Here is a 53,943-nt window from a genome sequence, read left to right as displayed (position 1 = left end):
GGTACTCAAGGCGCGGGCGGATGTGTCCAAGGCGCTGAAAGCCGTCTCCGATGAAAAGCTCGACCGCCAGACCGAGAACACCCGGCGCGCGCTTGCCGCGCTCGAGGACCTGCAACTCGTGCTCGCAATGCAGGCCGCCCATGCCAAAACTCAACAGGAAAACGTCAATGTCTATGAAAAGAAACTGGCCGCGCTCGATGGCCGCCGCCGTGTTGCTGCTGGCGATGCTGAGCGGATGCGCAAGCAATTCGCCGACTTCGCCGCCCGTGATCGGGACCAAGCCGCAAGCGACCCTGTTGCCTGCCAGCGTCTCGCAGATCGATCCGCGGTCCTCGGAGGTCTGGCTGCGCGAGGTGCAGAGCTACTTCGAAGCGGTCGACTCATTGTTGAGCAGCGAGACGCCGAAGTAGGGGTGTTGCTGGGGATCGTCGGAAATGATCGTGCACTGATGGGGCCGGCGCCGCGATAAACTTCGGGCTGATCGGGGCCTGAGAATCCCGACAGCGCCGACGCTACGTCGGCGCGTCGCCAGTCGGTCGAGCCGCTGGCGCCCGAGCTGCGCCAAGCGTCAACGGGGGATCACTTCAACGTGAAACCTAATGACGCGCAAAGCCAAACTCCGCGTGCTCCGTGAGAGCGCATTCTCGGCCCAAGGCCATCTTTGTTTCTACTGCCGGCACCCGATGTGGCGCGAAGGCGCGAAAGCGTTCGCGGCCGAGCATGGAATCTCGCGCGACCAGGCGCGAATGTTTCGACTGACTGCCGAGCACTTGACCGCGCAGATGGAAGGCGGGCGCACCATCGCTTCCAACATCGTGGCTGCTTGCCGCTACTGCAATCATGGCCGCCATGCGCTGTTCCCCAATAGGGCTCCCGACCCTGAGACCTATTCGGCTTTCGTGTTGCTCAGCGTCGCCGCTGGCCTTTGGCATGGGAAGGGAGCGGAGTCGGCTTTGCCGTGCGCAATGGTGGGGTGACGAGCGCCGGGAGACAATCCGGTTCTTTTCGAGGGAGTGCCGCTTGCCAACATCAGCCTACTCAAACAACTTTCGAGGGGAGTTCGACGTGTCGCAACTCCTGGGCCTCTTGGGTCACGCTGTTGACAGCGCTCAAAGTCTCGAGGTAATTCCTCAAGCGTTGCGTGATCAGGTGGCCGCCGATGTCGTCTGTCCCAGTTGCGGAGTAGGCGGGGCGAAGATGGTTCAGGCCGGGCGCAATCGCAAAACTGGCAGCCCCGTCAGCCAAGCGCATTTCCGCTTCCAATCCAATGCAGGAGGCAACGCGCACGACCCGCTTTGTGACTTCTACGATGACCGCGCTGGAAACAAGGGCGGCGACCACCTCATCGACTTTCGAAGCGCCCGATCCGAGCTCACCAGGCTGGTCGGAAGGCTTGTCTGCAGGGGCATCGCGCTCGAGTTGTTCTCGCAGCAGACGATGCGAGACATGCGGCAATGGTTCTTGAGTGTGAGGCGGGCAAATCAAGTGGTGATTCTGGACGTCGCGGAGAAAGTCGAGTGGTGCACCAGGGTGATCGCGCTGCGTGGAATCGGATCAGGTGATGTGGCTTTCCAGCCGGCGTTCGCAGAGATGCCAAACTTCAACTGGAAGGCCGAAGCGCGCCGAAGGGTTGAGGGTTGGCACCAGGCTTCTTTCAATCTCATCCATGGTCACTTTGGCGCTTTCTTCGCCGCGGGCAGCCTCAGTCGCATACGAGCGCTCGCACGCACCTATGAGGGAGTGCCGTTCTTCGACGTGAGGGTATTGGCCGATAAGTATCAATCCACCATTGCGCTCGCGCGGTTTATGTGCTCGCAATTGGACTTGGATAGGTCGCTTTGGGTCCATCTGCATCGCCACAAGGCGCCGGCGCCCTCGGTTGCCGCCATGGTGGCCTTCGCGGCTCTCTTGCTTTACATCTCGGAGTGGGACTCATCCAAGGCGGCCGAGCTCTTCGTGCGCATCGCTGTTTCGGATTTGCCGTTTGATCCGTTGGCCGGAAATCTCATCGGCCTGAACCCGTTCCATGACTTTCTCGCATGGGAGGCAATCATGATTGCTTCCGAAGTTCATATGCTGCGCGTCTCGGAAGAGTCGATGGACTCGCTGCTGCTGCGCGCGGAGGCCGAATTGCAGCAGGAGCATGAGACCTGGCGCCGGACCACCGGCGGATTTCGTTAGCAATGAAGCGTCTGGTCTGGGCGGTGCTTCATCAGCGGCCCTAGCACCCTCTTTGGAGGGGCGGAAAGTGACGAAGGCGCGCTTCAGAGGCGGATCTTCGATTCGTCAATGGGGGTTCTCTCGCTTCTCTCGGAGTTGAATTGCTACGGAAATAGAGATTGTCGTGAATGGATTTGCAAAAAATTAAGAAAGGATTTTGAAATGGAGGAAATTTGGGGCTTGCTGCGAGAGGATGCAATAATTCTTGAGGCGAAATTTAGAAAAGCATCGGCCGAGGGAAAGGGGACCTCTCAGGAGGTTGCAGATTTCCGCGAGCATGCGCTGCAGGATCTTGTGCAAAGATTTTTCCCATTTCCTTTTCGTGTTACGAAGGGGAAGGTTCGAGATTCTTTTGGTGCAATCGCGGATTCAGTTGATTGTGTTGTGTGTAATCCGACTCACCCGTTTACAGTGGATTCGCATGGAAAATTTTCGATTCTCTTGGCGGAGGGCGTGGAGTCGGCAATAGAAGTTAAACCTGATTTGAGTCAATTGGTTGAGCTAAATCGAGGGCTTGAGCAGGGGCTGTCGATCAAGAAATTGCGACGTTCGATAGTTCCCGTTCTTGAGCATTCGGGATGGGGCTACGAAAGAGCATCTCGTGTGCCTTTTGTGATCTTTGCCATGAAGTGCAAAGCAGATCCCTTGAATACTGGGCGAGAAATAATTGATTTCTATCGAGAGCGCGCCGTCGCGCCGTTAGATCAGGCGGACTTCATTGCGGTAAATGGAGTTGGAATCTTCATGAATAATTCGAATCCAGCGCAAAATGCTTGGAATGTACGCCAACCTCCCGATGCTCCGAAGGCTGGTTGGTATTTTGAAGAGTGGGCGGAAAATACCTTGGCAGGTCTAATTTGGCGGCTTCAGGATTTGGCGCCATCTGCAATTAGGATGCAACAGGGGTATTTTAAAAAATACCTGCACCCTATCGGTGGAAAACTGGGGGTCAGTTCTGTGCGCTACATCGGTCAGCCGGTTCCGATTCCTGGGTAAGGTCAGTCAGCAAAGTAGTTTTTCGTTCACGTTTGGACTTCGGCGCCGTACCGCGCAGCAACGATAGCTCGTCCGACAGCAATCCTGGGGTTCGAGCCCTCCTGCCAAGGCCCGCGGCCCTCCGGTAGCCGGCCACCGGGTCGGCCCACCACGATCGAGCACCATTGGTAGGCCTTGCCGGGCATGGGCGCGACGTGGATCGACTCGCGCTCGAGCAACTGGTCGAAGCCCGGCCAGGAGGTGGTGTACGCCGTGCCCGGCTCGTCGCCCAGGGCCTTCGCGATCCAGGCGTGCAGGGCGGCGCCGGCCAGCTCCGAGGTCTTCATTCCTCGGTTGAGACGAGCGACACCTCGGTGCCGTCGGCGGCGATCATGACGCCCGGCGTGCTGTCGGAAACTTCTATGCGCACGCCCATGTGCTCGAATCCATCGATGTTGGGGCCGCCGATGCCCTTCTTGCGCGTCTCCACGTAAACCGTGTGCTGCTCGGGCGTGAGGATGAATTTCTGGGGGTAGGCGTTGCCGTTCGCGCGCCAGTGCGCGATCAGCTTTTCGGTCATTGGGAGGTAGAGGCTTTGCATGGTGATCAGCCGCGCAGGATCTCGACAGGGCCGATGCCGCTGTAGACCGTCTCTCCGGTTTTCAGGTTGGTCACGACCCAGTGCTCGCCGGCCGCGCCGGGCGCGACCTTGTAGTCGCCGAGGGAGAGGGGAAGAGGGTGGTCGTCGCGCGCGGCGCCGCCGTACCAGACGGGCGTGCGCAGGATCGTGGTGGCTTCGGAGAAAAAGTCAGTCTGGCTCATGATCGAATTGTCGCTGTCGGCCCGCGGCGGCGCGGCGATACCACCCCTGGGTTGTATTCCGTGTTTACCGCCTGTGGGTGGTATTCCATCGATCATCGCGGCAGGGGGTAGGGCGGCAGCCCGTAGCCGACTCGGAATGCAGCGTCGTCCGCCGCGGCTTCGGGCTGCAGCTCGCACACCCATTCCTGGATCACCCAGCAGAACTCATCGCACTCGTAGCCGGAAAATTTCAATTCGATGCCGCCTGCGGAGATCAGGCGCGGCTCGAAGAGCAGGATCTCGCCGTCCTTGCCGCCGGACAGCGACAGGACCACCACCTTGCGCTCGTCGGGCGCCTCCCTGACCCTGGTGGTCATCGTTCCAGTGACTGGTGGCGCTTGTCGGTTCCAAGGCTGAATGCGCCCCTTGATGCGCCTTGTCCAAACTGTCGCTTTCACGGGGCCTCATCGCTCTTTGCTGTCTTCGGCAACAAGGCCGGGATTCCATACATCACGGCGCGGATGTGGTCGCCAGCGTTGCACTCGAGGTCGCCGTACCGGTCGCCAATGCGAGCACATCGCGCAACGACCTGTTCGGCGAAATCGAGCAGCGACGGGCGCATCGGTTCAGCCGGGCCCAGCTCGCCGGAAAACCGCGCGAAGGCTGTGAACTCGTCTTCAATTTCCATCGCCTTCGCGCACCCGCGCCTCGACAGTCTTCATTGCCGCCGCTCAGTCGATCCGAACAGTGCGCGGATGTAGTCGCCGGGCCTGACTTCGGCGTCCACGGGTCGATGGTCGATGGCCGCGGCGCACAGCTCTGCGATCTCGTGCCCGAAGGCCATCTGGTCCTGGTCGAGAGGGTCGCCCATCATGATGAGCCCGGAATCGACCGCCGCCTGGGTGAAGAAGGACTTGGGATCGCGCACAAGCTGTTCAGTCTCGGGCGAGTTCTTGAAGTGCAGCTGCGCCACTTCGGCGGGCGGCCTGTCGCCCACGACGGAGTGGAGCGTCTTGCCTTGGAAGATCAACTCCTCGTAGTCGGCGCGGCCATCTGCGAGAAGAACCCATTCGGCAGCAAAGGAGGAAATCCATTGCTCGCGCGGGAGGGGTACTGTGGTTTCGTCCATGTTGAACTCCTAAAAAATACTGGTTGGATATACAGTATCTTCCCGCCCATGGCGCGCCGTCAACAGGCATCCGAGAGCAGAATGAGACCATGTGTACTCGTTACATTTCCCCCGAAGATCGCGAGATGGAGGCTGCCTGGCACATCGGCGCCCGGAACGCCGATCGCTGGATGCGCAGCATGCGGCCGCTCAGCATGGGCCCGTTCATGCGGCGCGCCCGGGACGTGGCCGACTACGAGCGGGAACTTGTGGTCGGGCAGTGGGGCCTGATCCCAGCCTTCTCGACGAGCCATATCCCGCAGACCAAGCCGCGCAAAGGCGAGACGAAGGGCAAGCGACTGTCCACCTACAACGCCCGTTTCGCCGGCATCGAGAAGAAGCCCTCGTTCAAGGACGCCTGGACGCATGGGCGGCGCTGCATCATCCCGGCCACCAGCTTCGACGAGCCTTGTTGGGAGAGCGGAAAGAACGAGTGGTGGCGGTTCCATCGCGCGGACGGGCGCCCCTGGGGGCTGGCTGGCCTGTGGAGCAACTGGCTCGACTACGAGACAGAGGTGATGTGGGAGAGCTTCACCATGCTCACGCTCAATGCGAACCTGCATCCGATCATGGCGCGCATGCACAAGCCCGAGATCGACAGGGCGACGAAGAAGCCGCTCGAGATGCAAGACAAGCGCTCGGTGGTGGCCATCGAAGAGCACGATTTCGACCGGTGGCTGACTTGCACGACGGAGGAGGCTCGCGAAATGATGCAGCTGATCCCCGTCGACCTGATCGCTGCAGCGCCTGCGCCGGTCGGCGAGACCTCCGACGGCGACGCGGCACCAGATGACCTGACGGCGGCCGAAGAGCTTTTCTGACCGCGGCTAGCGCTGCCACCAGGGGCCCGGGCAGCGGGCACGCCAGGGCCCCGTCGCCTTCAGGTGCGGCGCTCGGCCGCGGGCCGCATGCTCGCGCTCTACGAACTCGGCGGGCTCGAACATCAGGACGATGTAGGCAATTTGTGCCATCTGCCGTGGGTCGACGTTGAGCGCGAGCGGAAAGATCGCATGGCAGATCTCGTTGAGCCAGTGGCCGTCGACCTCGCCCGAGCACTGGTCGTGCAGCTCTTCCTTGAACTCGTGCCACCAGGCCTCCCGGTCGGTCAGGGCGCGGCCGGCGATCACGATGGGGCTCGCGGGCTTCCACATGGGCGCATGCTACTGCCCTTGCCGTCGAAATGGGGTGTTCGGTGCGCGGCGATCCAGGGGGAAAACGCCTGACAAACGCGCAAGTCTCAGAGGGAGGCAGATGCTCATTTCCCCGATTTTTGGGCTGTGAGTTTGTCAGACGTTTGCCGGCAATCCTGTGCTGTGACAGTTGCTTGGCCGGTTTCCAACACCCTCATGGGGTGCAAGGGGTCGAAGGTTCGAATCCTTTCACACCGACCAAAATTGACAGGGGTTAGCAGCGTAGTAGTTGCTAACCCCTTCGTCATTTCTGCTGCCCATGCAGCTAGAGGTCCCCTCAATCGTGACGCTTCGACCTCGTCGAGATGTCAGCACGACCGCCAGAGCGCGAAGACATTTCCCAAGGAAATGGACCGGCCACTGGGGCTAGGCTAAGGGCCCGGCGCTCGCTCGGGGAATCGGAGTGGCGCCAACAGAAACACACATCAAGCCGCTGCTCAGTTGAGCGGCGGCTTTTTCTTTATGCGTCCAGTGGAGGCGCGTTTCCGGATGCGCAAATCCTTCCGCGAGTTGTGGGCGAAGTTCCAAGGGCATGTGCCGCGCGGCTTGCACCATCCGATTCATCAGGGCGTGCCTGTCCTTGCACGTGTCATTTGCGCCAGGGTCGCACTGGTCAAGGCTCTCACCCCGATGCGCATCGCGGATTCATCGACGGTGAACAACGGCGAATGATTGGTCGGGCCGGCCCGATCGGGGTACGGCGAGGCGTTCAGAATCCAGAACACCACCGGCACGCCCGTGCCGCCGAAGGCGCCAAAGTCTTCCGATCCCATTGACGGCAAGATCTCCGTGACCTTGTCTTTTCCTGCTGCAGCCTTCAATGCATCGACGAGCGCCATCGTGGTCGGGGCATCGTTGACAAGCACGCCGTAGCCCCCACCGGTATCGATGCGCACATCGGCCTTGACGCCGTAGCTGGCCGCGATGTGCTCGGCCTTCATGCGAATCTGCTCGTGGGCGACTTTCTGGTTTTGCGCCGACAGCGCGCGTACCGTGCCCGAGAGTTCTGCGGTCTCGGGCAGGATGTTGAAGCGGTTGCCACTTTGCAGCATGCCTACCGTCACCACGGTGGCACCTCCATCGATCGTCGGGTTGGTGCGGTGGCTGACGATGTTCTGCAAACCCAGGGCAATTTCCGCCGCCGCCAACATGGGAGAGTTGGCCGCCCATGGCGCGGCACCGTGCCCACCAGCCCCGTTGAGCTTGATGTTGAACACGTCGATGCTGGCCAGCATGGCACCAGGTCGATAGGAGATGGAGCCCTTGGGCGCTTGTGCGCCGATGTGCTGGCCCAACACGACATCGACCTTGGGATTGTCCAGAACGCCGGCCTTGACCATTGCCAGCGCGCCGCTGGGGTTTTCGGCGCCGGGGCCGATCTCTTCGGCTGGTTGGAACAGGAAGACCACCGTGCCGGGCAGATCCTCTCGCATGGCCGAAAGGGCTTGAGCCGCGCCCAGCAACATGGCTACGTGTGTGTCGTGGCCGCAGACATGCGACACCGAAACTTCCTGGCCACGCCACAGGGCCTTGGCCGTTGAACGGAACGGCAGGTCGTTGCGCTCCTCGACAGGCAGGGCGTCCATGTCGGCGCGCAACGCAACCACCGGGCCGGGCTTGCCGCCACGCAATACGGCCTTGATGCCGGTCTTGGCAATGCCGGTCTGGACTTCGACACCTGGGATCTTGCCCAATGCGGCAGCAATGTACTTGGCCGTCTCGACTTCTGCGTACGCAAGTTCTGGATGCTGATGGAGATGACGACGCCATGCGATGACGTCGGGCTCGGCCGCATCGGACAAGGCAAGCGCGCGCTCAAGCAAGGGCTGCGGCGTCGCCGCGCAAGCGGTGGCCATTTGCATGGCGATTGCCGCTGCACACAGGAGTGGTTTCAGGACGTTCACGATGTCGCTTTTCCTTCTGATGGATGTGAGGTTGTGAAATCTTGCGAAGATGAAGCTGCGTTTCCTCCCCGTGCAGCGCCGGTGGCTTCCTCCGAGGGCGGTTCACTGTAGGTGGACACCTCTCGGACGTTCCTCCCGAAACTACAAAGCACCTTTTCATCCCTTGATGCATGCCGCCGAGCCCGCGCTCCTAAACTGAGGAAAGCCATCTCGGCACCCCATTCAGGAGACATCGCCATGCAATCCCGGAAGCGCCTCGGCGGCTTTCTGCTCGGCCTCGTCCTCGCCGTCGGCACGGCGCAGGCCCAGCAACCCCTTCGCATCGTCGTGCCCTTTGCGGCCGGCGGCGGCACCGACCAGTACGCGCGGCTGCTGGCCGCTGAACTCACCAAGCGCGGCACCCAGACCATCGTCGACAACAAGCCCGGCGCCAGCGGCATCGTGGCCGCCGACAACGTCGCGCGTTCCAAGCCGGATGGCACCACCGTGCTCATGAGCTCGCTGAGCATCCTGGCCAGCAACACGGTGATGTACGACAAGCTGCCTTACGACCCGGTGAAGAGCTTCGCGCCCGTCACGCAGATCGCCTACCAGCCGACCATCATCGTGGGGCGTTCGGACCTGCCTTACAAGAACATCAAGGAAATGGTGGCCTATGCCAAGGCCCATCCGGACAAGATCAACCGCGGTTCGCCGGGCGCCTCCATCCTGACCAACCTGGCGCCGCTGGCCTTCGAGGGCATGGCCGGCATTCGCACGACGCACATTCCGTTCAATGGCGATTCGCCCGGCTTGCAGGCGCTGCTGGGCAGCCAGATCGACATCCAGGGGACCTCCATCACCGGGCCGCTGCAGCACGTCAAGGCGGGCAAGATGCGCGTGCTGGGCGTCATGGACGCCAAGCGCCTGCCCCAGGTGCCCGATGCGCCCACGTTCAAGGAGCAGGGCTACGACATCGAGGCACTGCTGTGGTACGCGCTGTCCGCGCCGGCCGCCACGCCCACGGACACCATCGACAAGCTCAATCGCGCCGTCAACCAGGTGCTGGTCGATCCGGATTTCATTGCACGTTCGCAGGCGATCGGCATGGAGCCGCGAGGCGGAACGCCGCAGGCGCTGGCCGCCTATGTGAAGGCTGAGACCGAGCGCTGGGTTCCATTGCTTCAGCGCCTGGATCTGCCCAAGCAGGGGCATTGAATGCGTCCGTTGTTCGATGACACGGTGGCCCTGGTCAGCGGGGCGAGCCAGGGCATCGGCTTCGCCATTGCGACCCGCCTGCTGGAGGCCGGCTGTCGCGTCGCGTTGACCGACATCGACGCCGACAAAACGCGTGAGGCCGCCGCGCGCACGGGCCATGCGGCGGACCGCGTGCGCCCGTACGCGCTGGACGTGCGCGACGCCGCGCAATGCGAGGCCGTGGTCGCCGACCTGCAGCAAGCCTGGGGCCCCGTGGGCGTGCTCGTGAACAACGCGGGTGTCGGTGGCCGCAGCGCGGCGTTCGAGGCGCAGTCGCTCTCGGATGACATCGACCACGTGATGGCGGTGAACGTCAAGGGCGTGCTCAACCTCACCGTGGCATGCACCGAAGGCCTGCGCAAGACGCGGGGCGCTGTCGTCAACGTGGCGTCCATCACCTCGCTGGTGGCGACCTCGGCGCACATGGCCTATGGTGCGTCGAAAGGGGCGGTCGGCCAGCTCACGAAATTCCTGGCGCGCGACTTCGGACCGCATGGCGTGCGCGTCAATGCCGTCGCCCCCGGACTGGTCATGACGCCGATGACCGCCCACATCGCCGATGACGCCGATGACGCCGAGCGTCACGAGCGGATGGTGCGCCGCACGTTCCTGCGTCGCGTGGGCGATCCGCAGGACATCGCGGGCCCGGTGGTGTTCCTGGCCTCGGAGCAGGCGCGCTACGTCACCGGAACCATCCTGCCGGTCGACGGCGGCTACACCGCCAACTGATGGAGACCGCGCGGCTGCGCCGTGCGCGGTCGTCCGGCGATCGCCTGGGCGAACAGGCGAACCGCATCGAAGACAAGACCCGAGAACCATCGAATGAACCCAACTTTCATGCAACCCCTTGCAGGCGTGCGCGTGCTGGACCTGTCACGCGTCATGGCCGGCCCTCTGTGCGGCATGGCGCTGGCCGACCTGGGCGCCGACGTGATCAAGGTCGAACATCCTGAGCGCGGCGACGACACGCGCGACTGGGGCGTGCGCATCGGAAGCCACAACACGTCCTACTTCAACAGCTGCAACCGCAACAAACGCTCCATCTGCGTGGACCTGCAGGACAAGGAGGGCCAGGACATCGTGCGCCAGCTCGCCGCGCAGAGCGACGTGGTCATCCAGAACTTCAAGTACGGCGGGGCGCAGAAGATGGGCCTGGGCTACGACGACCTGCGCAAGCTCAATCCGAAGCTCATCTACTGCTCGATCTCGGGCTACTCGGTGCTCAGTCAGGAAAAAGCGCGGCCGGGCTACGACCTCGTGATCCAGGGCGAGACGGGCCTGATGGCCATGAACGGCGAAGAAGGCCAGGGCCCGCTGAAGTTCGGCATTGCCGCGGTCGACATGTTCACCGGAATGTACTCGGCCCAGGCCATCCTGGCCGTGCTCTACGAACGCACGCGCACCGGTGAGGGCCGCCACATCCAGATGTCGCTGTACGACAGCGGGATGATGATCACCTCGTACTACGGGCTCACGGCGTGGCTCAACAAGGGCGACCCCGCCAAGTTCGGCAACTCGCACCCGTCGATCGTGCCCTACGGCGTGTTCGAGGCTGCTGATGGCCCGGTGGTGATCGCCGTCGGCAACAACGGCCAGTTCAGGAAGTTCTGCGACGAAGTGATTTTTTGCCCCGAGCTGCCGGTCGATCCGAAGTTCGCCACCAACACCGAACGCTCGAAGCACCGGCATGAGTTACTGCCGCTCCTGCTCGCGAAGATCGGGCAGTTCTCGCGCGCCGATCTCATCGCACGCATGAACACGGCGGGCATTCCCTGCGGGGAGGTGCTCGGTCTCTACGACGCGCTGCAGTCCGACCGAACGGCGCAGACACAGGTCTGGCACCGCTTCGAAGACACGCAGGCGGGGCCGCAGGCCGTGCACGCGCCGCCCTACATCATCGACGGCGCACGCGCGGGCGTGCGCCACCACCCGCCGCACCTGGGGGAGCACACGGCCGAAGTGCTGCGTGAGCTGCTCGACATGGGCGACGGCCAACTGGATTCCCTGAGCCAAAGAAGCGTCATCAAATGAACGAACACCGCATGCGCGAAACCGAACCCGCCGCCCCGCGCCGGCTCCTGCTGAAGTCGTGCCTCGCGGCCGGCGCAGCGCCCTGGCTGGCGTCGCTGTCCGCCGGCGCCAATGCGGCGAGCCGCTGGCCCGAAAAAACCGTTCGCATGGTCGTGGCCTTTCCGGCCGGCGGCCCGACCGATGCGACCGCGCGCCTGGTCGCGCAGAAGCTGACCGGCGCGCTCGGTCAGCCCGTCATCGTGGACAACCGTCCCGGCGCCTCGGGGTCCATCGGCACCACGTCGCTGATCAAGTCGGCGCCCGACGGCTACACGGTGTCGATGTTCGGCATGCCCGCGCTGGTCGCACCGATCGTCTACCGGAACAACCAGTACGACGTGCGCAAGGATTTCACCTGCGTGGCGTCGGTCTACGACCTGCCACTGGTCTTGATGATCAACCCGCTGGTGCTGCCGGGCGTGAACGATCTCAAGGGCTTCATCGCGGCCGCCAAGGCGCAGCCGGTCAACTACTCCACCGCGGGGTCGGGCAGCATCGGCCACCTGGCGATGGAGCAGCTCAAGGACATGGGCGGCTTTCCGATGCAGCACGTGGGCTACAAGGGCAGTGCGCCGGCCATCACCGACCTGCTGGGTGGGCAGATCGGCGCCATGTTCGTCGACCTGGTCGCGGCCATGCCGCACATCCGCAGCGGGCGCCTCAAGGCACTGGCGCTCGGCTCCGCCGATGCCCGGGCCTTCCTGCCCGAGGTGCCGTCCATCGCGCAGCAAGGCTTCGCTGGCTTCAATGTGAGCAGCTGGAGCGGCCTGATCGTGCCGAACGGCACGCCGGCCGCCGTGGTGACCCGGCTCGACTCGGAACTGCGCCGCATCCTGGCCGAAGCGGACACGAAGCGCGGGCTCGAAAACATCGGCGCGCTCAGCGCCTACCAGCCGCCGGAAGTCATGAAGCGGCGAATGGCCAGCGAGTTCGAGCGCTGGAACAAGGTGGCGTCGGAGAAGGACATCTCGATCTGATTTGGGGTTGGCACCCTCGGGTGCCGGCGCCCTCGCAACAACGCCCCAGAACCCGAAGCCCTTCGAGGCTTGGGTTCCGGGGCGTTGTGCATGGGGCTCCGAGGATCAGTGCGATTGCTTCGGCAGATTCAAACTGCGCAGGATCGGAAGCCAGCGGTCCGCCTCGACCTTGATGAACCGGGCCAGCTCTTCGGGCGTGCCGCCGCGGGGCTCCATGCCGATGGCGCGGGCGCGGGCCACGAAGTCGGGGTCGGCGATCACCTGGTTCACGGCCTTGTTCAGCCGGTCGATCACCGGCCTGGGCGTGCCGGTGGGAACCGAGAGGGAGTACCAGAGCGTGGCTTCCATGTCGAAGCCCTGTTCCTTGAATGTGGGGGCGTCGGGCACCTGCGGCAGGCGCTGTGAATCCATCACGCCGAGCACGCGCAACTTGCCCGATTTCACGTAGGGCAGCGATCCCGTGATCGACGTACCGTGGATGTCGATCTGGTTGCCCAGCAGGGCCTGCAACGCGGGGGCGTCGCCGTTGAACGGAATGTGCAAGGTGCTGATGCCTTGTTCCTTTTCGAAAGCGATGGGTGCCAGGTTGGTCAGGATGGCCGCGCCGGGCGAACCGCGGTTGATCTTGCCGGGGTTCTGCTTGGCGTAGGCCACCATTTCCTTGATGTTCTTGTAGGGCAGGTCGGTGCGGCCCACGACGATGGCGGGCTGGTAGGCGATCTGCGTGACCGGTGCGAAGTCCTTCACGGGGTCGTAGGGCAGCTTCTCGTAGAGCACGCTGTTGTTCGCGAGCGTGCCCAGCGACGACACGAGCACGGTCTGCCCATCCGGTTTGGCGCGGGCCACGTAGTCGGCGGCAAGGATGCCGCTGGCGCCGGGCTTGTTCTCGATGATGACGTTCAGCCCCTGCTTGCCGAGTTCCTGGGCCAGGATGCGGCAGTACTGGTCGGTGCCGCCGCCGGCCGCAAAGGGCACGACGAGGCGGGTCACCTGTTGCGCAAGGGCGAGGGCCGGGGCGAGCGCGCAGGCACCCAGCGCCAACCCCATGACGAGTTTTCGATAGCTCATTCTTGTCTCCTGTTCTGGTTCGAATCGAACGCTGGATTCAGTCTAGGGCGCAGCTCCCAGCGGTGATCTGCAAGGAATGAAAAGCAGCTTTGCGGGATGCGCCGACAGGGGCGCCAGCGCGCCCGCACACTTGCCCGATGACCGTGAAGATCACTCGGGTCGGGACGACCAAAGATCAACTGGGCGAGAGCCCCTGCTGGGATGCCGATGCACAGGCGCTGAGCTGGATCGACGCGCTGGCCAGCACGCTGTGGCGGTTGAACCCCGAGGCCGAGCTGCCCGAGCCGCACCCGTTGCCCGCGCCCGTGGGTTCGATCGCGCCATGCCGCAGTCAGGCTGTCGTGGTGGCGCTGCGCCACACCTTTGCGCGCTATGACTTCGCCACGCGGACGCTGGAGCACCTGGCCCGCATTCCCGTGGACGATCCGAAGGTCCGCTTCAACGATGGCAAGTGCGATCCGGCGGGCAACTTCCTGGCGGGCACCATGCACGTCGATCGCCAGGCCGGCGAGGCCGTGAAGGGCGGGCTCTACCGGCTGCGCCCCGACCTTGGCGTGGAGCACCTGGCCGACGACATCGGCTTTGCCAACGGGCCTTGCTTCAGCCCCGACGGCCGCGTGCTGTACCTGGCCGACAGCCTGGAGAGAACCCTCTGGGCCTATGACTACGATCCGAGCGGTCCCCTGCGCAACAAGCGCGAGTTCGCGAAGACGCACGCGTTCGACTCCGGGCCCGACGGGGCGACGGTGGATTCACAAGGGTTCCTCTGGACAGTGCTGACGCGCGCCGCCAAGCTGGCGCGCTATGCCCCGGACGGCACGCTGGAGCGCCTTGTCGAGTTGCCGGTGAGCTACCCCACGAGCATCTGCTTCGGCGGGCCCCGCCTGGAGCACATGTACCTGACCAGCATTTCACGCAGCGCGCGGCTGGAGGGCAACCAGGCGCAGGATGGCGGGCTGTTCGTGATCACCGGCCTGCCCGCCACGGGGCGTCTGCCCCATCACTTCGCCGACGTCTAGCGGGGCTCGCTTCGGAGCGCATCCGCCACGTAGTCCACGAAGGCCCGCACCTTCAGCGGCAGCACGCGGCTTTGCCGGAAGACGGCGAAGACGCCGTTGGAAAACGCCCGCACGGCAAAGCGGTACTCGGGCAGCAGCCGCACCAGGGTGCCGTCGCGCAGGTCGTCGCGCACGGTGGCCTCGGACAGCAGCGCCACGCCCATGCCGCCGATGGCGGCCAGCCGCAGCAGCTCGCCGTTGTTGGCGCTGAGCACGCCCTGGATGGCCAGCTCCTGCTGTTCGCCCGCCGGGTCGATGTACTTCCAGGTGATGACTTCGCGCTCGCGCCGGTAGGTGAGGCAGCGCACCTGCGGCAGGTCGCTGGGATGGCGGATGCGCGAGTAGGTCTTCACGAAGGCCGGGCTGGCGACCAGCACCTCGTCGCTGGACTGCAGGCGCTTGATGACAAAGCCCGAATCGTTGGACTCTCCGGTGCGAATGTCGACGTCGAAGTCGTGTTCCACCAGGTTGATCGGATGCTCGGAGAGTTCGAGCTCGACACGGATGTCGGGGTAGAGCTCCGCGAAGCGCGGCAGCAGCGGCGCGAGCACCCGCAGGCCGATGTGCGTGCGCGAATGCACGCGCAGGCGGCCTTCTGGTCGCTGGCGCGCGTTGTGCACGGCCTGCTCGGCCTCGCTCATGAGTTCCAGCATCGCCTCGGCCCGCTCCAGGAAGGCCTGGCCTGCTTCCGTCACCTTGAGGTTGCGGCTGGTGCGGTCCACCAGTTGCACGCCCAGTTCTTCTTCCAGTGCGCTGATGCGCCGCGAGATGGTCGCGGGCGAGAGGCTGAGGCTGCGGGCCGCGGCCGAGAGGCTGCCCTTTCTCTGGGTGGCCACAAAGATGCGCAGCGAGTCGAGGGCCTTCATTTCGAAAGACGCAAAGAAGCTGTGCGTTCGCTGGTGATCCACGCAGGCGTTGAGTTCCTACGATGGACCTCGATCAACACCAGCCAACCAGGAGCAACAGCGATGGATTTCGGAATCTTCATTTTGATGCAGCAGCGGAACAAGCATAAGACCTCCCACCAGATCCTGCGCGACGCCATCGAGCAGACGCGTCTGGCGGACGAACTGGGTTTCGGGGCCGCGTGGTACGCCGAGCACCACTTCAGCAACTACGGCATGTGCTCGTCGCCGTTGACCATGATCGCGCACTGCGCTGCGGTCACCCGCAACATCCGGCTGGGAACCGGCATTGTCGTCGCTCCGCTGTACACGCCGGCCCGCCTGATCGCCGATGTGGCGATGGTCGACCAGTTGTCGAACGGCCGCCTGAACCTGGGCATCGGCTCGGGCTACCAGCAGTTCGAGTTCGAGCGCTTCGGCGTGTCGCTCGAATCCGCCAAGGGCCGCACCTTCGAGATGCTCGACATGCTCGAGGCGGGCCTGAAGGAGCCGAAGTTCAGCTACGACGGCGCGTACTACCAGCAGCCGATGAGCGCCATCAGCCAGCGCGCGGTGCAGCGTCCCATGCCACCGATGTGGATCACCAGCGTCGACCCGGCCTTCCTGTCGCGCGCCGTGAAGTCCGACCACCACGTGTTCGTCTCCGGCGGCGACGGCGGCCTGGAGAAGCTGGCCAGCACTCGGGCCCTCATCGACAAGGTGGCTGTGGCAGAGGGCAAGGACCCGGCCGGCGTGCAGGTCGGCCTGCTGCGCGCGGCCTATGCGAGCAACAACAAGGACGAGGTCGAGAGCTACCTCGAATGCGCCCGCTACCAGCGCCGCATCGCCGTGAGCCTGAAGCGGCGCACCGCGCAGATCGCCGACGACTACCAGGTCGAGGAAGGCATCGTCGAGGGCGAGCCCACGCTGGACGAGATGCGCGCGCTGCTGCCCGTGGGCGACATCGACACCGTGATCGAGCGCGTGATCAACGAAATCCGCACGCTCAAGCCGGTGCACTACTGCTTCCAGACGCAGATGGGCGATTTCGATCACGCCACGATGCTGCGCCAGCTCGAGGTCTGGGGCAAGGTCATCATTCCGACGGTGCAGCAGGAGATCGCCAACGATCCGCCGCATCGGCCCGCGGTCCAGAGCGAACTCGCTGCGGCCTGAGGCCGAGCGCCAGGAGACGCCATGTCCGAAGTCGCTGAAGAAAGCACCCGCGGCGCCATCGAGCCTGCCCAGTTCCGTCAGCTGCTCGGGTGCTTTCCGACCGGCGTGGCGGTCATCACCACCTGCTCGCCGGACGGCCAGCCGGCCGGCCTGACCTGCAACTCCTTCAGTTCGGTCTCGCTGGACCCGCCGCTGGTGCTGTTCAGCCTGCGCAATGCGAGCCGCTTGCTGGGCACGTTCCAGGCGGCGGACGGCTTTGTCATCAACATCCTCTCCGAGCAGCAGGATGCGCTGTCGGGCCGGTTCGCATCGAGCAAGATCGAGGACAAGTTCGAGGGCGTGCCGTGGCGCGCCGGCGCGCTGGGCATGCCACTGATCGACGATTGCCTGGCGAGCTTCGAATGCCGCGTGCATGCGGCCCACGAAGCCGGCGACCACACCATCTTCATCGGCGAGGTCCAGCACCTGAGCGCCGGGGCAACCGACCAGGCGCTGGTGTTCTACAAGGGCGCCTACATGAAGCTGGCCGAGTCGCTGCGCAAGCTGGTCGTGGAAGGGCGGCTGGGAGACGCCGACATCGACGAGGCCTATCGCACGCTCTATGGCACGTTGTTGCGCCTGGCCAGCGAACGCGCCACCGAGGCCGAGCTGGACGCCGTGCATGAAGCCGCCGGTGCCATTGAGGCCCACCCCGACGACGCGCCGCTCAAGGAGCGCATCGCCTCCGCCAGTGCGTTCTTCTCCTCGATCGCCACGGCCGGCCACAACGAAGCGCTCACGCTGATGGCGCAGACCATGACCAGCGTGCTGCGCGAGCGCATGACGCATGTGCTCTCGGTGCGCCCGCGTCCCGACCTGTTTCCGTTGCGCCGCAAGGTGGCGCACACCCTGCGCCAGCGCGACGCCGCCGGTGCCGCCGCCGCCCTGGACGAGCTGATCACGCAGCTGCGCAAGGGTTGAGCCTTTCCGAAATTCCACAGGAGACAAGATGTCCATCGACTACGCCGGCTTCCGGCGCGAACTCGAATCGTTCGTGCGCAGTGCCTGCCCGCCAGAGATCCGAGCCGTCGTCGCGGCCGGCCAGAAGATCACCAAGCGCGAGTACCAGGCCTGGCAGCAGATCCTCAACGCCCAGGGCTGGGGTGCGCCGAGCTGGCCGCGCGAAGCGGGCGGCACGGGCTGGGACATCCGCCAGCGTCTCATCTTCGAGGAGGTGATGGCCGAGAACGACTGTCCGCCCCTGTACCACCACGGGCTGGGCCACATCGGTCCGGTGATCATCCGTTTCGGCACACCCGAGCAGAAGGCCCGGTTCCTGCCGCGCATCCTCGACGGTTCGGACTGGTGGTGCCAGGGCTATTCGGAGCCCGGCTCGGGCTCCGACCTGGCCTCGCTGTCCACCAGTGCACGGCGGGACGGCGACGAGTGGGTCGTCAACGGCCAGAAGATCTGGACCTCGCATGCCCACGAGGCCAGCATGATCTACATGCTGGTGCGCACGTCGAAGGAGGCGAAGAAGCAGGAAGGCATCTCGCTGCTGCTGGTGCCCATGGACACCCCGGGCATCACCGTGCGCCCGATCCAGACCATCGACGGCTGGCATCACCTGAACGAGGTGTTCTTCGACGAGGTGCGCGTGCGCGCCGACAACCTCGTCGGCGAAGTCGGCAAGGGCTGGACCTGCGCCAAATTCCTGCTCGAGCGTGAACGCCTTCCGCCGGCCAACGTGGCGCGGCTGGAGCTCATGCGCCGCCAGGTCACGCAACTGGTGGAAGAGGCGAGCCGTGCCACTGCGGGGCTGCGCGACTTCAGCGGCCTGCACCACAAGCTGCTGCTGTGCGAGGCCGACGTGAAGGGCGCGCGCGTGATGATGGCGCAGGCCACCGACGACCTGATCCACCAGCGCCCGCTGGGCGTGCAGCCCTCGGTCATCAAGATGACCTGCGCCGACGTCGCGCAGCGCCTGACGACCATCGCCCTCGATGCGGTCGGTCCCGATGCCGCGCATCGCTTTCTCGCCGAGGTGGGGGACGACGTGCCCGACGCCACCTGGATCCAGAACTACATGTTCACGCGCGCCCGCACCATCGCCGGCGGCACCTCCGAGGTGCAGCGCAACGTGGTCGCCAACGAACTTCTGGGAGCCTGAGCCATGTCCACATCTTTCCCGTCGCTCTTTCCCGGCATGCTGCTGGACGCGGCGAGCCGCTATGCCGAGGACCACATCGCCCTCGAGGTCCAGGGCGACCCCGTGCGCGAACTGGGCTGGACGGCCACCCTCGTGCCCGAGGAGGCCGGCGGTGTCGGCGGCAACCTGAGCGATCTGGCCTCCATCGTGGAGGGGCTCGCCACGCATGGCCTGCAGCTGCCGGTGGTCGAGACCTGCGCCGTGGTGCCGCTGTTGCTGCAGGCCGCGGGGGCCGAAACGGCCCGGCGCTGGCTGGAGGCCGTGGCTGAGGGCAGCGTGCAGATGGCGCCCCTTACTGCCTTGTCTGCCACGCCCGACGTCAATGCCGTGACGGCCAGGCACCTCGACATCGGCTACGAGTTGAGCGGCGCCGTGCAGGGCGTCGATGCAACGCTGCCTGCCACGCATTACCTCGTGCCGGCACAGGTCGATGGCGAGGACGCCATCTTCCTGGTCGATGCCGAACGCATCGGCGCACCGAAGGCCCGATACCGGACGATGGAGGGCCGCCTGGGCGCGGACTTCATCCTGACGCAGCTGCCCGTGCCCGAGAGCGCTTGCATCGCGCGTGGCGCTGCTGCACGCGATGCGCGCGCCAAGGCCACCGATGCCGCCTTGCTGCTCACGGCCGCCGACACGGTGGCCGCGCTGGCCACCCTCATCCGCCAGACGGTCACCCACCTGAAGGAGCGGCGCCAGTTCGGCGTGGCGCTCTCGAGCTTCCAGGTGCTGCGCCATCGCGTGGCCGACATGTACGTGAAGTACCTGGGCGCCAAGGGCCTGGTGATCCATTGCTTCAACGAATACGAGCAGGACGCGCCCGACCTGCGCCGCACCTTGCGCCTGGCCAAGGTGTCGCTGGCCGAGTCGGCGCGCGCCTGCGCGGAAGCGGCCATCCAGATGCACGGAGGCATGGGCGTGAGCGAAGAGGTGCTGGCCACACGCACCGCGCAGCGCCTCATCGCCTCCGAGTTCCGCTACGGCGACCGGCTCCTGCATGTCGCCCAACTGCTGGCGCCACAGGCGTGTGCACCGCAAGTTTCTTTTTCCAACCAAACCGGGAGTGTGCGATGAGCATCAATCTGGAAGTTTCCGACTACATCGCCGTCGTCCGGCTCGATAAACCGCCGGTCAACGCGCTGGACCGCGCCACGCGCCGCCGCCTGATCGAGATCTTTGATGAAGTCTCCGAGCGCCCTGACGTGCGCGTGGCGATCCTCACGGGCACCGGCAAGTTCTTCTGCTCCGGCGCGGACCTGAAGGACCGCCCCAATGCCGACAAGGCCGGCGACTTTCTCGACCACAACCGCTGGACGCGCGAGACGGGCAATGCCATCCGCGAATGCGCCAAGCCGGTGATCGCGGCCGTCAACGGCCCCGCGCTGGGTGCGGGCTTCGGCCTCATGGCCGCTTGCGACATTTTCCTGGCGAGCGAGGACGCCACCTTCGCCATGCCCGAGATCAACGTCGGGCTCGCAGGCGGTGTCTCGATGCTGCGCACCATGGTCGGGCGGTCGTTCACGCGCCGCATGTTCTTCACCGGCATGAAGGTGCCTGCCGCCGAACTGTACCGCCGCGGCGTGATCGACGAGGTGGTGCCCGCCGAACAGCTGATGCCGCTGGCGCTGGAGATCGCGCAGGAGATCGCCTCCAAGGCGCCGCTGGCCATCGCTTATGCCAAGCAGGCCGCCAACATGATGGACCTGATGCCGCAGCGCGACGGCTACCGCTTCGAGCAGAACTTCACCATGGCACTGGCCCGCACCGAAGACGCGCAGGAAGCCCGCAAGGCCTTCCTCGAGAAGCGCAAACCCGTCTACAAGGGGCGCTGAGATGCCGGTCGTGGAAGTGGGGCGCGGCATGGACGCGCTGTTCAAGCCGCGCTCGATCGCCATCTTCGGGGCGTCGGACGACGTCACCAAGATCGGCGGCCGGCCCTTGCAGTTTTTGCAGAAGTACGGCTACGCGGGTGGCATCTATCCGATCAACCGCAAGGCGGGCCTCGTGCAGTCGCTGCCGGCCTATGCCAGTCTGGACGACGTGCCCGCAGTGCCCGAGCTGGCCGTGATCGCCGTGCCGCCTGCGGGCGTGCTCGATGCGGTGAAGGATTGCGCCCGGCGCGGTGTGAAAGCCGCGGTCATCCTGTCGGCCGGGTTTTCCGAAATGGGCGAGGAGGGCAGCCGTCTGCAGGCGCAGATCGGCGACGTCGCCCGCGCCACTGGCCTGCGCGTGGTCGGCCCCAACTGCCTGGGCGCGATCGGTGTGCCCGACAAGAGCATCGCCACCTTTTCGGTGGCGCTGGAGTCGTCCTTTCCCGTCGCCGGTTCGGTGGGCATCGTCTCGCAGAGCGGCAACCTGGGCAGCTTCACCCTGCGCCTGGCCGGCGAGCGCGGTCTGGGCGTCAGCCGCATGCTGACCACGGGCAACGAATGCGACGTGGACATCGCCGATGCCATCGCTTCGCTGGCAACCGACCCTGGCACGCGCGTGATCCTTTGCTGCATGGAAACCTGCCGCGACGGCGCCAAGCTGACGCAGGCCATGGCCATGGCCCGCGAGGCGGGCAAGCCGCTGGTGGTGTTGAAGGTCGGCGTCTCGGAGGCCGGCAGCGAGGCTGCGGCCTCGCACACCGGCGCGCTGGCCTGTTCCGACGCCGTGTTCGACGCCGTGCTGCGCAACGGTGGCGCCATCCGCGTGCCCAGCATCGAGCAACTGCTCGAAGTCGGCCATGCGCTGTCCGTCGTCGGTCCGGCGCGCGTGCCCGGCGGCCACCGCGTGGCCGTGCTCACGGCTTCCGGCGGCTTCGGCGTGCTGCTGGCCGACGCGGCCAGCGCGCAAGGCCTGGCGCTGCCCAAGCTCGCGGCGCAGACGCAGGAGCGCATCTTGTCGGTCGTGCCCTTCGCCGCGCCCTCCAACCCGGTCGACATGACGGCGCAGGTGTCGAGCCGGCCCGAGGTGCTGGCGGCGATGCTCGATGCGGTGGCGCGCGATGCCAGCTGCGATGCGTTGATCCTGCAGTCGGCCAACGCCTTCCATGTGCCCCGGCTGCGCGATGTGTTTCTTGCCGCGCTGGAACAGGTGCGCCAGGACCATCCCTCGCGCCTGATCCTTCTGTGTGCCCGCGCGCCGCAAGAGGTGCGGGCCACGCTCAACGCCATGGGTTTTCCGGTGGTCGAAGGCATCGATGCGGCCTGCGCGACGCTGGCGGCGTTGTTGCGCTTCGGTGCGTGCGATGCCGCGCGGGCCGTGGCACCGGCCATCGAGTGCGTGCCGTTGGCCGCAGAGGCCTTCGCGACCGAGGCGAGCGCCAAGGCCGTGCTGGCCGAAGCCGGCCTGCCCGTGCCGCGGGAGGCGATTGCCGCCAACCGCGACGAGGCGCTCGCCGCGGCGCGCGCAATGGGCTTTCCGCTGGTGCTCAAGATCGTCTCGCCCGACATCGCCCACAAGACCGAGGTCGGCGGCGTGTTCGTCGGCGTGCGGTCCGAAGCGCAACTGCTCGAGGAGTACGACCAGCTGCTCGCGCGCGTGGCGCAGAAGGCGCCCGCGGCGCGCATCGCCGGCGTGCTCGTCGCGCAGATGGTGAAGGGCGGCGTCGAGCTGATCCTGGGGACCAAGAAGGACCCGATGTTCGGCCCGATGGTGATGGTCGGCCTGGGCGGCATCTTTGCCGAGATCTTCAAGGACGTGGCGCTGCAGCCGGCGCCCGTGGACGAGGCTCAGGCCACCGCCATGCTGCAGTCGCTCAAGGCCTTCCCGCTGCTCGACGGCGCGCGCGGCCGGCCCAAGGCCGATGTGCCGGCGGCGGCGAAGGCCATCGCGGCGCTGTCGCGATTCGCCGTGCGCCATGTCGACAGCGTGTCCGAGATCGACATCAACCCCTTGATGGTGCTGGACCAGGGGCGCGGCGCGCATGCGCTGGACGCCCTGCTGGTGCCCGAGCAACCCCTCACGAAAGCCCACCCATGACCCAGTCCCTTTCAGGCCGAGCGGCCTTCATCAGCGGCGCCGGCCACGGCATCGGTCGCGCCACCGCACGCGCCATGGCCCGCCTGGGCGCCACGGTCGGCATCAACGACCTGAAGCCCGAGTTCGTGGAAGAGGCCGTGGCCGAGATCCGCGCGCTGGGCGGCCAGGCCATCGGACTGCCTTGCGACGTGTCGACACGCGAAGGCATGCGCGAGGCCGTGGCGCAGTTCGTGCGCGACGCGGGACGGCTGGACATCATGGTCAACAACGCCGCCTGGGTGCGCTACCAGCCGCTCGCCGAGATCACGCCGGAGGTCATGGACCGCATGGTGGAGATCGGCTTCAAGTCGGTGATCTGGGGCATCCAGGCCGCGGCGGAAGTCATGGACGCGGAACGCGGTGGCTCGATCATCAACGTGGCGTCCATCGCGGCCTTCAAGTCGCCGATGCGCTCGGTGGTCTACAGCGGCATCAAGGCCGGCGTGCTGGGCATCACCCGGGCATCGGCGGCCGACCTGGGCGCGCGCAACATCCGCGTGAACGCGGTGGCGCCCGGCGCCGTGCCCACCGAGGGCACGGCCAAGCATCGCAACGCCGAACTCGACGCCCGGCGCATCGGGCGCACACCGCTGGGCCGCCTGGGCACGGTGGAGGACATCGCCGATGCCATCTGCTTCCTGGCCGGCGACGGCTCGCGTTTCTTCAATGCGGATGTGCTGCGCCTGGACGGCGGCGCTTCGGAGACCTCGCTGTGAGCGGCGCCGTTGCATCGCCCAAGCGCGTGCAGAACGTGTTCGTCGTGGCGAAGGAGCCCGCCAGCCTGAATGCCTTCTACGAAGGCGCGCTCGGCCTGCCGATGCAGTTCCGCGATGGCGACCGCTGGATCCAATACGGCCTGGGCAACACCAACGTGGCCCTGGCCTGTCTTGAAGAGGCCGCACCCGCGACCAGCGGGCTGGTGATGGTGCTGGAGGTGGACGACTTCGAGGGCGCGCAGGAACGCATCGTTGCCGCCGGCGGGCAGGTCCTGGGCCTGCGCGACATGGGCGATCACGGGGCCGTGCTGTCGCTGCGCGATCCCGAGGGCAACCTGGTGCAGCTCTTTCGGCGCGCCGCGCCCACTGCTGCATGAGTACACCCGAGCCGATGCCGGCGGCCTTGCAGTCGCTGCTGGACCGCGAGGCGATCCGCGACTGCCTGCTGCGCTATTGCCGCGGCATCGACCGCTGCGACGAGGCCGCCTTGCGTTCGGCTTACTGGGAGGACGCCACGGACTGCCACGGCGCGTGGAACGGCAGCGCCGCCGGCTTCATCGCGCAGGCGCTGCCCAGGTTGCGGCAAGGCGGACGCCGCGTCCACCAGATCACCAACGTGTTGATCGAGCTGCATCGCGAGGTGGCTGCAGTGGAAAGCAGCTTCTTCGCGCTGCAGGCCACGGTCACGCAGCCCGATCGCGAGACCTTTCTTTGCGGTCGCTACGTGGACCGTTTCGAGCGTCGCGACGGCGAGTGGCGCGTGGCCGCGCGGACCGTGGTCTACGACTGGATCGAGGAGCGCACACGGCCCGAGCTGACGCAGGACGACGCTGCCCTGTTCGGCGCGCGCCAGCCGGTCGGCAGGGCAGCGCCGCTCGACGCCGTGTACGCGCTGTTGCGCGACGTGCGCGGCACCTGATGCCCACCGTTCTGCTCACCGGCGCCGCTGCAGGCATCGGCCGCGCCACGGCGTTGGCCCTGGCGCGCGCAGGATGGCGTTGCGTTCTGGTCGACGCCGATGCGCAGGCGCTGCAGCGCCTCGAAGCCGCCTGGCCGGCCGACGCCGCGCCACCGATGAACCTCGTGGCCGACCTGACGGATGCAGCGCGGATCGAGCGCCTGGGGCACGAGATTCCGCCGCTCGATGCATTGATCAACAACGCGGGCCTGTCGGCCGGTGGCGCCGAGGCCACGTCGGGCCATGACGACGGCTCGGCGGCTCGCCTTCTTGCGCTCAACCTGGCCGCGCCGGCGCGCATGGTGCAGGCCTGTGCGCCGCACCTGCGGCCCGGGGCGCGCATCGTCAACGTGGCGTCTGGTGCAGGCCTGCGCGCCATTCCGTGGCGCGGTCTCTACAGCCCCAGCAAGGCCGGCCTGATCGCGCAGAGCCGCGCGTTGGCGCAAGCCCGGCCCGACTGGACGGTGACCACGCTGGCACCGGGCTTCGTGCGCACCGAACTCGTGCAGCGCCTGATCGACGGCGGCCGGCTGAACCCGGCGCAGGCGGTGTCGAAGATCCCCATGGGCCGGATGGCCGAGCCCGAGGACATGGCGCACGCGTTGTGCTTCCTGGCCAGCCCCGGCGCGCGCGTGCTCACCGGACAACTGCTGGTGCTCGACGGCGGCTCGTCCGTGTGCGGAGGAAGCCAGCCGCTGCCGGCCTGCGCGCATCTGCGGCTTCCGTTCGATGCGCCCTTGCGCCCGCATCTCGAGTCCGTGCGCGAGCCGGCCTGGCATGCCGCGCTGGCCGTGTGGGTGCGTGCGCATGCAGGCCGCCTCGAGCGCGCGGGCTGTCCGGCGGTCATCGACGCGCGCGCGCTGGCGGCGCCGCCCGGCACGCGGCTCGATGCCGTGCTCGATGCGGCGCGCTGCTTTCGTTCGAGCCACGCTGCGATGGCCAGCCTCACGCTGCTGCTGCCTGCGTCCGAACCGGAGCTCGACTGGCAGCTGGCCGGCGACGCCGATGCGGCCCGGATGCTGGTGGCCACGCTGGCCGCCGAATGGGGCGCGCACGGGCTGCGTATCAACGCGCTGGAGCTGACGCACGGCCTGGTGCCGCAGGCCTGCCTGCCGCTGCTCGACTATGTGGCCGGCCCGCGCGCGCAGTTTCTGACCGGGCAGGTGCTGAGGCTCGGCGCCGGGCATTGAGTTCCTGCGGCGGGCGCGTCGCCGTCTGCTGCAGCCGTTCGTGACTCGGTGACTCGGCTTTCCCGGTGTCGGCCCGCCAACCGCTCGACCGCCGACGTGTACGCCGCGTGCGAATGGCCGCAGGAGCTTCAGGCCTTCAGGGCCTCGCTCGCCGCAGCGCGAATCCGGTCCGCCGATTGCCGCGCGCGCCGCATGATGCCGCGTGTGTCGTAGGCCAGCAGCCGGCCGTTGCGCTTCACGATCCGCCCGTCGACCATCACGGTGTCGACGTTGGCAGCACTGCCGCTTTGCACGATGGCGGTCTCGACGTTGCCGACCGGGCCCATGTTCAGGTCCTGCGTGCGCACCAGGATGAGGTCGGCGCGCTTGCCTTCAGTGATCGAGCCGGTGACGTCGCCCAGCCCCATGGCGATGGCGCCGTTGAGGGTCGCCATCTCGATCGCCTCGGGCACGCCGACCGCCTTCGACTGCGCGCTGGGCGTGCCGGCCCACGGCACGCCCAGGTTCCAGGTGAAGCGCATGGCCTCGAACATGTCCGGCGGTGCGATGGAGGTCGCGTCGCTCGACAACGAAATGGTCAGGCCCGCGTTGCGCATCGCGAAGAGCGCGGCGCGCGCATCGCCGGTGCTGCTGAGCCGCAGCTCGGAGTGCGTAGCAAAGGACAGCGGCGTTTTCGTGCGTGCCATGGCCGCCAGGTCGGCCGTGCTGGCGGGCACGTAGTGCGCGAGCATGAAATCCGAGCTCAGGTAGCCGCGTCGTTCGTAGTCGACGGCATCGACGTTGTTCGGTGCCTCCTGCGGTGCGTGGATCGCAACGGGCAATCCGCTGGCCTTGGCGGCCTTCATCTCTTCGTGGAACACGGCGTCGGTGCTCTGCTGCGGCCCGCGCAGGTTCAGCCCCAGGTGCACCAGCCCGTCGAAAGGCGAACGCTCGCCGAACCATTCGCGCCGCACGCGCGCCAGGTCCTCGTAGCGGTTGAGTTCGTCGGCGGGCATCTTGTCGACGTGGCCGTAGGCGTAGCGGGCGCGCAGCAGCGAGTGCTGGTGCGCACGCAGTTCGGCATCGGCATGGGCGGGGGAGCGGGTGTTGTGCGACCAGTTGTGCACGGTCGTCGTGCCGCCGTTCGCCAGCTCGGCGCAGCCCAGCATCACGCTGTTGTAGAAATCGTCGGGCGTGTACAGGGTCGAGGTCGCGTTCTTGGCTGGGTAGTACGAGAAGCCGCCGTCGCGTGCGGTGAAGCTGCGGCCGATGGCGCTCCACATGTGATAGTGCGAATTGACGAAGCCCGGCATGACGATCATGTCCGTCGCATCGATGATCTCCGCGCCAGCCGGTGCGCTCAGGCCGCGCCCGATCTTCTCGATCACGCCGTTGCGGACCCACACGTCGGCTCGCGGCAGCACGCCCTTGCTGCGGTCGACCGTGATGACCGCGCCGTTGCGGATCAGGTAATTGCCGCGTCGAAGGCCGGGCGATGCGGGCGCACGCGCTGTGCGGGCCGACACCGATGCCGAGCCGACGAATGCCGGCGCACCGGTGGCGGCGACCATCAAGGCGCCGACAAAACGGGTGAAGTCTCTCTTGGTTGTTTTCATGGGTCGACCGAGTGATTGAAGTGACGGAAAGAAGAAAGAAACGAAAGCCCGTTCAATACGCCTTGAGAAGAAAGGCCGCCGTCATCGCCAGCCCCGTCAGCACGACGAAGCCGCGCACCACCTCGGGCTTCAGCCGCCGTGCCGCCATGCCGCCGGCATAGCCACCCACCGTGGCACCGAGGGCCATCCACAGCGCGTAGGTCCAGACGATCGCGCCGCTGGCCGCGTAGATCGCCACGGCAATCAGCGTCAGAATCGCGGAGACGAAGTTCTTGATGCCGTTCATGCGTCCCATGTCCGTGTGCCCCAGCGCACCAAGCACGGCGAGCAGCAGGATGCCGAGGCCACCGTTGAAGTAGCCGCCATAGACGGCGACCGCGGCAATGCCCAGGTCGGCGAGCCACCGGCCTCGCGGCTTGTGGTTGTTGTCGGCGGCGAGCCTTCGGCGTACCAGACCGGGCCCGATCGCGAAGAGCAGCGTCGCGGCCAGCAGAAGCCACGGCACGATGCGGGCAAAGGCATGGTTCGAGGTCGACAGCAGCAGCGCCGCACCGGCCGCGCCGCCGAGCACCGACAGCACGCCCAGCCGCAGGAGCGAAGGCGACATCGGGCCCGACAGCTCCTTGCGCAATGCCCAGGCACCGGCCAGGTAGCCCGGCAGCAACGCGGCGGTTCCGGTGGCGTTGGCCGACACCAGCGGCACGCCGACCATCGCCAGTGCCGGCAGGGTCAGAAAACTGCCGCCGCCCGCCACGGCATTGAGTGCGCCGGCCAGGGCTGCGGCGCCGCCGAGCAGCGCCCCGTCAAGCAGCATCACGGCTTGCGTGCCGGCAGTGACATGCGGTCGGTGTGCAGCAGCAGCGTGAGCAGCACGCCGACAGCCGCCAGCAGCGTGATCTGCACCAGTCCGGCCGTGCTCCAGCCGAAGCGCGAGGCGATGCCGCCGATGACGAAGCCCGCGACCGCACCCGCGCCGTACAGCGTGGTGACGAACACGCCCGTGGCGCGGCTCGTGAGCGAGGCATGCACCGCCTTGATGTGATACCCCGCCAGGTTCACGTACAGCACGCCGCTCACCACGAAGCCCCACGCGAAGGACAGCGCCGACTGCACCACCATGTCGGTGGGGCCCGAGAACATCAGGAAGCCCAGCAGGCCGGTGCCCACGAAGCTCGCCGAGAGCACGAGCTTGGGATGGAAGCGGTCGCCGAGCCAGCCGCCGAAGATCGACGCGAACACACCGAAACCGAAGATGCTCATCACGCGGCCGGTGTCCGACGGCGTGTAGTGCAGGTGCTCGCGCAGGAAGGTCGGGTACATGCCCAGGTAGCCGTAGATGCAGAGCCCACCGATGACGCTCATGCCGGTCAGCAGGGCTGTGTTGCGGTTCCACAGGGTGGTGGCGCCGCGCTGGTCGGTGCGCCCGCCGGTGGCCGCCACGTTCTCGGTCATGCGCTTGCTCACGGTGAGCGCGATCACCGCCATGGCCGCGAAGCCCGCGACGCCGAACACGATGAGCGGCAGGCGCCAATCGCGCTCGACGCCGATCAGGTGGCCGCCGAGCAGCGGCCCCAGGATCGCGCCGATGCCGAAGGAGAAGTTGATGGCGCCCACGGCGGTGGCCCGGTAGCGCGCGAAGTAGCTCGCGGCGATGGCGATCACCACCGTCAGTTGCATCGCTTCGCCGATGCCGGTGACGGCCCGGTAGACGATCATGTCGGCGAAGCCGTACGAGTAGGCCGCCAGCAGCGTACCCAGCGAGAAGATCGCAATGCCGATCTGCAGCACCGTCTTGCGCGACAGCCGCGCCAGCAGATAGCCGGTCGCAATGCCGGCCACGGCCATGCCCAGCGTGAAGATGGTGGACAGCAAACCGGTGTCTGCCAGACTGAAGCCGAACTCCTTGCGCACGTCCGCGGCGATGAGCGGAAAGATCTGCCGGTCCATCGCGTTGAGCGCGTACGAGGCGAGCAGCACCAGGAACATGCCGATCTCCAGCGCGGTGATGGGCGCCTCGCGGCGCGCGCCACCGGCCGGGGAAATGACCGAGGTTGAGGAATGCACGTGTTGTCTCCTTCTCGCCGAGCGAGAAATCTGTTTGTTGTTCGTTCGTTGCACGGGATCGCCGGCGCTGTGCCGGCGAGGGTTCACGCAGCGGGGATTGCCGCGCCGTACCAGTCGAGGATCTGTTCGCCGGTCAGGAAGGCCACGTCGTCATGCGTCTGGATGTGCGCCAGCGCTTCGCGGAAGTAGCGCAGGCGGTGCGGCGCGCCCATGATGTAGGGGTGCACCACCAACGCCATGACGCGGGCCGAGTCTTTCGCGTCTGCGTAGAGCTGTTCGAACTGGTCGATGGCGCGGTCGCGGTACTCGCTGGCCTTGTGGTGCTGGATGAGCATCATCGCCACGTCGTTGCATTCCTGCGTGTAGGGCACGTTCACGATCGCGCCGCCGTCGCGCGTCTTCAGCCGCACCGGCTGGTCGTCGAGCACCCAGTCGCACACGTACTCGTAGCCCTGCTCGGCCAGGATGTCGGGCGTGTGCCAGGTCTCGGTGAGCCCCGGGCCGAGCCAGCCGCGCGGGCGCTTGCCGGTGTAGGCGCGAATGGCCTCGGTGGTCTTGGCGATGTCCTCGACCTCGTCGGGGACCTTTTGCATGTTGCGCTGCCCGAAGCCGTGGCCGATGAACTCCCACTGGCGTTCCTTCGCCGCCTTGGCGATGGGCTCGTAGGCGCGGATGGCCGAACCGTTGATGGCGAGCGTGGCATTGATGCCGAGTGCGTCGATCACTTCGAGCATGCGCCAGAAGCCGACGCGGTTGCCGTACTCGTGCCAGGCCCAGTTCGGGATGTCGGGCATCGGCGAACCGCCGGCCGGTGGTGTCAGCACGGTGCGGGGCATGGTCTCGTCGATGTTCCATTCCTCGACGTTGACGATCACCCAGACAGCCAGTCGTTTGCCGCCGGGCAACTTCAGTTCGGGGCGATCCGCGATGGACGAGTACGAGATGCGTTCGAGTGGTTTCATGGTGTCTCCGTGTGCTGTTGCGGGCTCAGACGATCTCGACCTGCAGGGGCGCAAGCCCGTCGATGCGGCCGGTGAGCTTGTCGCCGCGCTGCACCGGGCCGACCCCTTCCGGCGTCCCGGTGAAGATCAGGTCGCCGGGCAGCAGGCGGTATTGCTTGGACAACTCGCTGACGATCTCGTGGACGTTCCAGATCATCTTTTCGAGCACCGAGTCTTGCCGCACTGCGCCGTTCACTGAGAGGTTGAGTGTTCCCGATCGGATGTGCCCGACCTTCGCCACCGGATGGATCGGGCCGCAGGGCGCCGAGTGGTCGAAAGACTTGCCCTGTTCCCACGGCAGGCCGCGCTTGTTGCATTCGCGCTGGCGGTCACGCCTTGTCATGTCGAGGCCCGCAGCGTAGCCAAAGACGTGATCCAGCGCGTCCTCGGGCGTCACGTTCGACGCATGAGTGCCGATGGCCACGACGAGTTCGAACTCGAACTGGAAATCGTCCGTCAGCGTGGGGTAGGGCACGCGCCCGTCGGTCACCACCGAGTCGGACGGCTTCTGGAAGAAGAACGGTGGATCGCGCTCGTCGCCTTCCTTCATCTCCCGGATGTGGGCCAGGTAGTTGCGGCCCACGCAGTAGACGCGGCGCACGGGAAAACGCTGGTCGCTGTCCACGATGTCGATGGAGATGGGCTGGACTTGCAGGGCGTCGGTATTTGCGGGGACATCGGTCGCTTGCGCGAGTTCGGCCGTCGGGTGGGGGGACATGGGTTTGTCTCTCTGGAAGGTTTGGAAAGGAGTGGCTAGAGTCTAGGAACGAGGCCTTCTCACCTCAACGCGCAGGCTTGCGCAAAGATATGCAATCCTTGCGATCTTGAGATCAGCTCTTCATGCCACCCACGCCTTCCCCCGACGAATTCGTGCCGCCGCCCCGCGCCGGTGCCGCGCGTGCCGCCATCAGCAACTACACGATGGCGGCGCGGGCACAGCGCGCCTATTTCGGCATTCACGACCAGAGCAACTGCCTGCCGAATCCGGTGCCGCACCGGCATGAGTACTTCCAGATCTACGTCAACACGCGGGGCGAGACCACGCACTACATCGGCGGCAACCAGCGCGCCATCGGCGCCGGCACGGTGAGCTTCGTGCTGCCCTTTCTGGTTCATTACATTCCGAACGCGGCCGACGGCGTGTTTCATGTGATCAACATCAGCAAGGAGTACCTGCTGCCGTCGCTGGACCTCGATGTGTTCGAGCTGTCGGAGGTGCCGTTGTCACGCGCGCCCGAGCTCGCGCCTTTCCGGTTCCAGCATTGCCTGGATTTTCGCTTCGATGAAACCGAGACCCACCAGCTCCAAGCGCTGTGCGAACACATGGCGCAGGAAGCGCAGCGGCCGCCGGGCGAAGAAACCGCGAGCCATCTGCTGATTCGCAGCCATCTGCTTCACCTGATCGGCATGGTGTGGCGACGTTACGGCGAGGAGTTTCGCAACTGCGAGGCGCAGGGGATGGCCCTGCAGTCGTACCGGCCGGCGGTGCTGCGCTGCATCCGCTACATCAGCCGCAACCTCGCGCAGGAGCTGACGTTGGGCGATGCGGCGCATGCGAGCCATGTGTCGCCCACGCATCTGGCCCACCTGCTGAAGAGCGAAACGGGCAAGACCTTCCTGGAGCTGGTGACCGAACGCCGGATCGAGCGCGCCAAGACGCTGTTGGTCTTTACAGGCGCCTCTGCGGCGGAGATCGGCGAAAGCACCGGTTTCGGAGAGCCGACGCAGTTCGCGCGCCGTTTCGGGCAGATCGTGGGGGCGACGCCTTCCGCGTACCGGCGGCAATTTCAGCGAGGGGGGAATCGGACGTGGGACTGACGGCGCGATGCTCCCAGTAAGCAATCAGGCTCTCGAGCTTGACGTCGGTGGCTGCAAGTCCGACGTGGGCATTCGTTGCATGGCAGTCCTTCGCGTACGGCGGCTCCGGACGGGTTGCCGACACTCAACCTGGCCCGCCTGAGTGTCCGCTTCCACTTGTGTTGCAGCCCCAGCCTGGCTTCTTCAAAACGAGCGCGGCAGACCGAGCAGATGTTCCGCGACATACGCAAGGATCAGGTTGGTCGAGATCGGCGCCACCTGGTAGAGCCGGGTCTCCCGGAATTTGCGTTCGACGTCGTACTCGTTGGCAAAGCCGAAGCCGCCATGGAACTGCAGGCACGCATTGGCGGCCTCCCAGCTGGCCTTGGCGGCCAGGTACTTCGCCATGTTCGCTTCCGCGCCGCAAGGCTGTCGGGCGTCGAAAAGCTCGCAGGCACGCCAGCGCATGAGGTCGGCGGCTTCCACCTCGATGTGGCTCTCGGCAATCGGGAACTGCACGCCCTGGTTCTGACCGATCGGGCGGCCGAACACGACACGGTCCTTCACATACCCGGTTACGCGGTCAATGAACCACTTGCCGTCGCCGATGCATTCCGCGGCAATCAGCGTGCGCTCTGCGTTGAGCCCGTCGAGGATGTAGCGGAAGCCCTGGCCTTCCTCGCCGATCAGGTGGTCTGCCGGAATCTCCAGGTTTTCGATGAACAGCTCATTGGTCTCGTGGTTCACCATGTTCGCGATCGGCTGTACGGTCAGGCCGTTGCCGATGGCCTGGTGCAGGTCGACCAGAAAGATCGACATGCCTTCGGATTTCTTCTTCACCTCGGCCAGCGGCGTGGTGCGCGCCAAGAGGATCATCAGGTCGGAGTGCTGCACGCGCGAGATCCACACCTTCTGCCCGTTGACGACATAGGTGTCGCCCTTGCGCACGGCGGTGGTCTTGATCTTCGTGGTGTCGGTGCCGGTGGTGGGCTCGGTCACGCCCATCGACTGAAGCCGCAGCTCGCCGCTGGCGATCCTTGGCAGGTAGCGGCTTTTCTGCGCCTCGCTGCCGTGGCGCAGCAGCGTGCCCATGTTGTACATCTGGCCGTGGCAGGCGCCGGAGTTGCCGCCGCAGCGGTTGATCTCCTCCATGATCACCGAGGCTTCCGCGAGCCCGAGGCCGGAGCCGCCGTAGGACTGCGGGATCAGCGCTGCCAGCCAGCCCGCGGCAGTCAGTGCATCGACAAAGGCTTCGGGGTAAGCGCGTTGCTCGTCGATCTTGCGGTGGTATTCGTCGGGAAACTCGGCGCACAGCGCGCGCACGGCGTCACGGATGTCCTGGTAGTTGTCGGAAGAACGGTTCATGGTGTATCTCGCTGGCAGGGTGAGTGGGGCATCGGCCGCGCGAGCGCGCGCATTCCTTGCGGCCACGAGGGCGCAATGAACGACCGATGCAGGGAACGGAAAGAAGCGAAGGGGGCCGGGCGGCCCCGGGGTGTCAGGCGGGCGCCGTCATCAGTGGGATGAGTTCGCGCACGTCAGGCAGCTCCTCGAGCCGGCGCAGTGCCGAATCCAGTGTTTCGGCCTGTGACGGCGGCAGCCGCGGCTTGATCGAGGCGCAGCAGGCCATGAACTTGGCCTGCTGATCCGGCGCGGGCAGCGGCCGGCCAGGGCTGCCGAGAAAGTGCGGCACGGCCAGCCGCAGCGTGTCGCCCCGTTTGAGCACCACTTCGACCACTTGCGGACCCAGGGCGTTCGGGTTGGGGTTGCCGTCGTCCAGCACCTCGACCCGGCGTGCCAGTTCGAAGGTGCGCGCGTCGTTCAACGCGGGCGGGTCGAAGGCCTCGATGCCCACCCGGCCCTTGCGCAGCGCCGTGGCCACCACGTAGCCCATGCTGAGCTTGGCGCTGGCAGAGTCCATGCCAGGCTGCGCCGGCCGCCCCACGAGCCGTGCGATCAGCGCCGAGGCATGCACGCGCACGGTTTCCACGTCGTCCGCACCGAAGCCGTGCGTGGCCATGAGATCGACGACCGCATCGACGCCCGCATGGGTCGCGCGACCGGTGGGGTAGGGCTTGTGGCTCATGCGCGCGATCTGGAAGACCTGGCCGACGTCGTTCGCCACGTCGGCCCAGCGCGACTGGCCGAAGTCATAGAGCGCGAAGTAGCCGAACGGGCCCTCCAGGATGTCTCGCGGTCCCGGGAAGCCGGCACGCGCCAGTTCGAAGGCGGTGACGGCTGCGCGTGCGTTCAGGCCCACCTGCAGGCCGACCGCGGGCGAGCCCTCGGCATGGGCTTGCATGGTGCCGGAGAGGTGGCTGTACATGAGGCCGAGTGCGTTGTGCATCGTGTCGGCGTCCATGCCGGCGAGCTTGCACAGTGCGGCCGTGGCGCCGAGGCCGCCGCACATGGCAGGGCGGAAGAAGCGCATCGGCGCACGCTGCGCCAGCGCGACGTAGATGGCCACGTCGAGTCCCAGCGTCACCGCCGTGATCAACGCCTTGCCCGAGACGCCGCCTTCGCGTTGGGCATAGCCGAGCGCGGCCGGCACGATGCAGGCGAAGGCGTGGACCACGGCGACGTCGTGCACCGCATCGAACTCCTGGTTGAACACCTGGTAGGCGTTGAGCATCACGGCCGACGGAAAGGGCAGCTTCTCGCCGCTGCCCCAGACCGTGACGGCGTCGCCGTCGCCCAGGGACTGCGCTGCCTGCTTGAGTGCCGGCATGCGCGGATGGCGCGAGCCGGAAATGCCGACACCGATGGTGTCGTAGATGAACATCCGCGCCGCATTCACCGCTTCGGGTGGCAGGGAGTCGAAATCGCGAGAGCGGACGTGGGCGATGAGGGTGTCGATGGCGTTCATTGAGGCATCGGGACAAAGGGGACGTCGCCGGACCGGGCAACGAGCGGCGCCGGCGCGGGGACCTGCGCGGCGTACCAGTCATGGAGGGATGAGCCCGTCACCACCCGCACCATCGGGTGCGCGAGCAGCAGGTCCAGCATGGCTTCGAAATCGCCGAAACGGTGGGGCACGCCCATCAGGTGCGGATGCAGCCCGATGGCCAGCACCCGGGGTTGGCCCAGGCGGGCGACTTCGCGCGCAAAGACCTCCAGGGTGCGTTCGAGCCGCAGCTTCATCTCGGGCGAGGAGTGCTTCTCGACCGCATAGATCACCGAATCGTTGACCTCCAGCATGTAGGGCAGGGCCATCAGCGAACGGTGCTCGGTTTGCATCCAGCACGGCAAGTCGTCCAGGCACCAGTCGAACACATGGTCGATGCCGGCGGCGGCGAGGATGTCGGGTGTGTCCGCCGCTTCGCGCAGGCCGGGCGAGAGCCAGCCGCGCGGACGAACGCCGGTGAAGGCGGCGATGCGGTCGAGCGACTTCACGATGGCTTCCGCCTGGGCGTGCCCGTCGAGTTGCGCCAGCGACTGCTGCTGCACCCCGTGGCCGATGAATTCCCAGCCGGCCTCCAGGATGGCCTGCGCGGCGCTCGGGTGCGAATCGATCACCGAGGCGTTGAGGCTGGCGGACGCGCGCAAGCCGCGGCTGCGCAGCGCCTCGATCATGCGAGGCAGCCCGCAGCGCAGGCCGTACTCGGCCCAGCTGAAGTTCGGCACGTCGGGCACCGTTTCCTTGCCGTGCGGCGGCGTCAGCAGCGTGCGCGGCATGGGGCGGTCGAAAGGCCAGTGCTCCACGTTCACGACGATGTGCGCGAGGATGTGGCCGCCGTCCAGCGGCATCAACGGCGGGCGCTCGGACGAGAGTTGAAAGGGGACGCGTGGATTGCTCATGACAGGTTCTCTTGCAGGGTGGCGGTCATCGGTTCAGCTCCCTTCGAAATGCGGCGCGCGCCGCTCGGCAAATGCAGCCTGGCCCTCGGCGTAGTCCCGGCTGGCGAAGCACTGGCGCACCATCGCGTCGATCGCTTCCCGGGCCTGCGCTGTCGGGGGCTCCAGCGTAGCGAGAATCGCGGCCTTTGCGGCCCGCAACGCCAGCGGCGCGTTCTGGGCGATCAGCGCCACGCGTGACGCCACTTCGGCGGCGAAGATCTCGGCGTCGATGCAGTCGTTGACCAGGCCCAGGCGCATCGCCTCGGGGGCGTGGAGGCTGCGCGCCGTGTAGAACAGGTCGAAGGTGGCCGGTGCGCCCAGCAATCTCACCAGCCGCTGCATGCCCTCGAACGCGTAGCCCAGGCCGATGCGCGCGGCCGGCATGCGAAAGCGCGCGTTCGATGCGGCGAAGCGAAGGTCGCAGGCGAGGGCGATGCCCATGCCGCCGCCCATGCAGATGCCCTGGATGCGCGCCACTGTCGGCTTGGCGCATTCGGCCAGCACGCGCTGGGCGGTCGCCACCGCGTGGTCGTAGGCGGCGACGGCGTCGGTGCCACTGCGCTGTTGCGCAAACTCGCTGATGTCGGCGCCCGAGACGAAAGCGGCGTCGCCTTCACCGGTGACGACAATCACGCGCACGGCGCGGTCGTCGGCCAGCGTCTGTACGGCTTCAGTGAGCTGCTGCCACATGGCCAGCGTCATCGCGTTGTGTTTGCGCGCATGGCTGATCACCAGGGTCCCCACCCCCGCTGCGGTCTCGGTCCGGATGTGTCCTTCGCTCATACCGCGGCCTTCGCTTGCAGCTGTTCGATGTCGGAAGGCGTGTAGCCAATCTCGGTCAGCATCTCGGTGGTGTGCTCACCCCAGGCCGGGGCGGCGTGCGCGATGCGTGCCGGCGTGCGCGCCAGCGTGATGGGCTGCGACACCAGCCGGTAGCGCCGGCCATTGCCCGCTTCCACATCCTGCGCGATGCCCAGGTGGTTCACCTGGGCGTCCTCGAAGACCTGCGGAATCGAATAGACGGGGCCCGCGGGCACGCCGGCGCGGTTCAGCAGTTCGACCCAGTGCGCAACCGTCTGGTTCTTGAAGACCTCGGCCAGGGCCTCGTTGAGTGCCAGCCGGTGTTCGACTCGCAGCTTCTCGGTGGCGAATTCGGGCACCGCCCTCAACTGCGGAGCCTGCAGGCATTCGCACAACCGCACCCAGTTGCCTTCGCCGGACGCGCCGAGATTGAACACGCCGTCGCTGGCCTGGAAGAGGCCCATCGGGCTGCTCGTCGGGTGGTCGTTGCCTGCCTGGGCGGGCACGTCGCCGTCGTTGAGGTAGCGCGCGGCCTGGAAGTCCATCAGCGCCACCTGCGTGTGCAGCAGCGAGCCGTGCACCCATTGCCCCTGCCCGGAACGCTCGCGCTCCAGCAGCGCGATCAGGATGCCCGCTGCCGCATAGACGCCGGTGCCCGAATCGGCCACCGCGAGGCCGGCGCGCACGGGTCCCTGTGCCGGGAAGCCCGTGACCGACATCAACCCGCCCATGCCCTGGATGATCTGGTCGAAGCCAGGGCGCCAGGCATAGGGACCGTCCTGGCCGAAGCCCGAGATGCTCGCGAGGATGATCCGGGGATTGACCGCGCGCAGCGCCTCGTAGTCGATGCCCAGTCGCGCCTTGACGTCGGGGCGCCAGTTTTCCACCACGACGTCGGCTGTTTCCACCAGCCGCATGAACGCCTCGAGCCCTTCCGGCTTCTTGAGGTTCAGCGTCATCGATCGCTTGTTGCGGTTGAGGTTCTGGAAGTCGCCGCCCCAGCGGTCGGCTGCGAACATCGCCTCGTTCGGGTCGACACCCGCCGGGGGTTCGATGCGGATCACGTCGGCGCCGAAATCCGCAAGGATGCGCACGCATGTGGGGCCGGCGCGAACGCGGGACAGGTCGAGCACGCGAAAGCGCGCGAGGGCAGGGGAGGCGTTGATCTTGGGCATGGTTTCTCCGTGGGAAGTCAATGAAGCGGGGTGCCGGCGCGATGGGCGGTGCGCGCCGCGGGAACGGAAGGAGCGCCCGTCGGCGCGGCGAACTGGTGCCCGAAGGCCAGCAGCTCGGCCTCGGTGCCCGGCGCACCGATGGCCTGGATGCAAACCGGCCGGCCGCGCGCGTCGGTGCCGATCGGGAACGACAACGAAGGGAGCCCGAGGTAGTTCACGAAGGCGTGGTAGTGGTGAAGCGCGACCAGTTCGCGCGGGTCGAAGCGGTCGGAGGTGGTGGTCACCACTTGCGCGTCGGGCACGCCGCGCGGCAGCGAAGGCAACAGCAGCACGTCGGCTTGCGCAAGGTGCCCGGCAACGAAGGCGTCGCGCCAGCCCGCGCGGGATTGGCAGGCGTGCCGGTACCAGGCGGCCGGGACGGCCCAGCCCGGCAGGAGGATTGCCTGCGTGATCGGCGCCAGCGAGCCGAGTGCGTGGCGCACGCTGTGCGCATGCGTGGCCGCGGCCTCGACGTGGAGCACGATCTGGGCAAGACACGACAGTTCGTCGAGTCCACGCAAGGACGCGCGGTGCCATGCCACCGCGTGCGAGGTGGCGCGAGATTCGAATGCCCCGAGCCGGCTTGCAACGTCGTCGCGCAGGTCGGGCTGGTCCAGTGCCGACGCCACGCGCCAGCGGCGGTGGCGCGACAGGTCTTCCTCGATGCCTTCCAGGCTGAGCAGACGCTGCGCCATCGGCGCCTCGTCGGGCAGCAGCGCCGCGAACACATGGGCCGCATCCGACACCGAGCGCGCCACCACGCCGACGGTGTCCAGCGACGGCGCCAGCTGCGACACGCCACCCGCGTCGATCACGCCGGCGCCGGGCTTGAATCCGACCACGCCGCAGGTGGACGCGGGAATGCGCACCGACCCCGCGGTGTCCGTCCCCAGCGAGGCCCGGCACAAGCCGGCAGCCACCGCCACGGCCGAGCCGCTGGATGACCCGCCGACCGCCGCCGCCGGGTCCAGCGGATTCAGCGGTGCGGGAAAGTGCGGGTTCTCCGCGGTCGCGCCACAAGCGTACTCCGCCATCACAAGGGCGCCGAGGTAGGTCGCGCCACGCTCGGAGAGGCGTCGCAAGGGGGCGGAGGGAGGGCTGGTCACCGCATCGGTCGCAGCGCCTTCCGGTCGTCCTTGCCCTGCGGCGCGCAGCCCTGTGCCGAACACATCCTTGTGCGCCATCGCGATGCCGGAGAGCGGGGCATCCGCGATCGGCCGGCTGTCTGTAGCGCGCTCGACCACGCAGCGATGGACCGCAGCGCCACGCTCGAAGGCCTCGCGCTGCAAGGCCAGCGCTTCGTCGGCCGATCTGGCACCCGTGGCAATCGACCGGCGCAGCGCGGCGATGGAGGGCATGCCCGCATCACTCATGCGCGTGCTCCACAGGGCGGATGTCGAACGGCGGTGTGGTGCCGGCGGCCAGACGGCTCGCCATGGGCGCCAGCCGTGCCAACGTGCGCGCCGCGCGGACCTGAAGTCCGGGGGCGGCATCGATGCCATGCAACTGCAGGCTCAGCGTGACCCATGTCTTCCATGGCTCGAGGGTGGGGTCGGTCAAAGCGGTCTCCTGGCACCGTGCGCTCTCTCTGGAGCAGGTAAAATTAAAAGATGGATGAGGTCTATAAATATATTTATAACTCACAAAAATGTTTTATTCAATCGTTGTTTTACGGGAGCTCGCCCCATGAAAACCGCTGAACGCATCCGCCTTGCGGTCGAGGAGTCCATCCGCGACGGCACGCTCCTGCCCGGAGACACGGTGGACGAACAGGCGCTGATGACGGCCTACGAGGTCTCGCGCACGCCGGTGCGCGAGGCGCTGCTTCAGTTGCAGGCCCAGGGGCTGGTGGAAAGCCTGCCGCGTGGTGGCATGGTCGTCGCGAAGATGGACATGACCCAGCTGCTGGCCATGTGGGAGCTGCTGGCGGAGCTCGAGGGCTTGTGCGTGCGGCTGGCCTGCGAGCGCATGACGCCCGAAGAGCGGCTCGACCTCGCCAAGTCGCACGAGCGCGCCGCCGCCGCGGTCAAGAAAGAAGACGTCAAGGCCTGGCAGGAGCACAACCGGCGCTTCCACGAGGCGCTCTACCAGGGGGCACGCAACCCCTACCTGCGCCAGGAAATCCTGCGGATGCGTTCGCAGACCGGCGCCTACAGGCGCCACGCCTTTGCCGCGTTCGGTCGCCTCAAGTCGTCATGGGAGCAGCATTCCAAGCTGCTCGACGCAATTCAGCGGCGCGATGCCAGGGCGGCGGCCGAACTGATGGTCGAGCACATGAGCCCCGGCCAGGGCTCGACCAACTTCGCGTCGTTCATGGCGGCGCTGCCGAAGGAACTGATGGGGTGAGCGGCGGCAACTGCTGCTTCAGGAAGGTGACCAGCGCGTGCACCTTCAGCATCAGGTGGTCGCGCGTCGGGTAGACCGCAAAGAGGCGCCGAGGCGGCGCCACGTAGGCGTCGAGCGCGGTCTGCAACGAGCCATCGGCCAGCGCGTCCTTCACCATCACCGACGGCACCAGGCCCAGCCCGACGCCCCGGCGCATCGCGTCGACCAGCAGCAGGCTGTTGTCGGCGCGGAACGTGCCGCTCACCCGCACACGCGCGCGCCCGTCCGGCCCGTCGAACACCCATTCGTCGCGGTCGTCGCCCAGCAGGTACTGCAAGCAGTTGTGGCCCGACAGGTCGGCGGGTGTCGCGGGCCGGCCGTGACGTTCCCAGTAGGCGGGCGCGGCGCACACCACGCGGGCCAGGTCCATCAGCGGCATGGCCACCAGGCTCGAATCTTCCAGCCGCGCCTGGCCGCGCAGCGCGACGTCGATGCCTTCGCGCACCAGATCGACCGGCCTGTCGTTCAGCCGCATCTCGAGCTCGATGCCCGGGTGTTGCGCCTGGAACGCATGCAGATGCACGTGGAGATGCGACAGCGTGAGCGACACCGGCGCGGCCACGACCAGCCGCCCGGTCAACCCGCGGCTCACCGAACGGACATCGGTCAGCGTGCGCTCGGTATCTGCCAGCGTTCGCTGGCAGAAGCTGTAGAAGCGCTCGCCGGCTTCGGTGAGTTGCATGCTGCGCGTGGTTCGCGCGAGCAGGCGGCAATCGGTCCAGGCTTCCAGCGACTGGATGGCCTTCGTGACGACCGAGTTCGAGAGGTTCAGCGCGCGGGCGCCCGCGGCCAGGCTGCCCTGCTCGACGACGCGGCAAAAGTACTGCATGGCAGCGTAGCGATCCATGGCGCCGAGCGTACCAGCCGACGAGGCCAACGCAGCACGCGCGAGCGTCTCAGCGCCGCAGCGGGATGGCGATGGGGCGCATCGGTGCGGCGTCGCCGCCACGCAGCTTGAGCGACGCACCGATGAACGCGAACTCGTAGACGCGGTCCTTGGCGAGCGCTTCCAGGTTGACCAGCTCGATGATCGGCGTGCCCTGCTGTGCGAGCAGGTAGGTGTGCACCGGTACGTAGTTGTCATCGGCATCGGGCGGGAAGGTCTCGAAGCTCAGGTTGTCGGCACCCACGACCATCGCGCCACCCGACTCCACGAGAAAGCGCGCGGCATCCACGCTCATGCCCGGTGGCGAATCCATGTAGGCGTCGGCCTTGTCATAGAGCTTCATGCGGCCGGTGCGGATCAGGACCACGTCGCCTGTCTCCAGCTTCACGCGCTGCTTGTCGAGCGTCTCCTGCAGATCGGCCCGGGTGACGCGGTAGCCGGGCGCCAGCATCTCGACGCCCTTGGCGGCGGCAACGTCGATCAGGACCCCGCGGGCCACGATCGGCGGGATGGTCTCGGCGCCGGTCTTCTTCCAGCCGCGGTCGCCCAGGTGTTCACGCGCCTCGAAGCCGTTCCAGATCTTGCCGTCGAGGCCGAAATGGTTGAGCGCGTCGATGTGTGTGCCCATGTGGGTGTACATCGAGATGGCCGCGCCGGTGTAGCTCACGTGCTTGTTCTGCGTGTGGCCGACGCCCATCGGGTCGTCGACCACGGTGCCGTGCGGCGTGTGCGTCATCCAGATCTGGTAGCGCGGATCGCCGATGCCGTGCCAGCTCGGCATGCCGACGAAGTACTCGACCGACAGGTCGTACACACGCGCACCGTCCGCGCGGGAAAGCACCTGGGCCTTGGTGCTCGCGGTCATGAGGTTGAGTCGGCCGAGTTCGTCGTTCGGGCCCCACGGGCTCTTGCCCACGACGGGGGCTGCGAAGGCGAGGGGGATGCTCATTGCACCCCATAGAGACGCTGCGGCGCCGATCTTGCGTATCCATTGCGACATTGAAAACTGCTCCATTTCGTTCGGTTGCTTGGTTGGCTAGGCACGCACTGCGCGGTGCCAGGTGCTGACCTTAGGAGGAACGAAGTCGCGCGGAAACCGTGCCGGCGGCAAAGGTCCTTTCTCGATTCGCGAACGATGAAACCGGCGGAGAAAGATCCCACGGAGGGTAACTACCAATGTGCGATGGAACGCCTATAAATATATTTATAAACATTATGCGTACACCATAAAGGGCGGCGCATTCCTGGAGTTCTGTCATTGAAGAAAAAGGAAACTGCTGTGGACGCTACCTCTGTCTCATCCCTTGCGCGGCCTTCGGCCGGCGCCCATTCCCCCTCGGACCACGACCGCATGCACCGCAAGATCGCATGGCGGCTGGTGCCGTTCCTGGTGTTCCTGTTCCTGCTGGCGTGGATCGACCGCGTCAACGTGGGCTTCGCCAAGTTGCAGATGCTGCAGGACCTGCAGTTCAGCGAAGCGGTCTACGGGCTGGGCGCCGGCATCTTCTTCATCGGCTACTTCCTGTTCGAGGTGCCGAGCAACCTGCTGCTGCAGAAGATCGGCGCGCGCAAGACGCTCGCGCGCATCACGATCCTCTGGGGCCTCACGTCGATGGCGATGATCTACGTGGAAACGCCCACGTCCTTCTATGTGCTGCGCTTCCTGCTCGGTGCATTCGAGGCCGGATTTTTCCCGGGCGTGATGCTGTACCTGACGTACTGGGTGCCGGCGCATCGCCGCGGCAAGATCAACGGGCTCTTCATGACCTCGTTTGCCATCGCGGGCGTCGTCGGCGGGCCGCTCGCAGGGCTGATCATGAGCGGCATGGAAGGCGTCGCGCCGTTTCGAAACTGGCAATGGCTCTTCTTGCTCGAAGGCATTCCTTCGGTGCTTGCCGGCTTCGCGGTGCTGGCCTGGCTGCCGGACCGGCCCCAATCCGCACGCTGGCTGACCGAGGCCGAGAAGCACGCGCTGGCCGCCGAACTGCAGAAGGAGAACGCCGACGTCCCCAAGCAATCGAGTTTCGGCCGGGCGTTGCGCAACCCCATGCTGTGGCTGTGCACCGCCGCCTATTTCTGCATCGTGAGCGGCAACGCCACCATTGCGTTCTGGACGCCCTCGATCGTCAAGGAGCTGGGCGTGAAGGGCACGCTGAACATCGGCCTGCTGTCGGCCATTCCGTTCATTCTGGGAACGGTCGCGATGGTGCTCAACGGCATGCATTCGGATGCCACCGGTGAGCGGCGGCGGCACTGCGCCTATGCGACGCTGATCGCCGGCGTCGGGCTTGTGGCCACCGGCGTGTTGATCGAGCAACCTGTGCTCGCCATGGTCGCGTTGAGCTTTGCGACCATCGGCATCCTCGCCGCCTTTCCCGTGTTCTGGTCGATCCCCGCTTCCTTTCTGACGGGCACCGCTGCGGCGGGTGGCATCGCTTTCATCAACTCGGTCGGCAACCTGGCGGGGTTCGCTGCGCCCTTCACGATGGGGTGGCTGAAGACGTCGACGGGAAGCGTGGCCGCGGGCCTCTATGCGGTCGCGGGACTGGAAATCATCGCGACGCTCGTGCTGTTGTATGCGATGCGCAATCGAGCACGCTAGACAGTGGTGCATAGCTCCTCCTGGATCCTTGCCGTTGCACCGCATGCGCCTTGTGAGTCAAAGAGCGTTGCCCTTCCGGGGCGGAAGAGACGGCCCCTGTCCGGGCCTTCCCTTTGCCCGGCAAGCGCGCAGCGCTGCAGCACGCGGGAGTTCAGGGCCGACCACCTGGAAGGTCCGCTGCGCGAGTCGGTGCCCTCAGAAGGCGTGCCGAATGCCCATGTCGTAGCCGGTGGTGCTCGTGGGGACATAAGGTGCGCTGATCCCGGCAATGCCGTTCGCAAACCTCACCCCGCCTCCGGGACTGATGGCCATCGCCGCATTCACGGACCCGTTCCACTTCATCTTGGTTCGCGCAACAGTGGCATAGAGCGCGGTGCGCTTTGACAGGTTGTACACATAGCCGACGGCGAACTTCTCGATCCTGGCATCGTTGTCTTGCAGCCATGTCGCGGGATTCAAAGCATTCACCGTACGGGGAGAGGCGTAGTTCACGCGCGAATAGGACGCACGGATCAATCCAGGCCCGACCGGGGCCGTGATGCCGATCAAGCCGCCGGTGTACTTTCCATTGCTCTCGTTCCTGAAGGGATATGGAATGCCGCCGATATTGGCTACGTGCATCTTGCTGCGCTCATCCCTGATCTGCGACAACTGGCCGAACAATTTGACGACATCGAAATCGTAGGAGACCCCAGCGTTGAGGATCTTCAAACGGTCCTTGTCGAATCCGCTGAGATCGTCCTTGGTGTCTTCCTGGTAGGCGATGGCCATGTTGAGCGGGCCACGTTGATAGCCGAAGCGCCCCCCGACGTTTCGCCCGCCCTTGCTCGGACTGTGGCTCACGCCACTTTGCTTCAGGTTCTCATGCAGCGAGTACATGACCTGGCCGTAGAACCCGCCAAGATGGCCCGGCAGGAAATAGCCGACGCTGTTGGAGGCGCGAACGTAGTTGTCAAAGGGCATCAGGTTCGCGGGCGACTTTCCGCGGCTGGTGGTGAGCCCCGTGCCGATCGGATTCCATAGGTTCGCGCCAACCCCGACCGTGCCAAAGGGATCGAAGACCGTCAGATTCCAATAGGTCGGCACATAGTCCCGGCCCAGGCGCACTTCGCCGAACGGTCCCGACAGGCTGACCGTCGAGCGGCGGTCGAAAACGCCAAGCCCCTGGGCCCCGTCGTCCGGTGTGAGTGTGGATTCCAGCCAGAAGCCTGTAGCAAGCCCGCCGCCCAGATCCTCCTGTCCGCGAATGCCCAAGAGAGAAGGGGTGTGCGCACCCGACGCGAGCTTCGCGGCGCCTTGCGAGATGGATGCCGGCGCTGCCAGGGACCACCAAGGCAGGCCTGCGGGCAGCACGCTCTTGGTCTGGTAGTGGCTCACCGAGATGTCAATGACGCCGAAGAGCGTCACAGAGGACTGCGCCCAGCTCGAAGACCCGATGAACAGCGATGCAAGTGAGATGGGAAGAAAAAGCTTACGCCCGCGGTTGTGCATGAATGTCTCCTTCGTTGTTGTTGATTGCGCAGGGGAAAAACGGCCTGCCGCCGCCTGCGCCCAGGTCTTGTGTCTAGGCTGAGGGCGCCTCGAACACGGTCGCGACCGTCCCGTCGCGCAACCATTCCTCCAGAACCCGCGCCAACGGCTTTTCCGACGCGGTCTTGGGGATCGCTTCGATGGCCATCAGCCGCCCGGGAAGGGCGTTCTTCGACAGCGTCTCGCGCAAACGCGCATGGAGCACCGAAAGGTCCAGGTCGGCGCGATGCGGGACGACGGCTGCGACGACATCGCGTTCGCCAGGCGCCCCCGAGGCCGCTGCCGTGCCGAACACAAACGCATCGCGGACCAGTCCGGTGTCCGCGATGGCCTTCTCGATCTGAGCCGGGTCGATGAATTCGCCGTTGCGGCGAATGCCATGGCCGCGGCGGTGCTCGAAGTAGAGCCAGCCGTGCGCATCGGCGCGCACGATGTCGCCGGTCCAGAGCCAACCATCCTTGCCTTTGCTCTGCGAGGCCTGCGGGTCTTCGAAGTACGCGATGTCGAAGGGCGCGCCACTGACCGGCCGGAACGCCAGTTCGCCCGGCGTGCCCACAGGCGCATCGCTGCCGTCTTCGGCGACGATGCGGACGGAGAACGCCGGGTGCGGGCGGCCGATGCTGCCGATCGGACCTTTCCCGAAAGGGTTGACCGTCAGCCCGCCTTCGGCGGTGCCGTAGAACTCCAGAACATGGACGCCGAAGCGCTGCTCGAAGTCACGCCAGATGGCCTGCGGCATGCCCGCGGCGACGACGAAGCGCACGACATGATCCCGGTCGCTGGGCGACGGCGGCTCGCAATAGACGGCGGTGGTCATGCCGCCCAGCAGAGTGAAGGCGGTGCACCGGTGTCGACGCACGATCTCCCACAACCGCGACTTGGTGAAGCGGCGCGACATGACACAGGAGATCCCGAGCCTCAGGGCTGCACCCAGCGTGACCAACTGGGCATTGGCGTGCGTCAGCGACAGGCCGGAGTAGAGGCGATCGTCGCCGGTGTAGCCGAAGGCGGAGGCCACCAGTGCCGCCGTGTCGACGAAGCGGCGGTGGGTGATCACGATCCCCTTGGGCTCTCCGGTCGTGCCGGAGGTGAAGAGAATCTGCATGGGGTCATCGGGATCGACGGGCGTGAAGTGCGCCGAGGGGTGGCCTGCCTGTGTGTGGCGGGCCAGCAGTTGCGCGTAGTCCAGCGCTTCGCAGGCGCGCGGCGCATCTGCCGCAAGTTCGCCCGAGACCACACGAACGACCCAGCGCAGGTGGGTGGCGCGCGGTCGAATCTGCGCGACCGCAGCGGCGGCATAGTCCGCCGCGATCACACCCACGCAGTGCGTGCGATCGATCAGTGCGGCGAGCCTGTCGCCTTGCGCCCGCGCATCGATCGGTACCAGCACCGCCCCGAGGTGCGCGGCCGCCACCATGGCTTCGACGAACTCGGGGTGGTTCGCCATCACCAGCGCGATGGCGTCGCCACGTCGGATGCCCAGGCCTTGCAGGGCCCGGGCCAGCGCCAGGCCGTTCTCGTGCAGTTGCAGGAAGCTGCGGTGCTGCTCGGGCAAGGCCGGGCCCGCCTCGAACGTGAGGGCGATCGCATGGGGACGCGTGCGCGCATGGTGGCCGACGAGATCGGCCAGGGTCTTGAAATCCGTCATGTCAGTCCGCCTTGATGCCCGTCTTGTCGATCAGGGCCTTCCATTGCGCCGTCTCTTGCGCCGTCAGCGCAGCCAGTTCAGCCGGCGTCGAGCCCTCGGGTGTCAGGCCGAGTTGCAGCAGATGGCTTCGGAATGCGTCGCTCTTCAGGATCTGCTGCACCTCGGCGTTGAGTCGCGCGATGACCGGCGCGGGCGTGCCCGCCGGTGCCCACAAGGCGTTCCAGCCGCTCAGCTCGAATTCGGGCAGAGTCTCCCGGACCGTCGGCACTTGCGGCAGGACGGAGAGTCGCGTGGGCGTGGTCACCGCCAACGCCTTGACGCGACCGCCGCGAACGAGTGCCAGCGCCGAGGCCTGGGGCTCGAGCCGGACCTGCACGCGCCCCGCCATCAGCTCGGTGTTGGCATTGGCGCCGCTGCGGTAGGGCACATGCAGCAGATCGATGCCGCACTGCGCCTTGATCAGTTCCATGCCCAGGTGGAAGGCGCTGCCGTTGCCCGTGGAGGCATAGGCCAGCTTGCCGGGCTCGCGCTTCGCCAGGGCGATCAGCGACGGGAGGTCGGAGGCCGGCAAGCCGCTGTGGGCGAGCAGCACGTACCCGCCGCGCGCGACCAGGCTGATCGGCGCCATGTCCCTGGCCGGGTTGTAGGGCAGCCGCGGGTAGAGGTGCGGGTTCATCGTCGCCACCTGGTTCATGGCGTAGAGCAGCGTGTGCCCGTCAGCGGGCGCCTTGAGCGCCTTGTCGGTGCCGATGATCCCCGAGGCCCCCGGCATGCCTTCCACATAGACCGGGTTCGACAGGCGCGCCGACAACGCGTCGGCGATCAGACGAGCCACGATCTCGGGTGCGCTGCCGGTGGTTGCGGGCACGATGACCTGGATCGGTTTGGACGGCCAGGCCGCCGTGGCGGCTCTGGCAGCGTTGCCGGCAAGGCCGGACAAGCCCAGGGCGATCGATTGCCCGAGGAGAGTGCGTCTGGAATACATGGTGGCGTGCTTCATCCGTGTTGTGCAGCCCGTTCAAGAATGGTGATGGTCGCGGCCGCTTCCTCATGGCCCAGGAAGCCGCCGCCGTTCTCGGCGAGGGCAAGGCGCGCATTGGCCACCTGTCGCCCGCCGGCCTCGCCGCGCAATTGCAGGACGAGCTCATGGATCTGCATCAGGCCGGTGGCGCCGATGGGATGCCCCTTCGACTCCAGCCCACCCGAGGGGTTGACGGGTCGACGACCGCCCAAGGTGGTGTGGCCATGCTCCGCGAGCCATCCGCCCTGGCCGGGTTCGCACAAGCCCAGGTGTTCGCACTGGACGATTTCTCCGAAGGCCGTGGCGTCATGGACTTCGCTCACGTCGATGTCCTCGGGCCCGACGGCGGCATCTGCGTAGGCACGCAGTGCGGCGCGGCGGCTGATCGGCGTCTCGCGTCCATCGACGCGGTCCGATCCGCTGACGAGAACACTGGCCCGCACGCGCACCGCACGCTTCGCATCGAAGCGCTCCAGGGCGTCCTCGCGCACGATCAACGCCGCAGCCGCGCCATCGCCGATCGGCGCGCACATCGGCAGAGTCAGGGGCCAGGTGATGGCGCGCGCCGCGAGCACCTCGTCGACCGACATCGCGACGCGATGCTGGGCCAACGGGTTGTGCACGGAGTGGCTGTGGTTCTTGGCGGCCACATGGGCCAGTTGCCGTTGCGTGGTGCCGTGGCGCGCCATGTGCGCGCGGGCCAGGGCCGCATAGATGTCCATGAAGACGCTGCGTTGCTGTGCGACGGGGGCTTGTGTGGGGTCCTCACCAGCTTGTTGTGCGAGAAAGCGCAGCAGTGCCTCAGGCCTTTCGGCGTCGTGGGCACCGTCGAAGATGGAGAAGGTGCGGGCCTTGTCCGGGTGCGACAGCTTCTCCGCCCCCACCGCCAATGCGACGTCACACAGTCCGGCGCGCAGATGGGCGCAGGCGAGGTAGAAGGCGGTCGAAGCACTGGCACATGCGTTCTCGACGTTGATGATCGGAATGCCATCCAATCCTGCCTCGCGCAGGGCCACCTGACCACCGATCATGTGCTGCCCCTGCAGGAGCGATTGGCCGACGTTGGCGAAGAACGCCGCACCCACCTGGTCGGCCGTCGCACCAGCGTCGGCCAGGGCGAGATCGATGGCCTGGCGGGCCATCGTGCGCAGCGCAACGTCCGCGAAGCGGCCCGTGGGCGTGCTGCCCACGCCCACGATGTACAGCGGAACCGTCATCTCAGGCCTTCGCTGCCGCGGCGGGCGCTGCCGTGCGGCGGATCCGGTTGCGCAGCGTGCCGATGCCCTGCGCCTCGAGTTCGATGACATCGCCATCGCGCAGCAGCCGGCCGGTCTCCACGCCGCAGCCACCTTCGAAGGTGCCCGAGGCGAAGAGTTCGCCAGGGTGCAGCGTGCACGAGCGGCTGGCATAGCTCACGATGTCCTCGAAGGTCAGCTGCATGTCGGCGGTGCTGCGGGTGGTCTGGACGACGCCATTGAGCATCGACTGCACCTGCAGCTGGTAGAGGTCGGGGATCTCGTCCAGCGTGGCGATGCAGGGGCCGATGGCGTAGGCGCCATCGAAGTCCTTGCTCTTGCCGGCCGGGCTGCCTTCAGCCACTTGCGTATCCCGCGCGGTGAAGTCGTTGAACAGCGTGACCCCGAAGATGTGGTCGCGTGCTCGCGACACGGGGATGTCCTTGCCACCCACGCCGATGACGACGGCCAGTTCGAGTTCGTAGTCCAGCGATTCGGCGAAACCCGGCCAGGCGATCTCGGCATCCGGCCCGGTCATGTTGAGCGGATTGCCGGTGTAGAAGCGAGGCACGGTGAACCAATTCGGGGGCAACTCGAGCGAGCCATCGGCTTGTGCGGCGGCCATGGCGGCCTCCGGGTCGGCTGATCGGGCGGCCAGTTGCTCGGCGCGTCGCCGCAGGAAGAACCTGGGGTGCTCGATCATGGTTCCCCAGTCCCGGATCAGCGGCGGATTGGGCAGCGGGGGAAGCAACGCGGCGCCGGCCAGGGAGTCTGCAGCGCCGCCGTGCTTGGCGATCTGCGCACGCGCAAGGTCCCAGGATGCAGGGCCTGCGCGCAGGAAAGCCAACGCAGAGCCGAAGGCCTCTTTGCCAGGGTGGCGAGCCGTGAGGTCCAGCACGCCGTCGACACCGATGAGGGCACCGAGGCGAGGTGCGTCAAAGCCCTCACGCACAAAAGTCACGATACGCATTGAAGTCGCTCCTCAGTTGGACAGGAAGGCCACGGCACGGGCGGGGGCGGCGCTGGCGCGTGCCAGCTTCAACGGGAAGAAGCCGACATGGAAGCCGCGAAGCGGCAAGGCGCCGAGGTTGCACAGTTGCTGGACGATGAAAGCCTCCTTCTCGCGGATCGCCTTGTGGCCATCCCACAGTTGCTGCTTGTCGCCCGTTTCCTTGAAGGCCTGGGCCATCACGGCGAAGGGACGATCCCATCCGACCGCGTCCGTGCCGAGCACGGTGGCGCCTTGCTCCGACAGGAACAGCGTGCCTTCGCGGCTCATCCCCGGGTACTGAAAGAAGGCCGGCTCGCCCAGGCGATATCGCTCTTGCCCGGTCCGGATCAGCACGGCGTCGCCGGGACGGATGGGCTCGCCCACTGCGGACAACGCCTGGCGAAGCGCATCGACGGGGATGGCCTGCCCAGGCTGCGCCCAAGGGCGCACATCGAGCACCTTGCCGGGGCAGAAGAGCTCGTTCAGTTCGACCTGGTCGATGGTGCGTGAGGTTCGTCCCTCGCAGGTCGATCCGCTGTGCAGCGGTGCGTCCACGTGCGTGCCGCAATGCGACGACATGTCGTTGAGCACCTCCGAACCCCAACCCTCGCCGTCGGGCAAGTCATCGTGGCTGCAGCCGAAGAAGTGGCAGAAGCGATCTCGGCCGTCCGGCGTCGCCGGATGGGAGTAGTCCACCCGGGGCGCCACGACGCCCGCAGCGGCGGCCATGGCGGGAGGAAGCAGATCGCGGTCGTGCGGGTCCAGCGTCGAGGACAGATCGATCAATCTCATGAAGTCTCCTTTAAGTCACACGTGCGTATAAATATACAACTGTATGATTTCAAGGATTGGCTGTCAACGAACTTCAATACCTCGCCACTTCCCTCATGCCCAAGCCCACCGCAGCGAAAACCGCCGTCTCTTCGAAGCGGCAGGCGCTTTCCGACACCACCGCAAACCAGATCCTCGACGCCGCCGAGGCCCTGTTTGCTGCACATGGCTACGGGGGCACCAGCATGCGAGCGATCGCGGAGCGGGCCAACGCCAATCTGGGAGCCTTCCATTACTACTGGGGATCGAAACAAGCGCTGTGCAAGGCAGTGCTGGAGCGCCGCCTTGGGCCGGTGATGAAGGAGCGCAAGGAGCGCCTGGACGCATTCGAGGGTCGGAAGGTCCCGTTGCGAGACATCCTGCGGGCCTCCATGGCGCCCTCACTGCTTGTCGTGGGAGCCAGTGTCCAGGAGCGCGAGTCGTTCCGTGCGTTCTACGGCCGCATGCTGATGGACCCTGCCGATGAAGTGCATGCGCTGACAGCCTCCATCGTGGACGACTTCGCGCGACGCTTCGTGGATGTCGTGAGCCACGAGCTTCCTCACTTGAGCAGCGAAGAGTTCTACTGGCGCGTCATCTTCGTCTACGGCGCCTTCTTCTATTCGCACAGCACGCACACGCGGGTGCAGGCGCTGTGGCCCGAGAAGCTGCAGGAGACCAGCATCGAGGCCGGTGTCGACTACCTGGTGAACTTCATCGAGGCGGGCCTCAAGGCAAAGCCGGCGCCCAGGTCCGCGGGTTGACGGGCCACCTGACAGACAAGCGTCTGGTTGGGGGGCAGAACTGAGATACGCGATTCGAATGTTCCGGTCGCGCTGGCGGCCATGGCACTGCTCGTCCGAAACAAGAGGCCGGGGCGCCAATAACAGGACCCCTCACGAACACCGGCCGCAGTGATCGAGATCGAAAGCGACCCGATCAAATGACGCTCAGGAAATGCGACTTCGTTCTCTACGCCGCGTCTTCCGGCATGCCATCAGCACCAAATGCGACACCGCGCTCTTCCAGCTTCTCGCGCGCGGCGTGGTGCACCACGCCGCGTTTGCGCGTGTCGGACTCCAGCAGCCTGCGCAACGTGGCCTGGCTGACATTGGCATTGCGCACCACTTCCATGCGGACGCCCCAGAACTTGTCATTCGCAAAACGATCCAGGATCTCTTCGTCTGCATCCGGGTTCATGGCCGCCACGGCGCGTATGGCCTGATTGGGATCAGTCAAGAAGGGCTCGAGCTCAACCGCATTGGCCGCTCCACTGGCAGCGATGTAACGAAGCGCCTCTGCAGCTTTCTGTTCAGTTGTCTTTTTGACCATTGCACTCTCAAAGTGATGAAGCTCACCTAGCTTCTCATGCGCAATGGTTGATGCATCCGAATTCCGGCTGCCCGGGTCGGATATGCGGCCATGGATCCCGCAAGAATCCTCGCGACCTGTGGGGGACGAAACGACTTTTCTCCAGCTTTCGGCTCAAGCCGGCAACGGGCGCGCAGCCAGTGCCAATGGGGCGGCAGGGATGCCGCCAGCATCGGGCCATGAGGCATGCCGGGAAAGGCGAGGTACTGCGCACGCACGCCTGCGCGGTCGAGTCGTCCCGCCAGGTCCCGGCCAGCCGTGCGGTGGCACGGCGGCACGCTGGCGTCGCAGGCGTTCGGCGCGCGCCGCGCTGACACCTGCAGGAGGTGGCGCGGCAGGACTCTCGCCTTCGGTCGAGGCGCCCTGCATGAACAACAGCATGGTCTCGCGCCCCGCCGGCAGGGGGCGGGGTGTTCGGCCTCGCGCAGGATGAAGCCGTCCTGCCACCACAACGAGGGGTCCGCCGCCGCGTAGCGCGAGAAGAACCGCGGTCGGCGCAACAACGCGTGCAGCGCGAACAAACCACCGTACGAGTGCCCCGCACAGCGTGCGGCGTCGCGGATCAAGCGGTGCGCGCGCCGCCAGGGCCGGCACTGCTTGGGCGACGATGAAGTCGAGAAAATGATCGGCGCCGCCGCCTGGTCGGCCAGGTTCCTCATCGTCCCAGGTCGGACCGTCCGCGCGCACCGACGGCGTGTAGTCATAGGCGCGCATCGCCACGTCGAAACGCAGATCACTGTCGGGGCCGATGGCCAGGATCATCGGCGCGTCGCTGCGAGCGCTCAGTGCATCGAGTTGTGCATTGCCGAGCGAGCAGGCAGCAGTTGCTGCGATCGCACAGGGAGTTTCAGGTCAAAGGGAGTTCCAATGCGGTCTACGACAGGCCGTTCTACGGACTTGCCTGTCGGGATCGTCCTTCAAGCAGACATCGGCGGCCCCGAGTCCGGCGGCGGAAATGGTTAAGGGTTGTCCGACATCTGCCCGCACGACACGACTGCGCCAGGCATGCCAACGGCCTGAGGGCAGGTGTTGGACAAGCCTCTAAGGAGGAAACCGCGGAATGCACCGCCGCGACGAAGAGGGCGATGAAGCTATGGGGATTCGGACAGCGGCGATGGGGCCGCAGATGTTGATGCCGGTGCACGCCGGTCGATGACATGGATGGAACGAGGCGAATCCGGCTTGCCGCAGTGAGTCGCACGGTGATGTTCCGGGTGCGAAGAGCCCGCAGCAAGCGCGATGGCCTGCGCATCCCCCGCCGACTCGGCACAGCGAAGAGTCGAAGCGTGATGGCGGCACTGGCACAGATGCGCACTCATGGTGCTCGAGGCCGTTGAGGTGAAGCGCGAATCGGCTGTCCACGTGCGAGGG

Annotated in this window: 55 protein-coding genes (1 of these 55 only partly in view); 24 read left to right on the top strand and 31 right to left on the bottom strand. The window is 66.4% G+C overall.

Features of this window, described 5'->3' with window-relative positions; genetic code table 11:
- The 4 genes from AC07Y4_RS08190 to AC07Y4_RS08175 form a co-directional block, all read left to right on the top strand.
- On the top strand, nucleotides 1-469 hold the 3' portion of the coding sequence (locus tag AC07Y4_RS08190; RefSeq protein WP_495274339.1) for a hypothetical protein. It extends 89 nt beyond the left edge of the window; 469 of the gene's 558 nt are visible here — the last part of the coding sequence; its start codon lies off the left edge, out of view; the stop codon is at nucleotides 467-469.
- A 130-nt stretch (nucleotides 470-599) separates the two neighbouring features.
- Entirely contained in the window at nucleotides 600-977 is a 378-nt protein-coding gene (locus AC07Y4_RS08185; protein WP_495274338.1) for an HNH endonuclease, read from the top strand.
- A gap of 88 nt (nucleotides 978-1,065) precedes the next feature.
- On the top strand, nucleotides 1,066-2,181 hold the full coding sequence (locus AC07Y4_RS08180; protein WP_495274337.1) for a hypothetical protein: 1,116 nt from the start codon (nucleotides 1,066-1,068) through the stop codon (nucleotides 2,179-2,181).
- A 201-nt stretch (nucleotides 2,182-2,382) separates the two neighbouring features.
- A complete protein-coding gene (locus AC07Y4_RS08175; protein WP_495274336.1) occupies nucleotides 2,383-3,216 on the top strand; it encodes a DUF6602 domain-containing protein in 834 nt (277 codons plus the stop codon).
- A 26-nt stretch (nucleotides 3,217-3,242) separates the two neighbouring features.
- On the opposite strand, the gene AC07Y4_RS08170 is transcribed toward AC07Y4_RS08175, so the two are convergent.
- From AC07Y4_RS08170 to AC07Y4_RS08145, 6 genes are all read right to left on the bottom strand, one after another.
- Nucleotides 3,243-3,542, bottom strand: coding sequence for a hypothetical protein (locus AC07Y4_RS08170; protein ID WP_495274335.1), 300 nt, complete (start codon nucleotides 3,540-3,542; stop codon nucleotides 3,243-3,245).
- Complete coding sequence (locus AC07Y4_RS08165; protein ID WP_495274334.1) at nucleotides 3,539-3,796, bottom strand: hypothetical protein; 258 nt, start codon at nucleotides 3,794-3,796, stop codon at nucleotides 3,539-3,541. Before AC07Y4_RS08165 ends, AC07Y4_RS08170 begins: the two co-directional genes overlap by 4 nt.
- A gap of 5 nt (nucleotides 3,797-3,801) precedes the next feature.
- Complete coding sequence (locus AC07Y4_RS08160) at nucleotides 3,802-4,017, bottom strand: hypothetical protein (protein WP_495274333.1); 216 nt, start codon at nucleotides 4,015-4,017, stop codon at nucleotides 3,802-3,804.
- 92 nt (nucleotides 4,018-4,109) lie between these two features.
- Nucleotides 4,110-4,373 (bottom strand): hypothetical protein, encoded by a 264-nt coding sequence (locus tag AC07Y4_RS08155; RefSeq protein WP_495274332.1) that lies wholly within the window; start codon nucleotides 4,371-4,373, stop codon nucleotides 4,110-4,112.
- A 77-nt stretch (nucleotides 4,374-4,450) separates the two neighbouring features.
- A complete protein-coding gene (locus AC07Y4_RS08150) occupies nucleotides 4,451-4,684 on the bottom strand; it encodes a hypothetical protein (protein ID WP_495274331.1) in 234 nt (77 codons plus the stop codon).
- Between the two features lie 30 nt (nucleotides 4,685-4,714).
- Complete coding sequence (locus AC07Y4_RS08145; protein ID WP_495274330.1) at nucleotides 4,715-5,125, bottom strand: hypothetical protein; 411 nt, start codon at nucleotides 5,123-5,125, stop codon at nucleotides 4,715-4,717.
- 89 nt (nucleotides 5,126-5,214) lie between these two features.
- Between AC07Y4_RS08145 and AC07Y4_RS08140 the strand changes: the two genes are divergently transcribed.
- Nucleotides 5,215-5,985: an SOS response-associated peptidase gene (locus AC07Y4_RS08140; protein ID WP_495274329.1), complete on the top strand. Its 771-nt coding sequence runs from the start codon at nucleotides 5,215-5,217 to the stop codon at nucleotides 5,983-5,985.
- 6 nt (nucleotides 5,986-5,991) lie between these two features.
- Here AC07Y4_RS08140 and AC07Y4_RS08135 read toward each other — a convergent pair whose 3' ends face one another.
- Complete coding sequence (locus tag AC07Y4_RS08135) at nucleotides 5,992-6,315, bottom strand: hypothetical protein (RefSeq protein WP_495274328.1); 324 nt, start codon at nucleotides 6,313-6,315, stop codon at nucleotides 5,992-5,994.
- 602 nt (nucleotides 6,316-6,917) lie between these two features.
- Nucleotides 6,918-8,258 (bottom strand): M20 metallopeptidase family protein, encoded by a 1,341-nt coding sequence (locus tag AC07Y4_RS08130; RefSeq protein WP_487848445.1) that lies wholly within the window; start codon nucleotides 8,256-8,258, stop codon nucleotides 6,918-6,920.
- A 237-nt stretch (nucleotides 8,259-8,495) separates the two neighbouring features.
- Between AC07Y4_RS08130 and AC07Y4_RS08125 the strand changes: the two genes are divergently transcribed.
- From AC07Y4_RS08125 to AC07Y4_RS08110, 4 genes are all read left to right on the top strand, one after another.
- On the top strand, nucleotides 8,496-9,455 hold the full coding sequence (locus tag AC07Y4_RS08125) for a Bug family tripartite tricarboxylate transporter substrate binding protein (protein ID WP_487848446.1): 960 nt from the start codon (nucleotides 8,496-8,498) through the stop codon (nucleotides 9,453-9,455).
- Nucleotides 9,456-10,223, top strand: a complete 768-nt coding sequence (locus AC07Y4_RS08120) for an SDR family NAD(P)-dependent oxidoreductase (RefSeq protein ID WP_495274327.1) — start codon at nucleotides 9,456-9,458, stop codon at nucleotides 10,221-10,223.
- Nucleotides 10,224-10,331: 108 nt separating this feature from the next.
- Nucleotides 10,332-11,525 carry a CaiB/BaiF CoA transferase family protein gene (locus tag AC07Y4_RS08115; protein WP_487848448.1) on the top strand — a complete coding sequence of 398 codons (1,194 nt, stop codon included), beginning with the start codon at nucleotides 10,332-10,334 and terminating at the stop codon, nucleotides 11,523-11,525.
- Entirely contained in the window at nucleotides 11,522-12,541 is a 1,020-nt protein-coding gene (locus AC07Y4_RS08110) for a Bug family tripartite tricarboxylate transporter substrate binding protein (protein ID WP_487848449.1), read from the top strand. Before AC07Y4_RS08115 ends, AC07Y4_RS08110 begins: the two co-directional genes overlap by 4 nt.
- A 105-nt stretch (nucleotides 12,542-12,646) precedes the next feature.
- Here the strand turns inward: AC07Y4_RS08110 and AC07Y4_RS08105 are convergent, their stop codons facing one another.
- The gene (locus AC07Y4_RS08105; protein WP_487848450.1) at nucleotides 12,647-13,609 is read right to left on the bottom strand and encodes a Bug family tripartite tricarboxylate transporter substrate binding protein; all 963 of its coding nucleotides are present in this window, start codon (nucleotides 13,607-13,609) and stop codon (nucleotides 12,647-12,649) included.
- 137 nt (nucleotides 13,610-13,746) lie between these two features.
- Here AC07Y4_RS08105 and AC07Y4_RS08100 point away from each other — a divergent pair, with 137 nt between their 5' ends.
- Nucleotides 13,747-14,628: an SMP-30/gluconolactonase/LRE family protein gene (locus AC07Y4_RS08100; protein ID WP_495274326.1), complete on the top strand. Its 882-nt coding sequence runs from the start codon at nucleotides 13,747-13,749 to the stop codon at nucleotides 14,626-14,628.
- Here AC07Y4_RS08100 and AC07Y4_RS08095 read toward each other — a convergent pair.
- The gene (locus AC07Y4_RS08095) at nucleotides 14,625-15,533 is read right to left on the bottom strand and encodes a LysR family transcriptional regulator (protein ID WP_487848452.1); all 909 of its coding nucleotides are present in this window, start codon (nucleotides 15,531-15,533) and stop codon (nucleotides 14,625-14,627) included. The genes AC07Y4_RS08100 and AC07Y4_RS08095 overlap by 4 nt on opposite strands.
- A gap of 102 nt (nucleotides 15,534-15,635) precedes the next feature.
- Here AC07Y4_RS08095 and AC07Y4_RS08090 point away from each other — a divergent pair, with 102 nt between their 5' ends.
- The 10 genes from AC07Y4_RS08090 to AC07Y4_RS08045 are packed head-to-tail and all read left to right on the top strand — an operon-like array spanning nucleotide 15,636 to nucleotide 25,784.
- Nucleotides 15,636-16,727, top strand: coding sequence for an LLM class flavin-dependent oxidoreductase (locus tag AC07Y4_RS08090; RefSeq protein ID WP_487848453.1), 1,092 nt, complete (start codon nucleotides 15,636-15,638; stop codon nucleotides 16,725-16,727).
- 21 nt (nucleotides 16,728-16,748) lie between these two features.
- Nucleotides 16,749-17,687, top strand: coding sequence for a flavin reductase (locus AC07Y4_RS08085; protein WP_487848454.1), 939 nt, complete (start codon nucleotides 16,749-16,751; stop codon nucleotides 17,685-17,687).
- 28 nt (nucleotides 17,688-17,715) lie between these two features.
- On the top strand, nucleotides 17,716-18,876 hold the full coding sequence (locus tag AC07Y4_RS08080; protein WP_487848455.1) for an acyl-CoA dehydrogenase family protein: 1,161 nt from the start codon (nucleotides 17,716-17,718) through the stop codon (nucleotides 18,874-18,876).
- A gap of 3 nt (nucleotides 18,877-18,879) precedes the next feature.
- Complete coding sequence (locus AC07Y4_RS08075; protein ID WP_487848456.1) at nucleotides 18,880-19,989, top strand: acyl-CoA dehydrogenase family protein; 1,110 nt, start codon at nucleotides 18,880-18,882, stop codon at nucleotides 19,987-19,989.
- On the top strand, nucleotides 19,986-20,747 hold the full coding sequence (locus AC07Y4_RS08070) for an enoyl-CoA hydratase/isomerase family protein (protein ID WP_487848457.1): 762 nt from the start codon (nucleotides 19,986-19,988) through the stop codon (nucleotides 20,745-20,747). The genes AC07Y4_RS08075 and AC07Y4_RS08070 overlap by 4 nt, the downstream gene beginning before the upstream one ends.
- Nucleotide 20,748: 1 nt before the next feature.
- On the top strand, nucleotides 20,749-22,881 hold the full coding sequence (locus tag AC07Y4_RS08065; RefSeq protein ID WP_487848458.1) for an acetate--CoA ligase family protein: 2,133 nt from the start codon (nucleotides 20,749-20,751) through the stop codon (nucleotides 22,879-22,881).
- On the top strand, nucleotides 22,878-23,636 hold the full coding sequence (locus AC07Y4_RS08060; RefSeq protein WP_487848459.1) for an SDR family NAD(P)-dependent oxidoreductase: 759 nt from the start codon (nucleotides 22,878-22,880) through the stop codon (nucleotides 23,634-23,636). The genes AC07Y4_RS08065 and AC07Y4_RS08060 overlap by 4 nt, the downstream gene beginning before the upstream one ends.
- Nucleotides 23,633-24,013 carry a VOC family protein gene (locus tag AC07Y4_RS08055; RefSeq protein WP_495274325.1) on the top strand — a complete coding sequence of 127 codons (381 nt, stop codon included), beginning with the start codon at nucleotides 23,633-23,635 and terminating at the stop codon, nucleotides 24,011-24,013. Before AC07Y4_RS08060 ends, AC07Y4_RS08055 begins: the two co-directional genes overlap by 4 nt.
- Nucleotides 24,010-24,555: a nuclear transport factor 2 family protein gene (locus tag AC07Y4_RS08050; RefSeq protein WP_487848461.1), complete on the top strand. Its 546-nt coding sequence runs from the start codon at nucleotides 24,010-24,012 to the stop codon at nucleotides 24,553-24,555. The genes AC07Y4_RS08055 and AC07Y4_RS08050 overlap by 4 nt, the downstream gene beginning before the upstream one ends.
- Nucleotides 24,555-25,784: an SDR family NAD(P)-dependent oxidoreductase gene (locus AC07Y4_RS08045; protein ID WP_487848462.1), complete on the top strand. Its 1,230-nt coding sequence runs from the start codon at nucleotides 24,555-24,557 to the stop codon at nucleotides 25,782-25,784. Before AC07Y4_RS08050 ends, AC07Y4_RS08045 begins: the two co-directional genes overlap by 1 nt.
- A gap of 128 nt (nucleotides 25,785-25,912) precedes the next feature.
- Here the strand turns inward: AC07Y4_RS08045 and AC07Y4_RS08040 are convergent, their stop codons facing one another.
- The 5 genes from AC07Y4_RS08040 to AC07Y4_RS08020 form a co-directional block, all read right to left on the bottom strand.
- On the bottom strand, nucleotides 25,913-27,379 hold the full coding sequence (locus tag AC07Y4_RS08040; RefSeq protein ID WP_495274324.1) for an amidohydrolase family protein: 1,467 nt from the start codon (nucleotides 27,377-27,379) through the stop codon (nucleotides 25,913-25,915).
- A 52-nt stretch (nucleotides 27,380-27,431) separates the two neighbouring features.
- Entirely contained in the window at nucleotides 27,432-28,190 is a 759-nt protein-coding gene (locus AC07Y4_RS08035) for a sulfite exporter TauE/SafE family protein (RefSeq protein ID WP_487848568.1), read from the bottom strand.
- A 2-nt stretch (nucleotides 28,191-28,192) separates the two neighbouring features.
- Entirely contained in the window at nucleotides 28,193-29,443 is a 1,251-nt protein-coding gene (locus tag AC07Y4_RS08030) for an MFS transporter (RefSeq protein ID WP_495274323.1), read from the bottom strand.
- Between the two features lie 83 nt (nucleotides 29,444-29,526).
- On the bottom strand, nucleotides 29,527-30,405 hold the full coding sequence (locus tag AC07Y4_RS08025) for a polysaccharide deacetylase family protein (protein WP_495274322.1): 879 nt from the start codon (nucleotides 30,403-30,405) through the stop codon (nucleotides 29,527-29,529).
- Nucleotides 30,406-30,430: 25 nt separating this feature from the next.
- Nucleotides 30,431-31,162 (bottom strand): fumarylacetoacetate hydrolase family protein, encoded by a 732-nt coding sequence (locus AC07Y4_RS08020; protein ID WP_487848466.1) that lies wholly within the window; start codon nucleotides 31,160-31,162, stop codon nucleotides 30,431-30,433.
- 122 nt (nucleotides 31,163-31,284) lie between these two features.
- On the opposite strand from AC07Y4_RS08020, the gene AC07Y4_RS08015 reads away from it, so the two are divergent.
- Nucleotides 31,285-32,262 carry a helix-turn-helix domain-containing protein gene (locus AC07Y4_RS08015; protein WP_487848467.1) on the top strand — a complete coding sequence of 326 codons (978 nt, stop codon included), beginning with the start codon at nucleotides 31,285-31,287 and terminating at the stop codon, nucleotides 32,260-32,262.
- 183 nt (nucleotides 32,263-32,445) lie between these two features.
- Here AC07Y4_RS08015 and AC07Y4_RS08010 read toward each other — a convergent pair whose 3' ends face one another.
- From AC07Y4_RS08010 to AC07Y4_RS07980, 7 genes are all read right to left on the bottom strand, one after another.
- Nucleotides 32,446-33,606 carry an acyl-CoA dehydrogenase family protein gene (locus AC07Y4_RS08010; RefSeq protein ID WP_070061255.1) on the bottom strand — a complete coding sequence of 387 codons (1,161 nt, stop codon included), beginning with the start codon at nucleotides 33,604-33,606 and terminating at the stop codon, nucleotides 32,446-32,448.
- A gap of 133 nt (nucleotides 33,607-33,739) precedes the next feature.
- Complete coding sequence (locus AC07Y4_RS08005) at nucleotides 33,740-35,107, bottom strand: MmgE/PrpD family protein (RefSeq protein WP_062469605.1); 1,368 nt, start codon at nucleotides 35,105-35,107, stop codon at nucleotides 33,740-33,742.
- Entirely contained in the window at nucleotides 35,104-36,039 is a 936-nt protein-coding gene (locus AC07Y4_RS08000) for a polysaccharide deacetylase family protein (protein ID WP_070061253.1), read from the bottom strand. Before AC07Y4_RS08000 ends, AC07Y4_RS08005 begins: the two co-directional genes overlap by 4 nt.
- 33 nt (nucleotides 36,040-36,072) lie before the next feature.
- Nucleotides 36,073-36,861 (bottom strand): enoyl-CoA hydratase, encoded by a 789-nt coding sequence (locus AC07Y4_RS07995; protein ID WP_487848468.1) that lies wholly within the window; start codon nucleotides 36,859-36,861, stop codon nucleotides 36,073-36,075.
- Nucleotides 36,858-38,054: a CaiB/BaiF CoA transferase family protein gene (locus tag AC07Y4_RS07990; RefSeq protein ID WP_487848469.1), complete on the bottom strand. Its 1,197-nt coding sequence runs from the start codon at nucleotides 38,052-38,054 to the stop codon at nucleotides 36,858-36,860. Before AC07Y4_RS07990 ends, AC07Y4_RS07995 begins: the two co-directional genes overlap by 4 nt.
- 17 nt (nucleotides 38,055-38,071) lie before the next feature.
- Nucleotides 38,072-39,451: an amidase gene (locus tag AC07Y4_RS07985; RefSeq protein ID WP_487863356.1), complete on the bottom strand. Its 1,380-nt coding sequence runs from the start codon at nucleotides 39,449-39,451 to the stop codon at nucleotides 38,072-38,074.
- A 7-nt stretch (nucleotides 39,452-39,458) separates the two neighbouring features.
- Nucleotides 39,459-39,653, bottom strand: a complete 195-nt coding sequence (locus AC07Y4_RS07980; RefSeq protein WP_070061249.1) for a hypothetical protein — start codon at nucleotides 39,651-39,653, stop codon at nucleotides 39,459-39,461.
- A gap of 126 nt (nucleotides 39,654-39,779) precedes the next feature.
- Between AC07Y4_RS07980 and AC07Y4_RS07975 the strand changes: the two genes are divergently transcribed.
- A complete protein-coding gene (locus AC07Y4_RS07975; protein WP_062469590.1) occupies nucleotides 39,780-40,439 on the top strand; it encodes a GntR family transcriptional regulator in 660 nt (219 codons plus the stop codon).
- Here AC07Y4_RS07975 and AC07Y4_RS07970 read toward each other — a convergent pair.
- Together AC07Y4_RS07970 and AC07Y4_RS07965 are read right to left on the bottom strand one after the other, a co-directional pair.
- Complete coding sequence (locus AC07Y4_RS07970) at nucleotides 40,405-41,325, bottom strand: LysR family transcriptional regulator (RefSeq protein WP_487848471.1); 921 nt, start codon at nucleotides 41,323-41,325, stop codon at nucleotides 40,405-40,407. The genes AC07Y4_RS07975 and AC07Y4_RS07970 overlap by 35 nt on opposite strands.
- A 49-nt stretch (nucleotides 41,326-41,374) precedes the next feature.
- Complete coding sequence (locus AC07Y4_RS07965; protein WP_487848472.1) at nucleotides 41,375-42,313, bottom strand: cyclase family protein; 939 nt, start codon at nucleotides 42,311-42,313, stop codon at nucleotides 41,375-41,377.
- 402 nt (nucleotides 42,314-42,715) lie between these two features.
- Between AC07Y4_RS07965 and AC07Y4_RS07960 the strand changes: the two genes are divergently transcribed.
- Nucleotides 42,716-43,966, top strand: coding sequence for an MFS transporter (locus tag AC07Y4_RS07960; protein WP_487848473.1), 1,251 nt, complete (start codon nucleotides 42,716-42,718; stop codon nucleotides 43,964-43,966).
- Nucleotides 43,967-44,161: 195 nt separating this feature from the next.
- On the opposite strand, the gene AC07Y4_RS07955 is transcribed toward AC07Y4_RS07960, so the two are convergent.
- The 6 genes from AC07Y4_RS07955 to AC07Y4_RS07930 all read right to left on the bottom strand — a co-directional run bounded on the left by AC07Y4_RS07955 (nucleotide 44,162) and on the right by AC07Y4_RS07930 (nucleotide 51,183).
- Nucleotides 44,162-45,457, bottom strand: a complete 1,296-nt coding sequence (locus tag AC07Y4_RS07955) for a porin (RefSeq protein ID WP_487848474.1) — start codon at nucleotides 45,455-45,457, stop codon at nucleotides 44,162-44,164.
- 73 nt (nucleotides 45,458-45,530) lie between these two features.
- Nucleotides 45,531-47,144 carry a class I adenylate-forming enzyme family protein gene (locus AC07Y4_RS07950; protein ID WP_487848475.1) on the bottom strand — a complete coding sequence of 538 codons (1,614 nt, stop codon included), beginning with the start codon at nucleotides 47,142-47,144 and terminating at the stop codon, nucleotides 45,531-45,533.
- Between the two features lies 1 nt (nucleotide 47,145).
- Complete coding sequence (locus AC07Y4_RS07945; RefSeq protein WP_487848476.1) at nucleotides 47,146-48,144, bottom strand: Bug family tripartite tricarboxylate transporter substrate binding protein; 999 nt, start codon at nucleotides 48,142-48,144, stop codon at nucleotides 47,146-47,148.
- On the bottom strand, nucleotides 48,141-49,382 hold the full coding sequence (locus tag AC07Y4_RS07940; RefSeq protein ID WP_487848477.1) for a thiolase family protein: 1,242 nt from the start codon (nucleotides 49,380-49,382) through the stop codon (nucleotides 48,141-48,143). Before AC07Y4_RS07940 ends, AC07Y4_RS07945 begins: the two co-directional genes overlap by 4 nt.
- 1 nt (nucleotide 49,383) lies before the next feature.
- Entirely contained in the window at nucleotides 49,384-50,370 is a 987-nt protein-coding gene (locus tag AC07Y4_RS07935) for a fumarylacetoacetate hydrolase family protein (protein WP_487848478.1), read from the bottom strand.
- 12 nt (nucleotides 50,371-50,382) lie between these two features.
- Nucleotides 50,383-51,183 (bottom strand): cyclase family protein, encoded by an 801-nt coding sequence (locus tag AC07Y4_RS07930; protein ID WP_070061241.1) that lies wholly within the window; start codon nucleotides 51,181-51,183, stop codon nucleotides 50,383-50,385.
- A gap of 95 nt (nucleotides 51,184-51,278) precedes the next feature.
- Here AC07Y4_RS07930 and AC07Y4_RS07925 point away from each other — a divergent pair, with 95 nt between their 5' ends.
- Nucleotides 51,279-51,965: a TetR/AcrR family transcriptional regulator gene (locus AC07Y4_RS07925; protein ID WP_487848479.1), complete on the top strand. Its 687-nt coding sequence runs from the start codon at nucleotides 51,279-51,281 to the stop codon at nucleotides 51,963-51,965.
- 208 nt (nucleotides 51,966-52,173) lie between these two features.
- Here AC07Y4_RS07925 and AC07Y4_RS07920 read toward each other — a convergent pair whose 3' ends face one another.
- On the bottom strand, nucleotides 52,174-52,533 hold the full coding sequence (locus tag AC07Y4_RS07920; RefSeq protein WP_159271265.1) for a hypothetical protein: 360 nt from the start codon (nucleotides 52,531-52,533) through the stop codon (nucleotides 52,174-52,176).
- Nucleotides 52,534-53,943 lie beyond the last annotated feature (1,410 nt).

The sequence above is a fragment of the Variovorax sp. GW460-12-1-14-LB1 genome, from assembly GCF_059423605.1.
This window is presented reverse-complemented; position numbering and strand designations above follow the sequence as displayed.

Bases quoted from the DNA above. Each gene is read 5' to 3' on its own strand.
- AC07Y4_RS07945 (WP_487848476.1), bottom strand. From the start codon at position 48,144: ATGAAGCACGCCACCATGTATTCCAGACGCACTCTCCTCGGGCAATCG.
- AC07Y4_RS08070 (WP_487848457.1), top strand. From the start codon at position 19,986: ATGAGCATCAATCTGGAAGTTTCCGACTACATCGCCGTCGTCCGGCTC.
- AC07Y4_RS08050 (WP_487848461.1), top strand. From the start codon at position 24,010: ATGAGTACACCCGAGCCGATGCCGGCGGCCTTGCAGTCGCTGCTGGAC.
- AC07Y4_RS08005 (WP_062469605.1), bottom strand. From the start codon at position 35,107: ATGAACGCCATCGACACCCTCATCGCCCACGTCCGCTCTCGCGATTTC.
- AC07Y4_RS08170 (WP_495274335.1), bottom strand. From the start codon at position 3,542: ATGAAGACCTCGGAGCTGGCCGGCGCCGCCCTGCACGCCTGGATCGCG.
- AC07Y4_RS08165 (WP_495274334.1), bottom strand. From the start codon at position 3,796: ATGCAAAGCCTCTACCTCCCAATGACCGAAAAGCTGATCGCGCACTGG.
- AC07Y4_RS08110 (WP_487848449.1), top strand. From the start codon at position 11,522: ATGAACGAACACCGCATGCGCGAAACCGAACCCGCCGCCCCGCGCCGG.
- AC07Y4_RS08015 (WP_487848467.1), top strand. From the start codon at position 31,285: ATGCCACCCACGCCTTCCCCCGACGAATTCGTGCCGCCGCCCCGCGCC.
- AC07Y4_RS08120 (WP_495274327.1), top strand. From the start codon at position 9,456: ATGCGTCCGTTGTTCGATGACACGGTGGCCCTGGTCAGCGGGGCGAGC.
- AC07Y4_RS08160 (WP_495274333.1), bottom strand. From the start codon at position 4,017: ATGAGCCAGACTGACTTTTTCTCCGAAGCCACCACGATCCTGCGCACG.
- AC07Y4_RS08020 (WP_487848466.1), bottom strand. From the start codon at position 31,162: ATGTCCCCCCACCCGACGGCCGAACTCGCGCAAGCGACCGATGTCCCC.
- AC07Y4_RS07975 (WP_062469590.1), top strand. From the start codon at position 39,780: ATGAAAACCGCTGAACGCATCCGCCTTGCGGTCGAGGAGTCCATCCGC.
- AC07Y4_RS08010 (WP_070061255.1), bottom strand. From the start codon at position 33,606: ATGAACCGTTCTTCCGACAACTACCAGGACATCCGTGACGCCGTGCGC.
- AC07Y4_RS08090 (WP_487848453.1), top strand. From the start codon at position 15,636: ATGGATTTCGGAATCTTCATTTTGATGCAGCAGCGGAACAAGCATAAG.
- AC07Y4_RS07970 (WP_487848471.1), bottom strand. From the start codon at position 41,325: ATGGATCGCTACGCTGCCATGCAGTACTTTTGCCGCGTCGTCGAGCAG.
- AC07Y4_RS08040 (WP_495274324.1), bottom strand. From the start codon at position 27,379: ATGAAAACAACCAAGAGAGACTTCACCCGTTTTGTCGGCGCCTTGATG.
- AC07Y4_RS07995 (WP_487848468.1), bottom strand. From the start codon at position 36,861: ATGAGCGAAGGACACATCCGGACCGAGACCGCAGCGGGGGTGGGGACC.
- AC07Y4_RS08025 (WP_495274322.1), bottom strand. From the start codon at position 30,405: ATGAAACCACTCGAACGCATCTCGTACTCGTCCATCGCGGATCGCCCC.
- AC07Y4_RS08105 (WP_487848450.1), bottom strand. From the start codon at position 13,609: ATGAGCTATCGAAAACTCGTCATGGGGTTGGCGCTGGGTGCCTGCGCG.
- AC07Y4_RS08140 (WP_495274329.1), top strand. From the start codon at position 5,215: ATGTGTACTCGTTACATTTCCCCCGAAGATCGCGAGATGGAGGCTGCC.
- AC07Y4_RS07950 (WP_487848475.1), bottom strand. From the start codon at position 47,144: ATGACGGATTTCAAGACCCTGGCCGATCTCGTCGGCCACCATGCGCGC.
- AC07Y4_RS07940 (WP_487848477.1), bottom strand. From the start codon at position 49,382: ATGACGGTTCCGCTGTACATCGTGGGCGTGGGCAGCACGCCCACGGGC.
- AC07Y4_RS08000 (WP_070061253.1), bottom strand. From the start codon at position 36,039: ATGAGCAATCCACGCGTCCCCTTTCAACTCTCGTCCGAGCGCCCGCCG.
- AC07Y4_RS08060 (WP_487848459.1), top strand. From the start codon at position 22,878: ATGACCCAGTCCCTTTCAGGCCGAGCGGCCTTCATCAGCGGCGCCGGC.
- AC07Y4_RS07920 (WP_159271265.1), bottom strand. From the start codon at position 52,533: ATGGTCAAAAAGACAACTGAACAGAAAGCTGCAGAGGCGCTTCGTTAC.
- AC07Y4_RS08115 (WP_487848448.1), top strand. From the start codon at position 10,332: ATGCAACCCCTTGCAGGCGTGCGCGTGCTGGACCTGTCACGCGTCATG.
- AC07Y4_RS08075 (WP_487848456.1), top strand. From the start codon at position 18,880: ATGTCCACATCTTTCCCGTCGCTCTTTCCCGGCATGCTGCTGGACGCG.
- AC07Y4_RS08125 (WP_487848446.1), top strand. From the start codon at position 8,496: ATGCAATCCCGGAAGCGCCTCGGCGGCTTTCTGCTCGGCCTCGTCCTC.
- AC07Y4_RS08155 (WP_495274332.1), bottom strand. From the start codon at position 4,373: ATGACCACCAGGGTCAGGGAGGCGCCCGACGAGCGCAAGGTGGTGGTC.
- AC07Y4_RS07930 (WP_070061241.1), bottom strand. From the start codon at position 51,183: ATGAGATTGATCGATCTGTCCTCGACGCTGGACCCGCACGACCGCGAT.
- AC07Y4_RS07955 (WP_487848474.1), bottom strand. From the start codon at position 45,457: ATGCACAACCGCGGGCGTAAGCTTTTTCTTCCCATCTCACTTGCATCG.
- AC07Y4_RS08135 (WP_495274328.1), bottom strand. From the start codon at position 6,315: ATGTGGAAGCCCGCGAGCCCCATCGTGATCGCCGGCCGCGCCCTGACC.
- AC07Y4_RS07965 (WP_487848472.1), bottom strand. From the start codon at position 42,313: ATGAGCATCCCCCTCGCCTTCGCAGCCCCCGTCGTGGGCAAGAGCCCG.
- AC07Y4_RS08150 (WP_495274331.1), bottom strand. From the start codon at position 4,684: ATGGAAATTGAAGACGAGTTCACAGCCTTCGCGCGGTTTTCCGGCGAG.
- AC07Y4_RS08080 (WP_487848455.1), top strand. From the start codon at position 17,716: ATGTCCATCGACTACGCCGGCTTCCGGCGCGAACTCGAATCGTTCGTG.
- AC07Y4_RS07985 (WP_487863356.1), bottom strand. From the start codon at position 39,451: ATGCCCTCCATCGCCGCGCTGCGCCGGTCGATTGCCACGGGTGCCAGA.
- AC07Y4_RS07925 (WP_487848479.1), top strand. From the start codon at position 51,279: ATGCCCAAGCCCACCGCAGCGAAAACCGCCGTCTCTTCGAAGCGGCAG.
- AC07Y4_RS08065 (WP_487848458.1), top strand. From the start codon at position 20,749: ATGCCGGTCGTGGAAGTGGGGCGCGGCATGGACGCGCTGTTCAAGCCG.
- AC07Y4_RS07935 (WP_487848478.1), bottom strand. From the start codon at position 50,370: ATGCGTATCGTGACTTTTGTGCGTGAGGGCTTTGACGCACCTCGCCTC.
- AC07Y4_RS08045 (WP_487848462.1), top strand. From the start codon at position 24,555: ATGCCCACCGTTCTGCTCACCGGCGCCGCTGCAGGCATCGGCCGCGCC.
- AC07Y4_RS08145 (WP_495274330.1), bottom strand. From the start codon at position 5,125: ATGGACGAAACCACAGTACCCCTCCCGCGCGAGCAATGGATTTCCTCC.
- AC07Y4_RS08100 (WP_495274326.1), top strand. From the start codon at position 13,747: ATGACCGTGAAGATCACTCGGGTCGGGACGACCAAAGATCAACTGGGC.
- AC07Y4_RS08175 (WP_495274336.1), top strand. From the start codon at position 2,383: ATGGAGGAAATTTGGGGCTTGCTGCGAGAGGATGCAATAATTCTTGAG.
- AC07Y4_RS08085 (WP_487848454.1), top strand. From the start codon at position 16,749: ATGTCCGAAGTCGCTGAAGAAAGCACCCGCGGCGCCATCGAGCCTGCC.
- AC07Y4_RS07990 (WP_487848469.1), bottom strand. From the start codon at position 38,054: ATGCCCAAGATCAACGCCTCCCCTGCCCTCGCGCGCTTTCGCGTGCTC.
- AC07Y4_RS08095 (WP_487848452.1), bottom strand. From the start codon at position 15,533: ATGAAGGCCCTCGACTCGCTGCGCATCTTTGTGGCCACCCAGAGAAAG.
- AC07Y4_RS07960 (WP_487848473.1), top strand. From the start codon at position 42,716: ATGCACCGCAAGATCGCATGGCGGCTGGTGCCGTTCCTGGTGTTCCTG.
- AC07Y4_RS08185 (WP_495274338.1), top strand. From the start codon at position 600: ATGACGCGCAAAGCCAAACTCCGCGTGCTCCGTGAGAGCGCATTCTCG.